Origin of the sequence: Polynucleobacter hallstattensis (assembly GCF_018881835.1) — a bacterium.
Lineage (GTDB): Bacteria > Pseudomonadota > Gammaproteobacteria > Burkholderiales > Burkholderiaceae > Polynucleobacter > Polynucleobacter hallstattensis.
In genome coordinates, this window is the sequence record NZ_JACVPO010000002.1 from 55,965 (window position 1) to 111,343 (window position 55,379).

At 46.0% G+C, this 55,379-nt stretch carries 60 protein-coding genes, 2 tRNA genes and 1 riboswitch (1 of these 63 only partly in view); of the genes, 32 read left to right on the forward strand and 30 right to left on the reverse strand.

Going from position 1 to position 55,379, the window contains the following annotated elements:
• The 9 genes from ICN26_RS06725 to bamC form a co-directional block, all read left to right on the forward strand.
• A protein-coding gene (locus ICN26_RS06725) for a 2-oxoglutarate dehydrogenase E1 component (protein WP_216267725.1) crosses the window boundary here: on the forward strand, positions 1 to 2,357 show its 3' portion. It extends 499 nt beyond the left edge of the window; the window shows 2,357 of its 2,856 coding nt (coding positions 500-2,856); its start codon lies beyond the left edge, outside the window; its stop codon occupies positions 2,355 to 2,357.
• A gap of 42 nt (positions 2,358 to 2,399) precedes the next feature.
• Positions 2,400 to 3,608 carry a 2-oxoglutarate dehydrogenase complex dihydrolipoyllysine-residue succinyltransferase gene (gene odhB, locus ICN26_RS06730; protein ID WP_216267726.1) on the forward strand — a complete coding sequence of 403 codons (1,209 nt, stop codon included), beginning with the start codon at positions 2,400 to 2,402 and terminating at the stop codon, positions 3,606 to 3,608.
• A gap of 11 nt (positions 3,609 to 3,619) precedes the next feature.
• On the forward strand, positions 3,620 to 5,056 hold the full coding sequence (gene lpdA / locus ICN26_RS06735) for a dihydrolipoyl dehydrogenase (protein ID WP_216267727.1): 1,437 nt from the start codon (positions 3,620 to 3,622) through the stop codon (positions 5,054 to 5,056).
• On the forward strand, positions 5,057 to 6,160 hold the full coding sequence (zapE, locus tag ICN26_RS06740; protein WP_216267728.1) for a cell division protein ZapE: 1,104 nt from the start codon (positions 5,057 to 5,059) through the stop codon (positions 6,158 to 6,160).
• A 9-nt stretch (positions 6,161 to 6,169) separates the two neighbouring features.
• Positions 6,170 to 7,018, forward strand: a complete 849-nt coding sequence (locus ICN26_RS06745; protein ID WP_216267729.1) for a 3',5'-nucleoside bisphosphate phosphatase — start codon at positions 6,170 to 6,172, stop codon at positions 7,016 to 7,018.
• Between the two features lie 53 nt (positions 7,019 to 7,071).
• Positions 7,072 to 8,274 carry a tryptophan--tRNA ligase gene (locus ICN26_RS06750; RefSeq protein WP_216267730.1) on the forward strand — a complete coding sequence of 401 codons (1,203 nt, stop codon included), beginning with the start codon at positions 7,072 to 7,074 and terminating at the stop codon, positions 8,272 to 8,274.
• A 7-nt stretch (positions 8,275 to 8,281) separates the two neighbouring features.
• Entirely contained in the window at positions 8,282 to 8,842 is a 561-nt protein-coding gene (locus ICN26_RS06755) for a class I SAM-dependent methyltransferase (RefSeq protein WP_255534425.1), read from the forward strand.
• 76 nt (positions 8,843 to 8,918) lie between these two features.
• Positions 8,919 to 9,791 carry a 4-hydroxy-tetrahydrodipicolinate synthase gene (dapA, locus tag ICN26_RS06760; RefSeq protein ID WP_216268412.1) on the forward strand — a complete coding sequence of 291 codons (873 nt, stop codon included), beginning with the start codon at positions 8,919 to 8,921 and terminating at the stop codon, positions 9,789 to 9,791.
• The gene (gene bamC / locus ICN26_RS06765) at positions 9,788 to 10,936 is read left to right on the forward strand and encodes an NlpB/DapX family lipoprotein (protein ID WP_216267732.1); all 1,149 of its coding nucleotides are present in this window, start codon (positions 9,788 to 9,790) and stop codon (positions 10,934 to 10,936) included. Before dapA ends, bamC begins: the two co-directional genes overlap by 4 nt.
• A 71-nt stretch (positions 10,937 to 11,007) precedes the next feature.
• Here the strand turns inward: bamC and ICN26_RS06770 are convergent, their stop codons facing one another.
• On the reverse strand, positions 11,008 to 11,193 hold the full coding sequence (locus ICN26_RS06770) for a hypothetical protein (protein ID WP_216267733.1): 186 nt from the start codon (positions 11,191 to 11,193) through the stop codon (positions 11,008 to 11,010).
• A gap of 114 nt (positions 11,194 to 11,307) precedes the next feature.
• Positions 11,308 to 12,534 (reverse strand): cupin domain-containing protein, encoded by a 1,227-nt coding sequence (locus ICN26_RS06775; RefSeq protein WP_216267734.1) that lies wholly within the window; start codon positions 12,532 to 12,534, stop codon positions 11,308 to 11,310.
• Between the two features lie 44 nt (positions 12,535 to 12,578).
• Between ICN26_RS06775 and ICN26_RS06780 the strand changes: the two genes are divergently transcribed.
• Positions 12,579 to 13,166 carry an FKBP-type peptidyl-prolyl cis-trans isomerase gene (locus tag ICN26_RS06780; RefSeq protein WP_216267735.1) on the forward strand — a complete coding sequence of 196 codons (588 nt, stop codon included), beginning with the start codon at positions 12,579 to 12,581 and terminating at the stop codon, positions 13,164 to 13,166.
• Positions 13,167 to 13,174: 8 nt separating this feature from the next.
• Here the strand turns inward: ICN26_RS06780 and cysE are convergent, their stop codons facing one another.
• On the reverse strand, positions 13,175 to 13,942 hold the full coding sequence (gene cysE, locus ICN26_RS06785) for a serine O-acetyltransferase (protein WP_216267736.1): 768 nt from the start codon (positions 13,940 to 13,942) through the stop codon (positions 13,175 to 13,177).
• 28 nt (positions 13,943 to 13,970) lie between these two features.
• The gene (locus ICN26_RS06790) at positions 13,971 to 14,720 is read right to left on the reverse strand and encodes an RNA methyltransferase (protein WP_216267737.1); all 750 of its coding nucleotides are present in this window, start codon (positions 14,718 to 14,720) and stop codon (positions 13,971 to 13,973) included.
• 130 nt (positions 14,721 to 14,850) lie between these two features.
• On the opposite strand from ICN26_RS06790, the gene ICN26_RS06795 reads away from it, so the two are divergent.
• Positions 14,851 to 15,639 (forward strand): inositol monophosphatase family protein, encoded by a 789-nt coding sequence (locus tag ICN26_RS06795; RefSeq protein WP_216268413.1) that lies wholly within the window; start codon positions 14,851 to 14,853, stop codon positions 15,637 to 15,639.
• Positions 15,640 to 15,652: 13 nt separating this feature from the next.
• Here ICN26_RS06795 and ICN26_RS06800 read toward each other — a convergent pair whose 3' ends face one another.
• Genes ICN26_RS06800 through ICN26_RS06810 form a run of 3 tightly spaced genes read right to left on the reverse strand, consistent with a single transcriptional unit; the run spans position 15,653 to position 17,799 of the window.
• Positions 15,653 to 16,441 (reverse strand): UDP-2,3-diacylglucosamine diphosphatase, encoded by a 789-nt coding sequence (locus tag ICN26_RS06800; RefSeq protein ID WP_216267738.1) that lies wholly within the window; start codon positions 16,439 to 16,441, stop codon positions 15,653 to 15,655.
• On the reverse strand, positions 16,438 to 16,941 hold the full coding sequence (locus tag ICN26_RS06805) for a peptidylprolyl isomerase (RefSeq protein WP_216267739.1): 504 nt from the start codon (positions 16,939 to 16,941) through the stop codon (positions 16,438 to 16,440). Before ICN26_RS06805 ends, ICN26_RS06800 begins: the two co-directional genes overlap by 4 nt.
• 45 nt (positions 16,942 to 16,986) lie before the next feature.
• Positions 16,987 to 17,799, reverse strand: a complete 813-nt coding sequence (locus ICN26_RS06810) for a tetratricopeptide repeat protein (RefSeq protein WP_255534426.1) — start codon at positions 17,797 to 17,799, stop codon at positions 16,987 to 16,989.
• Between the two features lie 88 nt (positions 17,800 to 17,887).
• Here ICN26_RS06810 and cysS point away from each other — a divergent pair, with 88 nt between their 5' ends.
• The 4 genes from cysS to tilS are packed head-to-tail and all read left to right on the forward strand — an operon-like array spanning position 17,888 to position 22,239.
• Positions 17,888 to 19,309, forward strand: coding sequence for a cysteine--tRNA ligase (gene cysS, locus ICN26_RS06815; protein WP_216267741.1), 1,422 nt, complete (start codon positions 17,888 to 17,890; stop codon positions 19,307 to 19,309).
• Between the two features lie 25 nt (positions 19,310 to 19,334).
• Positions 19,335 to 19,982: a DNA-3-methyladenine glycosylase family protein gene (locus ICN26_RS06820; RefSeq protein WP_369411830.1), complete on the forward strand. Its 648-nt coding sequence runs from the start codon at positions 19,335 to 19,337 to the stop codon at positions 19,980 to 19,982.
• Between the two features lie 9 nt (positions 19,983 to 19,991).
• Positions 19,992 to 20,963 carry an acetyl-CoA carboxylase carboxyltransferase subunit alpha gene (locus ICN26_RS06825; protein WP_216267742.1) on the forward strand — a complete coding sequence of 324 codons (972 nt, stop codon included), beginning with the start codon at positions 19,992 to 19,994 and terminating at the stop codon, positions 20,961 to 20,963.
• A complete protein-coding gene (gene tilS, locus ICN26_RS06830) occupies positions 20,929 to 22,239 on the forward strand; it encodes a tRNA lysidine(34) synthetase TilS (RefSeq protein WP_216267743.1) in 1,311 nt (436 codons plus the stop codon). The genes ICN26_RS06825 and tilS overlap by 35 nt, the downstream gene beginning before the upstream one ends.
• Before the next feature lies 1 nt (position 22,240).
• Here the strand turns inward: tilS and ICN26_RS06835 are convergent, their stop codons facing one another.
• Both ICN26_RS06835 and ICN26_RS06840 read right to left on the reverse strand, forming a co-directional pair.
• Positions 22,241 to 22,534 carry a type II toxin-antitoxin system RelE/ParE family toxin gene (locus ICN26_RS06835; RefSeq protein WP_216267744.1) on the reverse strand — a complete coding sequence of 98 codons (294 nt, stop codon included), beginning with the start codon at positions 22,532 to 22,534 and terminating at the stop codon, positions 22,241 to 22,243.
• On the reverse strand, positions 22,528 to 22,812 hold the full coding sequence (locus tag ICN26_RS06840; protein ID WP_216267745.1) for a hypothetical protein: 285 nt from the start codon (positions 22,810 to 22,812) through the stop codon (positions 22,528 to 22,530). Before ICN26_RS06840 ends, ICN26_RS06835 begins: the two co-directional genes overlap by 7 nt.
• Before the next feature lie 159 nt (positions 22,813 to 22,971).
• Here ICN26_RS06840 and ICN26_RS06845 point away from each other — a divergent pair, with 159 nt between their 5' ends.
• The 6 genes from ICN26_RS06845 (at position 22,972) to cnbZ (ending at position 27,886) form a co-directional block, all read left to right on the forward strand.
• Positions 22,972 to 24,222, forward strand: a complete 1,251-nt coding sequence (locus tag ICN26_RS06845; protein WP_216267746.1) for an aspartate kinase — start codon at positions 22,972 to 22,974, stop codon at positions 24,220 to 24,222.
• 61 nt (positions 24,223 to 24,283) lie between these two features.
• A tRNA-Ser gene (locus ICN26_RS06850) sits at positions 24,284 to 24,378 on the forward strand.
• A 141-nt stretch (positions 24,379 to 24,519) separates the two neighbouring features.
• Positions 24,520 to 25,341, forward strand: coding sequence for an aspartate dehydrogenase (locus tag ICN26_RS06855; protein ID WP_216267747.1), 822 nt, complete (start codon positions 24,520 to 24,522; stop codon positions 25,339 to 25,341).
• A 21-nt stretch (positions 25,342 to 25,362) separates the two neighbouring features.
• On the forward strand, positions 25,363 to 26,043 hold the full coding sequence (locus ICN26_RS06860; RefSeq protein WP_216267748.1) for an RraA family protein: 681 nt from the start codon (positions 25,363 to 25,365) through the stop codon (positions 26,041 to 26,043).
• A 67-nt stretch (positions 26,044 to 26,110) separates the two neighbouring features.
• On the forward strand, positions 26,111 to 27,094 hold the full coding sequence (locus tag ICN26_RS06865) for a Bug family tripartite tricarboxylate transporter substrate binding protein (RefSeq protein WP_255534427.1): 984 nt from the start codon (positions 26,111 to 26,113) through the stop codon (positions 27,092 to 27,094).
• 21 nt (positions 27,095 to 27,115) lie between these two features.
• Entirely contained in the window at positions 27,116 to 27,886 is a 771-nt protein-coding gene (gene cnbZ, locus ICN26_RS06870; protein WP_216267749.1) for a 2-amino-5-chloromuconate deaminase CnbZ, read from the forward strand.
• Positions 27,887 to 27,898: 12 nt separating this feature from the next.
• Here the strand turns inward: cnbZ and ICN26_RS06875 are convergent, their stop codons facing one another.
• From ICN26_RS06875 to ICN26_RS06905, 7 genes are all read right to left on the reverse strand, one after another.
• Positions 27,899 to 28,861 (reverse strand): Bug family tripartite tricarboxylate transporter substrate binding protein, encoded by a 963-nt coding sequence (locus ICN26_RS06875; RefSeq protein ID WP_216267750.1) that lies wholly within the window; start codon positions 28,859 to 28,861, stop codon positions 27,899 to 27,901.
• Between the two features lie 81 nt (positions 28,862 to 28,942).
• Entirely contained in the window at positions 28,943 to 29,770 is an 828-nt protein-coding gene (locus ICN26_RS06880; RefSeq protein WP_216267751.1) for an SDR family NAD(P)-dependent oxidoreductase, read from the reverse strand.
• On the reverse strand, positions 29,771 to 30,511 hold the full coding sequence (locus tag ICN26_RS06885) for an SDR family NAD(P)-dependent oxidoreductase (protein ID WP_216267752.1): 741 nt from the start codon (positions 30,509 to 30,511) through the stop codon (positions 29,771 to 29,773).
• 2 nt (positions 30,512 to 30,513) lie between these two features.
• The gene (locus ICN26_RS06890; protein WP_216267753.1) at positions 30,514 to 31,299 is read right to left on the reverse strand and encodes a citryl-CoA lyase; all 786 of its coding nucleotides are present in this window, start codon (positions 31,297 to 31,299) and stop codon (positions 30,514 to 30,516) included.
• 6 nt (positions 31,300 to 31,305) lie between these two features.
• Positions 31,306 to 32,826 (reverse strand): class I adenylate-forming enzyme family protein, encoded by a 1,521-nt coding sequence (locus tag ICN26_RS06895; protein WP_216267754.1) that lies wholly within the window; start codon positions 32,824 to 32,826, stop codon positions 31,306 to 31,308.
• 28 nt (positions 32,827 to 32,854) lie between these two features.
• Complete coding sequence (locus ICN26_RS06900) at positions 32,855 to 33,847, reverse strand: Bug family tripartite tricarboxylate transporter substrate binding protein (protein ID WP_216267755.1); 993 nt, start codon at positions 33,845 to 33,847, stop codon at positions 32,855 to 32,857.
• Positions 33,848 to 33,918: 71 nt separating this feature from the next.
• Complete coding sequence (locus tag ICN26_RS06905; RefSeq protein ID WP_216267756.1) at positions 33,919 to 35,229, reverse strand: amidase; 1,311 nt, start codon at positions 35,227 to 35,229, stop codon at positions 33,919 to 33,921.
• Between the two features lie 62 nt (positions 35,230 to 35,291).
• On the opposite strand from ICN26_RS06905, the gene ICN26_RS06910 reads away from it, so the two are divergent.
• The 6 genes from ICN26_RS06910 to ICN26_RS06935 are packed head-to-tail and all read left to right on the forward strand — an operon-like array spanning position 35,292 to position 37,349.
• A complete protein-coding gene (locus ICN26_RS06910; RefSeq protein WP_216267757.1) occupies positions 35,292 to 35,543 on the forward strand; it encodes a helix-turn-helix transcriptional regulator in 252 nt (83 codons plus the stop codon).
• Position 35,544: 1 nt separating this feature from the next.
• Positions 35,545 to 35,841: a hypothetical protein gene (locus ICN26_RS06915; RefSeq protein ID WP_216267758.1), complete on the forward strand. Its 297-nt coding sequence runs from the start codon at positions 35,545 to 35,547 to the stop codon at positions 35,839 to 35,841.
• Positions 35,842 to 35,886: 45 nt separating this feature from the next.
• Positions 35,887 to 36,327: a Smr/MutS family protein gene (locus tag ICN26_RS06920; RefSeq protein ID WP_216267759.1), complete on the forward strand. Its 441-nt coding sequence runs from the start codon at positions 35,887 to 35,889 to the stop codon at positions 36,325 to 36,327.
• Between the two features lie 30 nt (positions 36,328 to 36,357).
• Positions 36,358 to 36,693, forward strand: coding sequence for an ElaB/YgaM/YqjD family protein (locus ICN26_RS06925; protein WP_216267760.1), 336 nt, complete (start codon positions 36,358 to 36,360; stop codon positions 36,691 to 36,693).
• Between the two features lie 6 nt (positions 36,694 to 36,699).
• Positions 36,700 to 37,071 (forward strand): phage holin family protein, encoded by a 372-nt coding sequence (locus ICN26_RS06930; protein WP_216267761.1) that lies wholly within the window; start codon positions 36,700 to 36,702, stop codon positions 37,069 to 37,071.
• A complete protein-coding gene (locus ICN26_RS06935; protein WP_216267762.1) occupies positions 37,068 to 37,349 on the forward strand; it encodes a YqjK family protein in 282 nt (93 codons plus the stop codon). Before ICN26_RS06930 ends, ICN26_RS06935 begins: the two co-directional genes overlap by 4 nt.
• Positions 37,350 to 37,357: 8 nt before the next feature.
• On the opposite strand, the gene ICN26_RS06940 is transcribed toward ICN26_RS06935, so the two are convergent.
• The gene (locus ICN26_RS06940) at positions 37,358 to 37,876 is read right to left on the reverse strand and encodes an adenine phosphoribosyltransferase (protein ID WP_216267763.1); all 519 of its coding nucleotides are present in this window, start codon (positions 37,874 to 37,876) and stop codon (positions 37,358 to 37,360) included.
• An 11-nt stretch (positions 37,877 to 37,887) separates the two neighbouring features.
• Here ICN26_RS06940 and ICN26_RS06945 point away from each other — a divergent pair, with 11 nt between their 5' ends.
• Together ICN26_RS06945 and ICN26_RS06950 are read left to right on the forward strand one after the other, a co-directional pair.
• A complete protein-coding gene (locus ICN26_RS06945; protein WP_216267764.1) occupies positions 37,888 to 38,451 on the forward strand; it encodes a phosphorylase family protein in 564 nt (187 codons plus the stop codon).
• Between the two features lie 36 nt (positions 38,452 to 38,487).
• Positions 38,488 to 40,155, forward strand: coding sequence for an AMP-binding protein (locus tag ICN26_RS06950; protein ID WP_216267765.1), 1,668 nt, complete (start codon positions 38,488 to 38,490; stop codon positions 40,153 to 40,155).
• A 17-nt stretch (positions 40,156 to 40,172) separates the two neighbouring features.
• Here the strand turns inward: ICN26_RS06950 and ICN26_RS06955 are convergent, their stop codons facing one another.
• From ICN26_RS06955 to ICN26_RS06970, 4 genes are all read right to left on the reverse strand, one after another.
• The gene (locus ICN26_RS06955; RefSeq protein WP_216267766.1) at positions 40,173 to 41,099 is read right to left on the reverse strand and encodes a transporter; all 927 of its coding nucleotides are present in this window, start codon (positions 41,097 to 41,099) and stop codon (positions 40,173 to 40,175) included.
• 6 nt (positions 41,100 to 41,105) lie between these two features.
• A complete protein-coding gene (locus tag ICN26_RS06960) occupies positions 41,106 to 41,642 on the reverse strand; it encodes a hypothetical protein (RefSeq protein ID WP_216267767.1) in 537 nt (178 codons plus the stop codon).
• Between the two features lie 22 nt (positions 41,643 to 41,664).
• The gene (locus ICN26_RS06965; RefSeq protein ID WP_216267768.1) at positions 41,665 to 42,963 is read right to left on the reverse strand and encodes a peptidase U32 family protein; all 1,299 of its coding nucleotides are present in this window, start codon (positions 42,961 to 42,963) and stop codon (positions 41,665 to 41,667) included.
• Positions 42,964 to 43,063: 100 nt separating this feature from the next.
• A complete protein-coding gene (locus ICN26_RS06970) occupies positions 43,064 to 43,933 on the reverse strand; it encodes a fumarylacetoacetate hydrolase family protein (protein ID WP_216267769.1) in 870 nt (289 codons plus the stop codon).
• Between the two features lie 178 nt (positions 43,934 to 44,111).
• Here ICN26_RS06970 and ICN26_RS06975 point away from each other — a divergent pair, with 178 nt between their 5' ends.
• Positions 44,112 to 45,770 (forward strand): thiamine pyrophosphate-binding protein, encoded by a 1,659-nt coding sequence (locus tag ICN26_RS06975; protein WP_216267770.1) that lies wholly within the window; start codon positions 44,112 to 44,114, stop codon positions 45,768 to 45,770.
• A gap of 46 nt (positions 45,771 to 45,816) precedes the next feature.
• On the opposite strand, the gene ICN26_RS06980 is transcribed toward ICN26_RS06975, so the two are convergent.
• Positions 45,817 to 46,848, reverse strand: a complete 1,032-nt coding sequence (locus ICN26_RS06980) for a Bug family tripartite tricarboxylate transporter substrate binding protein (RefSeq protein ID WP_216267771.1) — start codon at positions 46,846 to 46,848, stop codon at positions 45,817 to 45,819.
• A 209-nt stretch (positions 46,849 to 47,057) separates the two neighbouring features.
• Here ICN26_RS06980 and ICN26_RS06985 point away from each other — a divergent pair, with 209 nt between their 5' ends.
• Positions 47,058 to 47,642, forward strand: coding sequence for a hypothetical protein (locus ICN26_RS06985; protein WP_216267772.1), 585 nt, complete (start codon positions 47,058 to 47,060; stop codon positions 47,640 to 47,642).
• Positions 47,643 to 47,707: 65 nt separating this feature from the next.
• Here the strand turns inward: ICN26_RS06985 and ICN26_RS06990 are convergent, their stop codons facing one another.
• On the reverse strand, positions 47,708 to 47,956 hold the full coding sequence (locus ICN26_RS06990) for a hypothetical protein (RefSeq protein ID WP_216267773.1): 249 nt from the start codon (positions 47,954 to 47,956) through the stop codon (positions 47,708 to 47,710).
• 93 nt (positions 47,957 to 48,049) lie between these two features.
• Positions 48,050 to 48,124 (reverse strand) — tRNA-Asn (locus ICN26_RS06995).
• 21 nt (positions 48,125 to 48,145) lie between these two features.
• On the opposite strand from ICN26_RS06995, the gene thiD reads away from it, so the two are divergent.
• Positions 48,146 to 49,030: a bifunctional hydroxymethylpyrimidine kinase/phosphomethylpyrimidine kinase gene (gene thiD / locus ICN26_RS07000; protein ID WP_216267774.1), complete on the forward strand. Its 885-nt coding sequence runs from the start codon at positions 48,146 to 48,148 to the stop codon at positions 49,028 to 49,030.
• A 31-nt stretch (positions 49,031 to 49,061) separates the two neighbouring features.
• Here thiD and ICN26_RS07005 read toward each other — a convergent pair whose 3' ends face one another.
• The 6 genes from ICN26_RS07005 to ICN26_RS07030 form a co-directional block, all read right to left on the reverse strand.
• A complete protein-coding gene (locus tag ICN26_RS07005; protein ID WP_216267775.1) occupies positions 49,062 to 49,988 on the reverse strand; it encodes a thiamine phosphate synthase in 927 nt (308 codons plus the stop codon).
• A 12-nt stretch (positions 49,989 to 50,000) separates the two neighbouring features.
• Positions 50,001 to 50,819: a thiazole synthase gene (locus tag ICN26_RS07010; RefSeq protein WP_216267776.1), complete on the reverse strand. Its 819-nt coding sequence runs from the start codon at positions 50,817 to 50,819 to the stop codon at positions 50,001 to 50,003.
• Between the two features lie 52 nt (positions 50,820 to 50,871).
• Positions 50,872 to 51,069, reverse strand: coding sequence for a sulfur carrier protein ThiS (gene thiS, locus ICN26_RS07015; protein ID WP_216267777.1), 198 nt, complete (start codon positions 51,067 to 51,069; stop codon positions 50,872 to 50,874).
• A complete protein-coding gene (locus tag ICN26_RS07020; RefSeq protein WP_369411806.1) occupies positions 51,060 to 52,211 on the reverse strand; it encodes an FAD-dependent oxidoreductase in 1,152 nt (383 codons plus the stop codon). The genes thiS and ICN26_RS07020 overlap by 10 nt, the downstream gene beginning before the upstream one ends.
• A complete protein-coding gene (gene thiC / locus ICN26_RS07025) occupies positions 52,212 to 54,149 on the reverse strand; it encodes a phosphomethylpyrimidine synthase ThiC (protein ID WP_216860397.1) in 1,938 nt (645 codons plus the stop codon).
• 40 nt (positions 54,150 to 54,189) lie between these two features.
• Positions 54,190 to 54,296: riboswitch (TPP riboswitch) on the reverse strand.
• Positions 54,297 to 54,371: 75 nt separating this feature from the next.
• Positions 54,372 to 55,211, reverse strand: coding sequence for an NUDIX hydrolase (locus ICN26_RS07030; RefSeq protein ID WP_216267778.1), 840 nt, complete (start codon positions 55,209 to 55,211; stop codon positions 54,372 to 54,374).
• Positions 55,212 to 55,379: the final 168 nt, after the last annotated feature.

Here is a 55,379-nt window from a genome sequence, read left to right on the forward strand (position 1 = left end):
GCGGCACCTTGGGTGCCGAGTACATGTTTATTGCTGACCAGACCATCAAGAAATGGTGGCAAGAAAAATTAGAGTCGATTCGCTCAACACCTAGATTTAATATGGATGAGAAACGCCATATTTTGGATCGCGTGACTTCAGCAGAAGGTTTGGAGCGCTATCTTCAAGCAAAGTACGTTGGTCAAAAGCGTTTCTCCCTTGAAGGTGGTGAGAGCTTTATTGCCTGTATGGATGAACTGATTCGTGAGTCCGGCTCTAAAGGTGTGCAAGAGATTGTGATTGGTATGGCTCATCGTGGCCGTCTGAATGTACTGGTGAATGTTTTAGGAAAAATGCCTTCAGATCTTTTTGCTGAGTTTGAGCATAAGGGTCCAGAAACATTGCCTGCGGGTGATGTGAAGTATCACCAAGGTTTCTCGAGCGACATTTCTACTCCAGCGGGACCTGTTCATCTATCGCTTGCATTTAATCCCTCTCATTTAGAAATCGTGAACCCGGTAGTAGAGGGCTCCGCACGCGCTCGCATGGAGCGTCGTGGTGATATGTTGGGTGAGCAAGTACTGCCAGTATTAGTGCATGGAGATGCCGCTATTGCAGGTCAAGGTGTGATGCAAGAAACCTTAGCAATGGCAGAGGTCCGCGGCTATTACACTGGCGGCACGATTCATATCGTGATTAACAATCAGATTGGTTTTACTACATCCGATCCTCGTGACTTGCGTTCTAGCTTGTATTGCACAGACATCATGAAGGTGATTGATGCGCCTGTATTGCATGTGAACGGTGATGATCCTGAAGCGGTTGTTTTGGCTACCAAGCTAGCTGTTGAGTTCCGCACTCAGTTCCACAAAGATGTGGCCATTGACATTGTTTGCTTCAGAAAGCTGGGTCATAACGAGCAGGACACTCCAGCAATGACACAGCCATTGATGTACAAAATCATCGCAGCTCATCCGGGCACACGTAAGTTGTATGCGGATAAATTAGAAGCTCAAGGTGTTTTGCCTGCTGGCACCGGTGAACTGATGGTCAAAGAGTATCGCGCGGCGATGGATGCTGGTAAGCAGACTTCAGACCCCGTTCTCAGTAACTTCAAAGGTAAGTTTGCGGTTGATTGGTCACCATTTCTCAATAAGCGTTGGACTGATGAGGCTGATACTGCCATTCCATTGACCGAGTGGAAGCGCCTAGCAGAACGAGTTTCTACCGCTCGAGAGGGTTTTAAGGTTCATCCCTTAGTCGAAAAGGTCTTAAAAGATCGTGCCGCTATGGGCCGTGGTGAAACTAATGTTGACTGGGGTATGGGTGAGCATATGGCTTTCGCATCCCTAGTGGCTAGCGGCTATCCAGTTCGCTTATCCGGCGAGGACAGTGGTCGCGGTACTTTTACCCATCGTCATGCAGTTTTGCATAATCAAAACCGCGAAAAATGGGATACAGGGGTCTACATTCCCCTGCGCCATATTGCCAAAGATCAGGCTCCTTTTTTAGTGATTGATTCCATCCTTTCTGAAGAGGCTGTTCTTGGTTTTGAGTATGGCTATGCCGCTGCAGAGCCAAATACACTGACTATTTGGGAGGCCCAGTTCGGCGACTTTGCGAACGGCGCTCAAGTGGTGATCGACCAATTTATCGCTTCAGGAGAGGTGAAATGGGGTCGTGCAAACGGTTTGGTCATGATGTTGCCTCACGGCTATGAGGGCCAAGGCCCGGAGCACTCATCTGCACGTTTAGAGCGCTTTATGCAGTTATGCGCTGATACTAATATGCAAGTGATTCAGCCAACAACCGCATCGCAGATCTTCCACGTCTTGCGTCGTCAAATGATTCGTCAGTTCCGCAAGCCGTTGATTTTAATGACACCAAAATCATTACTACGTAATAAAGAGGCTGCTTCGCCATTGACTGAGTTCACCAAGGGTGGTTTTCATACCATCCTTCCCGAGCGCGATGAGAGCATCGACGGTAAAAAGGTCACTCGATTAATCATGTGTTCTGGCAAAGTCTATTACGACTTAGCCAAAGTACGTGCCGATAAAAAACTAGAGGATGTAGCGATTATTCGTTTGGAGCAGCTCTATCCCTTCCCGCATAAAGCGTTGACTGTTGAGTTGAAGAAATATCCAAACTTAGAAGAGGTAGTGTGGTGTCAAGATGAGCCACAGAACCAAGGCGCATGGTTCTTTGTTCAGCATAATATTTTGGAGAATATGTCTGAGGGAATGAAACTGGCTTATGCAGGTCGTCCAGCTTCTGCTTCACCAGCTTGTGGCTACGCTCATCTCCATCAAGAACAACAGAAGTCTCTTCTTACTGCAGCATTCGCAAAACTAAAGGGTTATGTCATTACGAAGTAATCGTAGACCTTACTCACATATAAATACTAAACAGGATTAATCATGGCTATTTTTGAAGTTAAAGTCCCCCAGCTCTCCGAGTCAGTAGCAGAAGCTACTTTGTTGCAATGGAAAAAGAAAGTCGGTGATGCGGTCGGTCAAGATGAGATCTTGATTGAAATTGAAACTGACAAAGTTGTACTAGAAGTTCCTTCACCATCTGCTGGCGTTATTACAGAAATCGTTGTTGCTGATGGCGGCACCGTTGTTGCTGAGCAATTGATTGCGAAAATTGATAGTACGGCTGTTGCTGCAGCGGCTCCTGCCGCCGCTGCACCAGCACCTGTCGCCGCTCCAGCTGCTGCTCCAGCTAAAGCAACGCCTGCAGCAAAATCATCTGGCGCGGCGGCTGCACCTTCCGCAGCAAAAATTTTGGCTGAAAATAATATGACTACCGCTCAAGTTGCAGGCTCCGGTCGGGATGGTCGTGTGACTAAAGGTGATGCACTCAATGCTGTCGCTGGAGGTGCATCTTCCTCTGCTTTGCCAAGCGCACCAATTCCACTAGGTAATCGCCCTGAAGAGCGTGTACCAATGAGTCGCTTGCGTGCCCGTATTGCTGAGCGTTTGCTAGAGTCTCAAGCAAACAATGCCATCTTGACTACTTTTAATGAAGTCAATATGGCTCCAGTAATCGCTATGCGCAACAAGTACAAAGATCAGTTTGAAAAAGTGCACGGCGTGAAGTTAGGCTTTATGTCCTTCTTTGTTAAAGCTGCTACCCATGCCCTGAAGAAGTTCCCATTATTAAACGCATCTGTTGACGGCAACGACATCGTGTATCACGGTTACTTTGACATCGGCATTGCAGTGAGCTCACCACGTGGCTTAGTAGTTCCAATTCTGCGTGATGTGGATCAAATGAATTTGGCTGATATCGAGAAGAAGATAGCTGAGTTTGGTGTAAAAGCTCGCGAAGGTAAGTTGTCGTTAGAAGATTTAACCGGCGGTACATTCTCCATCTCTAATGGTGGCGTATTTGGTTCGATGCTTTCTACTCCGATTATCAATCCCCCACAGTCTGCGATTTTAGGCATTCATGCAACTAAAGAGCGTGCAGTGGTTGAGAACGGTCAAATCGTGATTCGTCCGATTAACTACCTGGCTTTGTCATATGACCATCGCATTATTGACGGTCGTGAGGCAGTGCTTGGCTTAGTAGCCATGAAGGATGCATTGGAAGATCCTTCACGTCTTCTCCTAGATCTGTAAAAGGAAAGAACATGAGCCAATCATTTGACATAGTAGTAATCGGCGGTGGTCCTGGCGGTTATATCGCTGCGATTCGTGCGGCGCAACTTGGCTTTAAGGTTGCCTGCGCTGAATCCAGTGCATATGACGATCCAAAGGGTGAGATACGTCTGGGTGGAACTTGCTTGAACGTTGGCTGTATTCCTTCTAAAGCTTTGCTTGCTTCGTCTGAGGAATTCGAGAAGATTAGTCATCACGTAGCCGACCATGGCATTACCGTTGGATCGGTAAAGTTAGACTCCGACAAGATGATCGCTCGTAAGGATGCGATTGTGACCAAGATGACTGCGGGTATCCAGTTTTTGTTCCGAAAAAACAAAATTACTTTGTTAAAAGGTCATGCATCATTTGAAGGTAAGGGCGCTGACGGTTATCAAGTCAAAATTGACGGCAAAGATAAAGAAGTAGTTACTGCTAAAAATGTGATCATTGCTACAGGATCTAAAGCGCGTCATTTGCCAGGCATTCCGGTTGATAACGTTTTAATTAGCGATAACGAAGGTGGTCTCAAGTTTGATTCCATTCCGAAGAAGCTTGGTGTCATCGGCGCTGGTGTCATTGGCTTAGAGCTCGGTTCGGTATGGCGTCGTGTTGGCTCTGATGTGACTATTCTTGAAGCGCTCCCAACTTTCTTGGGCGCATGTGATCAAGGCATTGCAAAAGAAGCTCATAAGATCTTCACCAAGCAAGGCCTCAAAATCAATATGGGTGTCAAGATTGGCGAAGTGAAGGCAGATAAAAAAGGTGTTGTAGTTAACTACACTGATAGTGAAGGCAAAGCTCAGAAACTAGAGTGCGATCGTTTAATTGTTTCTGTTGGTCGGGTTCCCAATACGGACAAACTAGGTCTCGATAAGATTGGTCTGAAAGTAGATGAGCGTGGTTTCATTCCAATCGATGATCATACTTGCTCAACAGCAGCGCCCGGTGTTTACGCTGTGGGTGATGTAGTGCGTGGACCTATGCTGGCTCATAAGGCTGAAGACGAAGGTGTGCTTGTTGCTGAAACGATCGCAGGTCAGAAGCCGCACATTGATTACAACTGTATTCCTTGGGTGATTTATACCGACCCCGAAATTGCTTGGGTTGGTAAAACTGAAGAGCAGCTTAAACAGGCTGGTATTGCCTATAAAGCAGGTCAGTTCCCATTCGCGGCTAACGGTCGTGCATTAGGCATGGATCGTGCTGATGGTTTTGTCAAAGTTTTGGCTGATGAAAAAACAGACGAAATCTTGGGTGTTCACATCATTGGACCAAATGCTTCCGATTTAATTGCTGAAGCGGCCGTAGCGATGGAATTCAAAGCAGCAGCTGAAGATATTGCACGTATCTGTCATCCACATCCAAGTCTATCGGAAGTGGTTCGCGAGGCAGCATTAGCGACGGATAAACGTGCATTAAACATGTAATTGAAAGCATTAGAGTTTTATCATCAAGAGTTAAAGGCGCGCGGGTATCACAGCGATCCCGCGCAACTAGCTGCTATTGAGCGCTTGCAGCGCTGTGAAGATGAGTGGGTTGCTTATAAAGAGATCCGCAGCAGCGGTTTAAAAAAGAAACTCTTTAAACCAAAACTCCCTCGCGGCGTCTATTTGTGGGGCGGAGTAGGTCGCGGCAAATCCTTTTTGATGGATGTCTTTTTTGCTGCATCTCCTTTAGAGAAAAAGATCCGCATTCATTTTCATGAATTCATGCGAGAAGTGCATCGTGAGCTTCATGAGCTTTCTGGTATGGCGGATCCATTAGATGAACTTGCCAAAAGAATTGCTAATAGGTACCGACTCATTTGTTTTGATGAGTTTCATATCAATGATATTGCCGATGCCATGATTTTGTATCGCTTGCTGAGCGCACTCTTTGAAGATCGCGTCCAGTTTGTGATGACCTCAAACTATGAACCTAGCCAGCTCTATCCCAACGGCTTGCATCGGGATCGTTTGCTACCGGCCATTAAGCTATTAGAAGAGCAACTCGATGTCATGAATGTCGATGCTGGCAATGACTATCGCCGCGTACAGATGGCTCGAGTTGAGGCCTACTTGATACCATTAAATGCCGCAACTCATGCGATCTTGATGCAGATGTTTCAGACCTTAATTGGTAATCAAAAAGAGACTGTCCGTCCGGTGTTGCGTATTGAATCTCGGGAGCTAAGGCCACTACATATGGCCGAGGGTGTAGTTTGGTTTGATTTTCAAACCTTATGCTGTGGTCCAAGGTCACAAAACGACTATTTGGAGATTGCCAAGCAGTTTCATACGGTGATTTTGTCTGGGGTGCCTTACATGCCCCCTAGAATGACTAATGAAGCCCGCCGCTTTATTTGGCTGATTGATGTCCTCTATGACCATAAAATCAAACTAATCATCTCTGCAGAGGTCCCGGCGGTCGATTTATATACCGAAGGCCAGATTACCAGTGAGTTCTCCAGAACGGTTTCTCGTTTAATTGAGATGCAGTCTCGTGATTACCTAGATGCACCGCGCCGGGTAATTGATACCAGCTTGACCTAAAATAAGGTCATGACTAGCAATTCCAGCCTAAACGCAGATTTACACTGTCACTCCGTTGTGTCTGATGGAACACTGACGCCTGAGGAGCTGGCTGAGCGTGCCTATGCGAACGGCGTGCGTTTATGGGCATTGACCGATCACGATGAGCTAGGCGGTCAAGAGAGGGCGCAGCTTGCTGCTAGCGCACTGGGTATAGATTATCTACCTGGGGTTGAGATTTCGGTAACCTGGATGGGGCAAACTATCCATATCGTTGGCTTAGGTATTGATGCTGCCCATGCAGGAATTCTAGAGGGCTTACGTCGTACTCGCGAAGGTCGCGGTAATCGCGCTAAGCAGATGGCCGAACAATTATTGAAAGCTGGGATACCTGGCGCGTATGAAGGCGCATTGCACTTTGCCGGTAATCAAGAACTCATTTCTCGCACACACTTTGCACGCTTTCTGGTGGAACAGGGCATTTGCAAAGATACTGACCAAGTCTTTAAAAGATATCTGGTTGAAGACAAGCCGGGCTACGTACCGCATCTTTGGGCAACGCTAGATGATGCAGTTGCTTGGATTAAAGGGGCGGGAGGTGTTGCTGTGATTGCACATCCTGGCCGTTATAAGCTGAGCGCCATGCAGATGGATGAACTCTACAAACATTTTAAAGAAATCGGCGGCATTGGTATTGAAGTCATTACCGGCAGTCATAGTCCAAATCAATATCAAACCTATGGCAAGATTGCCCAACACTATGGATTTTTAGCTTCTCGAGGCTCAGACTTTCATGACCCAGAGGAAAGTTATATTGACCTAGGCACCTTGCCGCATTTGCCGGATCACCTGACTCCAGTGTGGTCGCTGTTTCATTAAGCGGCCTAACATACTTAACCTTTTTTAAATACTCTTAAAGAATAAAGATCAAGATGTTTGCAGAACGCGTTCTCTCTGGCATGCGCCCAACTGGTAGCTTGCACCTTGGCCACTACCATGGTGTTTTAAAGAATTGGGTTCGCTTGCAATCTGAGTACCCCTGCTACTTTTTTGTTGCTGACTGGCACGCCTTAACGACCCACTATGAAACTCCGGAAGTGATCGAGAAATCGGTATGGGATATGGTGATTGACTGGTTAGCATGTGGTGTTGATCCAAACCAAGCGACTTTATTCATTCAGAGCAAAGTGCCTGAGCATGCAGAGCTATTTCTATTGTTGGCGATGGGCACTCCTTTGGGTTGGTTAGAGCGCGTGCCAACGTATAAAGATCAAATTGAAAAGCTCAAAGAGAAAGATTTGCAGACCTATGGCTTCTTAGGCTACCCCTTGCTACAAGCCGCTGACATTTTGATGTATCGCGCTCAATTTGTACCGGTAGGCGAGGATCAAGTGCCACACGTCGAGATGACTCGTGAAGTAGCGCGTCGTTTTAATTATCTCTATGGTCGCGAGCCTGGCTTCGAAGAGAAGGCCTTAGAGGCAGTTAAAAAATTGGGTAGTAAGCGCGCCAAAATGTATGCTGAATTGCGTGTCGCTTTTCAGGAGCGGGGCGATGAAGAGGCTCTAGAGCAAGCCCAGGCACTATTACAAGAAGCGCAAAGCCTGTCGATGGCTGATCGCGAGAGGTTGTTTGGTTTCTTAGAGGGGGCTCGCAAAATTATTCTGCCAGAGCCACAAGCTTTGTTAACTTCGGCATCCCGCATGCCGGGCATTGATGGGCAGAAGATGTCCAAGTCTTACGGTAATACGATTAGTATTCGCGAAAAACCTGAAGAGCTTATTCGCTCAATCCGCACCATGCCAACTGATCCAGCTCGCGTGCGCAGAACCGATCCAGGTGACCCAGCGCGTTGTCCTGTTTGGCAACTCCACACAGTGTATTCGAGCGAAGACACCAAAACTTGGGTTCAAAAAGAATGTCAATCTGCAGGCATTGGTTGCTTAGAGTGCAAGCAGCCTGTGATTGATGCCATTCTTGCTGAGCAGCAGCCCATGTTTGAACGTGCCCAAAAGTACTTGGATGACCCAAGTTTATTGCGCTCCATCATTGCTGATGGTTCCGATAAAGCGCGTAAGGTTGCTCAAGAAACCATGCGCGAGGTCCGAGAGTCCATGGGCTTGGCTTACGACTAAGGCTCCCTTGACTGCACATGATGCAATCGCAAATGCTTCGCCTTGGGTGAAGCGTTTTGCTGCAGCTATCCCAGTTGATGGGGTAGTTCTTGACCTGGCCTGCGGCGCCGGTCGACATACGACCTTGCTGGCTTCTCTTGGTCATCGGATTCTAGCGGTTGACCAAGATGTTTCTGCCATAGAGCTGCTGAAAAGTGATGCTATTCAAATCCAGAAACTCAATCTAGAAGGCGCAGATTGGCCCTTGCTAGACCAGCAGTTTTCAGGAATTGTGGTGACGAATTATCTTTATCGTCCTTTTCTAGATGAGTTACCCAAAATGCTATCTCAGGGTGGCATCCTCATCTATGAGACCTTTGCCGATGGGAATGCGGTATTCGGTAAACCCTCAAACCCCAATTTCTTACTAAATCCAGGGGAATTACTGGCTTTGGCACAGCGATCCGGCCTGAAAGTGATTGCCTACGAGGATATTTACCTAGATCAGCCTAAACCAGCCATGGTTCAGCGGATTTGTGCCGTAAAAGGGCATTTAAAAGGGTGCATTCCGTTACAATTTGTTGCTTAACATTCAGAAAATTCAGACACATTCAGTGACTAATACAACACAATCCAAAGTCAGTAAAAAGCCTATCGCAGGCAGTATGCCTGCCATTGTGACGCCGATGTTCGAGGATGGAAGCCTGGATTTTCCGGCTTTACGTTCCTTGCTAGATTGGCATGTTGCCGAAGGTTCTGATGGCATTGTTATTGTGGGTACTAGTGGAGAGTCCCCTACGGTATCCGTAGAAGAGCATTGTGAGCTCATTAAAGTAACTGTTGATCATGTTGCTGGGCGCATCCCAGTGATCGCTGGCACTGGTGGTAATTCCACTACTGAGGCAATCGAGCTAACCAACTTTGCTAAGTCAGTTGGTGCTGATGCGAGTCTGCAGGTGGTACCTTATTACAACAAGCCAACCCAAGAGGGTATGTATGCCCACTTCAAGAAAATTGCAGAGTCGGTTGATTTGCCTGTAATTCTGTATAACGTCCCCGGTAGAACTGTTGCTGATCTTGCTGGCGAGACAACTGTTCGCCTAGCAGGAGTCCCGGGAATTATCGGCATTAAAGATGCCACTGGAAGTATTGAGCGCGGCACTTTGTTGCTAGCTGATCTACAGCGTGCTGGGCATCAAGATTTTTCCGTATTTTCTGGCGACGATCTCAGTGCCGCAATGCTGATGCTCATGGGTGGCAAGGGTAATATTTCTGTAACGGCTAATATCGCGCCCCGCTTAATGCATGAGCTCTGTCAGGCCGCAATGTCTGATGACGTGGTCAAGACGCGCGCGATTCAATATCAATTACTGGCGGTACATAAAGCTATGTTTACTGAGGCAAATCCGATTCCTGTGAAATGGGCTCTGCATCAAATGGGTAAAGTGACCTCAGGCATTCGATTACCCTTAACCCCTTTGAGTGTTGCCTTGCGCGAACCTTTGAAGGCTGCATTGAAACAGGCTGGCTTACTATGATGAATTTGATGCGACCCTTGCGCCAACACTGTGCAATCCTACTAATGCTCTCGTTGGTAAGCGTTGTTTTGCTTGGCTGTAAATCTGTAACAACGAATGACACAGTCGACTACAAATCTGCTGGGGCTGTGCGTGGACCTAATTTGTCTTATCCACCAGACCTAATTACCGCTCAAGCTGATCGTCGTTATATCGTTCAGGATGGTTCTGCCACCATGTCTGAGTACAATGCTGCAGTAAAAAAATCAGTCCAAACCCGCAAGAACGTTATGACTGGTATTCCGGGGATGCGCATCGCCCGTGATGGTGAACGTCGTTGGTTGGTTGTAGAAAAGCCAGCTCCAGAACTCTATCCACAAATTAAAGATTTCTGGCAAGAGAATGGTTTCCTTTTGGTGATTGACTCACCCTCTACCGGCATTATGGAAACGGATTGGGCGGAGAATCGCGCTAAGATCGCACAAGACTTTATTCGCTCTGCAATTGGTGGTGCATTGGATTCTCTTTACGATACCGGTGAGCGCGATAGATATAAAACACGTCTTGAAGTCAGTAAACCTGGTGAAACAGAAGTTTATATTACTCAACGGGGTGCGATTGAAAAATGTACAACCGATAGTACTGGCGCTTGTATATCGACTATTTGGACCTCGCGTCCAAATGATCCTGAGCTTGAAGCAGTATTCTTGGCTCGCTTGATGGAGCGTTTGGGCATGACCCAAGAGATGGCGAGGGCTCAGGTTGCAGCACCACTAGGTCCAAAGACGCCTAAGGCAAAGTTAGTTCAAGAGGGCGTGAATACCGCTTACATTAATGTGGCAGCCGGATTTGATCGTGCATGGCGTGATACTGGACTTGCCTTGGATCGCTCCAACTTTACTGTTGAAGATCGTAATCGTGCGAATGGCGTTTACTATGTACGTTATGTCAACCCTAAGGATTTGGGCGACACCAAAGGATTTTTCACTAACTTGTTCAGTAGCAAAGACGACTCAAGTTTGAAGGCTAAGAAGTATCTCGTCGTGGTTAAATCGGCTGGCGATAATTCTTCAAGCGTCTTCGTTCAAAATGCGGATGGTAAGCCTGAAAATACTGCAGCTGGATTGCAACTCTTAACATTGCTGACGGAGCAAATGGCCCGATAGGTATTAAAGCTGAGAGAAATTAGGTAATAAAAAAGCCGCTGATCAGCGGCTTTTTTTCTTCAAGAAGAAGATTACTTCTTAGCGTCAGCAGCAGGTGCAGCAGCAGGAGCAGCTGGAGCGGCAGCAGGAGCGTCAGCAGCTGGAGCGGCAGCAGCAGGTGCAGCAGGAGCAGCTTCAACAGGTTTTGCTTCTTCTTTTTTACCGCAAGCGGCCAAAACGATTGCCAACATTGCTACGAGTGCTAGTGACTTCTTCATTTGTAATTTCCTCTTAAAAAATATCTTGAATAACCGGTTATGAATACTTGGTAAGTACAGGGTTAGACCCTAAGTACTTTCCAGTATGCATTATAGCCATCTACTAATTGAGCGTTAAAAAAGCAGCCATCCGGCCTCAAAAGCCTCAAAAAGACTGTTGTTTACTCCAATTTTCCCTAGGGAGCCCTTGAACTGCTTGCTGCTTGCCAATGAGCGCCAGGCTGCCTGTACCAGGGCGGTTTGACCGCCGGTCATTTCTTCGCCGTTGCAGTAAATTCTTGAGTCTAAAGCGAGAAGCCTTGTATAGGGATGTACATGTAAGGCTTGCTTATTAAGTTGGCGTCTAAATTGTTCGGGCGATAGTGTATTGGTCGTTCCATCAAAGTAGGCCTGTGGTTTTGGTTCGCTGAGATAGGCAGCTATGCCAGGAAGAAAAGTTTCTACGCGATCGAGTTTTAAGCTTTTCAACTTTTGCTTTACTTGTGCAATGATTTCATCCGGAAGCTGTTCTGCGCAATGAGTTGCCGCTTGCTTGGGATCTGCGAAGTACTTATTTAGCTCAGGAATATCCTCTAGTGACTCAGCCAAACGCCATAAGCCTTCTTGCAAGATTTCTTTATAGCTTTGCGATCTAAAGCCAACGGACCAAGTTTGACAGCCTGCATCTAAAGCAATGCCATCATGAGCAATATGGGGTGGCAGGTATAGCATGTCGCCTGGCTCTAAATCCCACTCCTGCTCTACTCTAAAGTCCTGCAGAATTTTCAAAGGGAGATTTGGATTCAGCGTTAAATCCTTTTGCTCAGAAATGCGCCAACGTCTGCGTCCCGACATCTGAATCAAAAAGACATCATAAGAATCAAAGTGGGGGCCTACGCCACCGCCATGACCAGCAATGCTGATCATCAAATCATCTAAACGTGCATCCGGAATAAAGCGAAACCAAGAAAGTACTTTTGCGGCTGCAGGATGTTTGGCCTCCATGCCTTGAAGTAGCAGTGTCCAATCCGACTTCTCAATAGAGGGAATCAATTTCTTTTTAAATGGACCGTTTGTAAAAGTCCAAGGCTTTGCCTTAATTAATCTAGATTCCACTGCATCATCACCCGCTATTTTGAATAACTCTTCAGGTGATATCGCGCTACCCAAGGGTTGGCCTATTTGTTTGGCGAGTTCAAAGGCGGGGATGGCGCCTCGGACTAATAGCGGTTTCTTATGCCAATAGGCTTTCATGAACTGTTGAGGACTATTGCCCCCCAGAAGAGCCCATGGGCGATCTAACAGCAGGTTTTGGGGTGCCTGTGGTGGATCGTAGGCTTTGCTCAAGTAAAATGCTGTCATATCAGTAAGAAGCTGTTTAAAACACAATGTTGAATGAATTACGCATGAAGATCGAAAAAAATACCGTTGTATCCCTGCGCTACAAATTAACTGATGCGCAAAATAATATTATCGAGGAACCGGACTCTCCGATGGTATACCTGCATGGCGGATATGAGGGTACTTTTCCTAAAATTGAAACTTTATTGGATGGTCAGGATGTGGGCTACGAAGCCAGCATTCAGCTTGAACCTAGCGAAGCCTTTGGAGAGTACGACCCCGAGTTACTTAAGATTGAGCCACGCGCACGCTTTCCTGAGCCTTTGGAAGTCGGCATGCAGTTTGAGGGTGTTCCAGATGAAGAAGGGGAAGACTCTGATGATGAAGATGAAGACCCCTTGATCTATACCGTTACTGATGTGGCTGATAGCCAAGTTGTTTTAGATGGGAATCATCCACTTGCTGGTATTGCTTTGCGTTTCTGGGTTCAAGTGGAAGATATTCGAACTGCTACAGATGAAGAGATTGAAAATCGACATCCTGTCGGTGCAGAAGCATTTGCATTTGGGATGCCTGATGATTTAGATGATGGCGAGGATGATTCTGTTGGTACAGTCTCTCGGCCTGGCAGCTCATCACCAACTCTGCATTAAGACTAAATCTATTCCTTAAGCCACTCTTTTAAAACGTCGAGCTCTCGCTTGGTATCGCTAGATTCATCGGTATGTGTTGAAGGCATATTGCTCAATTTTGCTAGCGCTTTTTCAAGTGCAGCGATCTTCGCCTCTTGTTCTAGAGTGGCATCAATTAAACCTTTTAATGCCATAGAAACTGGATCATCTACGTTTGGTGTTACGCCATAGGCTGAGAAGTATTCTTTAGTCTTGCTGTCAGGACTACTAGCCTGAGGCAAATCAGGATGCAAGACACGCGCTGGAATTCCCACGGCAGTTGCTCCAGCCGGGATTTCTTTTAGCACTACAGCATTGGATCCAACGCGAGCGCCATCACCAACGGTAAAGCCCCCAAGAACCTTGGCGCCTGCGCTAATGACTACGCCTTTACCGAGAGTAGGGTGACGCTTTACACCTTTATATAGAGAGGTCCCACCTAAAGTAACGCCTTGATAGATGGTGCAGTCATCACCAATTTCAGTAGTCTCGCCAATCACAATTCCAAGACCATGATCTAAAAATACCCTGCGACCGATCTTGGCCCCAGGATGAATTTCAATACCAGTAATGAAGCGGGCTAGCAGCGATAGCAGGCGGGCTATCCACTTCAAACCCAAGTTCCATAGACCATGAGATACCCGATGTATCCAAACAGCATGTAAGCCTGGATAACATGTAATGACCTCTAAGCGATTTCTTGCGGCAGGGTCACGAACAATGATGGAGTCGATTTGGTCGAAGAGCGAATTAAACATAAATTGATTTTAACGGGTAATGCCCAATCTATTTTTTCAAAAGCATCTGTTTGGCAATGCCACGGAGCAGGTCGATTTCTTCTTTATGGAGGCGTGTTCTGGCAAATAGCGCTTGTAAGCGGGGCATGAGCTTTTTGGGATTGACGGGGTCAAGGTAGCCAATGGCCTCTAGCCCCTCGCGCCAGTGATCCAGCATGGCAGCTACAGCTGCAGGATCCGCATAATCTACCGATTCAGTATTAGGAACTAAGGATCTAAGCCCCAAATCCTCTCCCAGGGATTCTCTGAGGGTGAAGGCGCAAACCATGATGGCTTGTGCCAGGTTTAGCGAGGGGTAGAGTGGGTTCGCATCGAGCCATACGCGATGGGTGCACAGTGAAAGGTGCTGGTTATCTAGCCCTGTGCGCTCAGGCCCAAAGAGAAGGGCAACTTGCTGATTCCCTGCAATAGCTGCCTGAACTAATGGGCGAGCTTCTTGCCAATTTAATGCTGGTGGCCCAAATTCACGATCACGACTGGTGAGTCCTAAGACAAGAGTGCAGCCTTGAACGGCTGATTCCAAAGACAAAGTCTCTTGACTGGATTCCAAGACATCGACTGCACCGCTCGCTAAAGCAATGGCCTCAGGGGTCTGGGCAACCCCTGCAATCTTCGGTTCAATCAGGCGTAGATCGCTAAAGCCCATGGTTTTCAGTGCGCGGGCTGCCGACCCTACGTTTCTTGGGTGACTGGTTTCAACTAAAACCCAGCGTAGTAACTGTGCTTGTGATGCATTCATGTCAACGGGAATTCTCTAGTGGCTTGCGAGTTCAATGTAGCAATCGTTTAGAATCAGGGTGTTAGCTCCTTATTGTCCCGCAGTTTGCAATTTGGTGAGCTTGTTCTTATTTAATTTGTCCATCAATACTATGCATCCCATGTTAAATGTGGCCGTTAAGGCTGCCCGTCGTGCCGGAACCGTGATTAATAGAGCCTCTCTGAATTTAGAGCGTCTTCAGGTTGACCGCAAACAACATAATGATTTCGTAACTGAGGTGGACAGACAGGCTGAAGCGGCCATTATCGAAACGCTCAGCGAAGCCTATCCTTCGCACGGATTCTTAGCCGAAGAAACTGGCGCCCAAAACGCTGATGCTGAAAATGTCTGGATCATTGATCCGCTCGATGGCACAACCAACTTTATTCACGGTTTCCCGCAATATGCAGTTTCCATTGCGCTGTCTGTATACGGGGTCACCCAACAGGCCGTAGTGTATGACCCGACTCGTGATGAGTTATTCACTGCTACGCGTGGTGCAGGCGCTTATTTGGATCGTCGGCGTTTGCGTGTTGCCACGCAAGATCGTTTAGCCAATTCTTTGTTAGGTACGGGCTTTCCTTATCGGGATGATCAGGACTTAGAAAAGTATTTAAAAATCTTTGCAGATATGTCGCGCCAATGTGCCGGCTTGCGTCGTCCTGGCGCTGCATCTCTTGACTTAGCCTATGTTGCTGCTGGTCGATACGATGGATTTTTTGAGAGCGATCTCAAGCCATGGGATATGGCTGCAGGCGCTTTATTGATTACTGAGTCTGGTGGACTTGTTGGTAACTACCGTGGTGAAGAAGGCTTCTTACAAAGCGGTGAAGTGATGTGCGCAAACCCACGGATTTTTGCTCAGATGGTGCAGTGCTTATCTAAATATTCCACCTGTTAATTAGGCGGCAGTATTAAGTTTTGATCAGGTCGGTGTAACGTACGCCGTCTTGATTAATGAGTAGTGCGCTTGCGCGTGGTCGCCCACTCTCAGGGTGATCTAAATCCCAGTCTGATAAGACCCAGCGTTGCCATTCCTGGTCTTGTAGATGCTCTTGATGATGTTTAGGGAGATGGGTGTGACCATGTATCAACAAATTTCCAGCCTGATCTTTGAGAACTGCTGCGCAGGCGGCTAAGGTGACATTCGTTTTGACTTGCGCACCCTCAACTGAAGATCTCATTGATCGTTGATATTGGACACTACTATTGCTGCGCAAATGATTAGCAATGGAGCGGCGCCAATTCAAAGGCATTCTCAAGAATAGTTTTTGGATCCAGGGTTTACGAACCGTGCTACGGAAAACTTGATAGCCAATATCTGCCGTGCAAAGTGAGTCGCCGTGACAAAGAATATATTCAGAGCCAGCAATATTGATCTTAGAAGGATCTGTCATCAGGGTCATGCCAGTTTTACTTAAAAAATGCTTGCCAACTAAAAAGTCTCGATTGCCGTGAAGGTAATAAGTATTGACTTTAGTGGACAGTGTTGCAAGCGCATTTTTTACCTCTTGTTGAAAAGGTGAATGTAAAGCGGCATCATCTCCGACCCAATATTCAAATAGATCACCCAAGATCAATACAGCCTCTACCCGAGGGGCGTCTTTTTCACAAAAATCAAAGAAACGTTGCGCCGTCAAGGGCATTGACGGCGTGAGATGCAAATCAGAAATGAGCAGCGCGCTCGAGTATTGCGGAATCATTCCTCGAGAACGCTTGCCTTTTCAATGAGGATGTCTTCAGCAGGAACATCTTGATGAAAGCCTGAATTACCTGTTTTAACTTTACGAATGACATCAACCACATCAAGACCATCAGTGACTTTGCCAAAAACAGCGTAACCCCAACCTTGAGCATTAGGGGCGGTGTGGTTTAAGAAATCATTGTCATTGACGTTAATGAAAAATTGCGCTGTCGCAGAGTGCGGGTCGCTAGTGCGAGCCATAGCCACTGTCCCACGGTCATTCTTGAGGCCGTTGTTTGCTTCATTCTCAATTTGAGCGCCAGACGATTTTTCTTTTAGGCCAGCAGTCATGCCGCCACCTTGAATCATAAAATTATCAATCACGCGATGGAATATCGTGCCATCGTAGTGACCGCTTTTGACGTACTGCACAAAATTAGCAACAGTCTTTGGCGCTTTGGCAGCATCCAGAGTGAGGGTGATATCGCCCTTATTTGTTTTCAGTAGAACTTTGGCCATGATGAATTTACTTTCTATGAATTAGTAGATAAAAAGGTATGAAAATTATTTTGAAGTAGGTGTTGCTGGGATTGCAGGCGCTGCTGGCACAACGCCTTTTTTAGCCGGCTTCAGTATCTCCATCAGTGCTTTTGCACGATTGGTATATTGACGCTGATTTAAGACTGCATCCTTAGCGGCATTGTCATAGGCTTGGGCAGCAAGGCGAATGTAGACCTCGCCTAAGTTAGCGGAGGCAACTGTATAGCTCGGACGTAATTTCAAGGCGAGCTCTAAATAATCTCTTGCCTCGATCCAGCTACCTTGATTTGCCGCTAGTGCGGCTAAGTTGTTATAAGGCTCAGGTAGTTCCGGAAATTGCTGGGTAATCTCAATCAGGGTCTTTTTAGCCTCTACCCACTGACGCATTTCAATCTGCATACGCGCTTTGACGTAACGTAACTGCACATTACCTGGCGTCTTCTTCAGTTGCTTATTAATACTATCAATGGCTTCAGGATATTTTTTGGCTTTAACTAACTTTTCTATGTCGGACGGAACCCCGTTTTTAGTTACAGGATCAGGTTCAATAATTAAAAAGGACAAAAACGGAACAGCGACAGAGTCTGACAACTCGGCGTTAAATTGATCGTAGCCTACGTCACTACCGGCAAGTCTTGGAGGGTCATTGGGACCGTAAGATCCTAGATAGGGCGCTTGAGTGCCTTGAGCGCTAGCGGGGGCTCTATTGAGGGCATTAATTTCAGCCTCTGCTAACTGTTGCCCAGGAGTACTGCAGCCCGTGAGGAATAAAATGGCAAAAATGGCGCAAAAGCCACCCAGCCGGGCTGGACGTAGTAAAAAATGGTTAGCTGGCATAGGGTGTGGGGTGAAAAACGGGCTCATTCGATATACTCAGCGCTCAGTCTAACAAATTGGCGCTACTTGCCCACCCTTTATAGCCCCTATGCTGCAAATCTATAACACTCTCAGTCGTTCCAAGCAGGCCTTTAAACCCATTGAGTCGGGTAAGGTGAAGATATACGTCTGCGGAATGACGGTTTATGACTTTTGCCATATTGGTCATGCCCGGGTGATGATTGTGTTTGATATGGTGGTGCGCTGGTTGCGTGCCAGTGCTTATGAGGTTGTTTACGTCCGTAATATTACCGATATTGATGACAAGATCATTAATCGTGCAATTGAGAATGGCGAGCCTATTTCTGTATTAACGCAGCGTTTTATCGATGCAATGCATGCCGATTCAAATGAATTGGGCTTGATGCACCCCGATCATGAGCCTCGTGCAACCGATTACATCGGGCAGATGCAGGGCATCATTGGCCGCTTGATTGAAAAAGAATTAGCCTATCAAGGCGAGGATGGCGATGTTAATTTCGCCGTTCGATTGTTTCCAGAATACGGTCGCCTTTCCGGTAAATCTCTTGATGAATTAAATGCCGGTGAGCGTGTCGCTGTGGGTGGTGGTAAACGAGATCCATTGGATTTTGTTCTATGGAAGAGTGCCAAACCAGAGGAGCCTGCAGATACGCGTTGGAAATCCCCCTGGGGTGAAGGTCGCCCCGGATGGCATATTGAATGCTCTGCCATGTCATGCGATTTGCTAGGTGAGCATTTTGATATTCATGGTGGTGGTGCAGATTTGCAGTTTCCGCATCATGAGAACGAGATTGCTCAGAGCGAGGGGGCTCTCTACGGCCAAGATCACCAAGCTAGTGATGAGCCTTTTGTAAATTACTGGATGCATAACGGGCATATTCGGGTAAATGAAGAGAAGATGTCCAAGTCATTGGGTAATTTTTTCCTCATTCGTGATGTCTTGAAGAGCTTCGACCCCGAAGTCTTGCGTTTCTTTATGTTACGCGCCCACTATCGCAGCCCAATTAACTATAGTGATTCACAGCTTGAAGAAGCTCGCGCTGGACTAGTTCGTCTTTACACGGCTTTAGCGCAAGTGACATTAAGCGATATGCCTATAGACCCACATTCGCCATGGTCTCAGCGCTTCACTAATGCGATGAATGATGACTTTAATACGCCTGAGGCGATAGCAGTTCTGTTTGATTTAGCTAGCGAAGTGAACCGAACGCTGGGCGAAGACAAGGCGCAGTTGGCTAGCCTTCTCAAAAGCTTGGCTGGAGATCTTAATTTCTTGCAACGTGACCCCATCGTATTTTTGCAAGAAGGATCCCGAGGTGGTGATACGAGCTTATCTGCTGCTGCTATTGAAGAGCAGATTGCGGCACGAGTCGCTGCAAAGCTAGCTAAAGATTTTGCTAAAGCTGATTTAATTCGCAAGACTTTATTAGATCAGGGCGTAGTATTGGAGGATAAACCCGGTGGCATTACTGAATGGCGCAAAAGTTAATTGAAGAATATTTATTTTGAGTAAAGTGGCACAACAAGTCATCATTGAAGAAGTTGCTCCTGATTATTGGGAGCAGGCTTGTACTGAGCTGATGAAGCATGATCGTATCTTAAAAAAACTGATTCCAAAATATGGCTCAGGTTTTTTGCGAACTCGTGGTGATGCATTTACTACCCTAGCAAGAGCTATTGTTGGCCAGCAAATTTCGGTTGCTGCGGCTCAGTCTGTCTGGACCAAGGTTTTATTGGCATCTAAAAACAAGGTAAATCCTAAAAATATTCTTGCCTTAAGTATTGAAGATTTGCGTGCAGCGGGATTATCGGGTCGTAAGGTGGAGTACATCCGCGATTTGGCCGAACACTTTGATTCTGGTCGATTACATGCCAATCAGTGGAAAGGCATGGAGGATGAGGTCATCATCAAAGAATTATGTGGGATTCGGGGAATTGGTCGCTGGACAGCTGAAATGTTCCTGATTTTCAATATGATTAGGCCAAATATCCTCCCCTTGGACGATGCCGGTCTGATTAAGGCGATTTCCCTCAATTACTTCAGCGGAGAGCCTGTGAGCAGGCATGAAGCCCGCGAAGTGGCTTCAAATTGGGCCCCATGGCGCACGGTAGCCACTTGGTATATGTGGAGAAGTATCGACCCCAAGCCCGTTGAATATTAAAATCGAACTATGAAAACGACTTTCCTGGATTTTGAGCAGTCAATCGCTGAATTAGAGTCAAAGATTGAAGAGCTGCAATTTGTGCAAGATGAATCATCAGTAGATATCTCTGATGAGATCAAAACGCTGACTGAAAAAAGTCAGCAACTAACCAAAGATGTCTATGCCAATTTAAGTCCATGGCAAGTTTCTCAGGTAGCGCGTCATCCTCAGCGTCCTTATACATTAGATTACGTCGGCGCATTGTTTACCGATTTTCATGAACTTCATGGCGATCGTAATTTTGCAGATGACCAATCTATCATTACTGGCTTAGCCCGTTTTCAGAATCAACCTTGCGTTGTCATTGGCCACCAAAAAGGTCGTGATACTAAAGAGCGTGCTTTAAGAAACTTTGGCATGAGTCGCCCTGAGGGTTACCGAAAAGCAAAGCGTGTCATGCGCCTGGCAGAAAAATTTAAATTGCCAGTGTTTACGTTTGTCGATACACCGGGTGCATTTCCTGGAATAGATGCAGAAGAGCGTAACCAATCAGAAGCGATTGGTCACAACCTCTATGTTCAGGCTGAATTAGAAGTACCAATTATCGCCACCATCATCGGTGAGGGTGGTTCTGGTGGTGCACTAGCGATTGCAATGGGTGATGTGGTTTTGATGTTGCAAAACTCAACTTACTCGGTAATTTCACCAGAAGGCTGCGCATCCATTCTTTGGAAGACTGCAGATAAAGCACCTGAAGCTGCTGAGCAATTGGGTTTGACTGCACAACGTTTAAAAGCGATCGGCTTGATCGATAAGATCGTCGCCGAGCCTACTGGCGGCGCACATCGTGATTACGATACGATGATGAACAATATGCGTAAAGCTTTGGCTGAGTCACTCAAGACTTTCGATGGGATGAAAGTGGATGCGCTGTTAGAGCGTCGCCATGAACGCTTGATGAGTTATGGCAAGTTCAAGGAAATCGAAGTCAAGTCTTAAGGCGGCTTTACCAGCAGCCAAACGGATTGGGCTTGCCTTAAGCGGTGGGCTCGATTCGGTTGTGTTGCTTGACACTATTTGTAAAGCTGTCAAAGAAAATTCTCATGACCCAACTGAGCTTTGGGTATTTCATATTCATCACGGATTGCAAAAGCCCGCTGATCAATGGCTGGTGTTTTGTGAGCAGCTAGCCAAAAAATACCAGGTGCATTTTGACTTTCGTCTACTGCACTTTGCTGATCCATCTCAGGGCAATATTGAAGCTAGAGCGAGGGTAGAGCGTTACGATGCCTTGACGGATTTATGTATTGAGCATGGCATTGAAGATTTGCTGCTTGCGCACCATCAAAACGACCAAGCTGAAACTGTGCTTTTGCAACTCTTACGTGGCTCTGGCGTAGCGGGTCTCTCTGGTATGCCACTTCACCGCGCCAACGGTAACCAAGGTGACCCAATTACTCTTTGGCGTCCATTACTTAATCAAAGCAGGGCGGAGTTAGAGGTCTATGCCAAAGAATACAAACTCAAATGGGTAGAAGATCCTAGCAATCAAAATACACGCTATCGCCGCAATGCGATTCGTAAAGAAATCATTCCAAGGCTGGAGAAAATTCAGCCAGGTGCAATTGGCAATCTAGCTCGAAGCGCTACTTTATTGGCCCAATCTCAAGTGTTGCTCGATCGCCTAGCTAAGCTAGATGGGAAGGATCTTTTTCAGGGTAGTCGGTTAAAGCTAGCGCCTCTCTTGGCTCTAGCCAAAACAGATCAAGCTGCAGCGAATAATGTCCTGCGTTATTGGTTGAAGTTAAATAATCTGGCAATGCCATCCCAGGAACGTCTTGAATCTTGGTGGAAAGACCTTAAGGTTGTAAAACCAGACTCCAGCTTGGAGTGGCAACATGATGAAGTCAGTATTTATCTGTGGCGCAACGTCTTGCAGATAGCGCATTGCATGACAGGGCGGTGGGTGTTTCAAAATGTGCCTTTACGAAGTAAGTTACTTGGCTTGCCTGCTGATTGGGTCAATACCGCCGAAGAAAAAGGCCTAATTGAGGAAAGACTGCGCCAGGGGGCAGAAAAGATTCAAATCAAACCCAATACCCCACGCAAAACGCTCAAGAATCTCTTTCAAGAATCGGATACACCGCCTTGGGAGCGACAGGCTCCGCTGCTCTATATCAAGGGCCAGCTCGTAGCCGTTGCTGGGGTAGGGACGAGCTACCCGCATTTAGCCTCATCAGGAAAAAGAGTTCTGCCTTCCTGGGAGTTGCTATAACTCAGTAAAGCCCGCCAGATTCTTTTTGGTGACGAATGGCATTGATGAGAATCATATTTTTTGATTCCTCGTAACTGTATAGAGCGACATAGCCGCTTTTTCCGCGTGAAATCACCAGCTCTCTTAAGTGGCTATCGCAAAGGCGTCCTACTAGAGGATGTCTCGCTAGAATTTGAATCGCTTCTTCAATAAGCTCGATAGTGTGAAGCGCAGCATTTTTGTCATTTTCAATTAAGAAGTCAGTAAGTCTCTCTAAATCATCAACTGCTTGCAGTGCAAAAACAATTCTTAGCAATTGCTAGCCTTTAGTGTAGATTTTTTTCCAGCTATACGGGCTTTCATGGCCTCGAAAACTTTGTCTGATTCATAGACCTTAGCATTCTTCATAACCCCTTCGCGAGCAATGCTGGCTTGCTGAATGAAGTTTCTGCGTATTTCCGCATTGATGCTGGCTTGCTTGATTGCTTCCACCATAAATGCATGGGGAGTCATGCCCAGTTCTTTAGCGGCATTCGCAGCTTGCAGCTTAATTTCTTCTGTGAGTTTTAAAGAGGTTGTGCTGACAATGCTCATAATCGGTCTCCTGGTGTTACTTAGGTAACACCAAATCGTATATTCAGATTGATCTACTGTCAATCACCTTAGTTTTGAGCAATAAAAACCCTGTAAAATAAGCCCCTTTTAGACCCTAGGGAATGTAATTCCCTGTAAATAGACAATACAACGGTTTTTATGGCTCTTATCGTTCATAAGTATGGTGGCACCTCAATGGGCTCGGTTGAGCGCATTCAGAATGTCGCTAAACGCGTTGCCAAATGGATGCGTGCAGGTCACCAGGTAGTTGTGGTGCCCTCAGCGATGTCCGGCGAAACTAATCGTTTGCTTGGCCTGGCAAAAGATATCAATCCAGATGCAAACCCACGCGAACTCGATCAAATTGCCTCCACAGGCGAGCAAGTCAGTTCTGGCTTATTGGCATTGGCATTGCTGCGTGAAGGCGTTGATGCAGTGAGCTACGCCGGTTGGCAGGTGACAGTTCATACGGACTCCTCATTTACTAAAGCACGCATCAAAAGTATTGATGACAAAAAAATCCTTGCTGATCTCAATGCAGGACGTGCAGTAGTAGTAACGGGTTTTCAGGGTGTTGATCCCAATGGCAATATCACCACCTTGGGTCGTGGGGGTTCTGATACATCTGCTGTTGCCATGGCTGCGGCACTCAAAGCTGATGAGTGTTTGATCTATACCGACGTGGATGGTGTGTACACGACCGATCCGCGTGTTTGTGAAGATGCTCGCCGTCTGGACAAGATTACTTTTGAAGAGATGCTGGAGATGGCAAGTCTTGGCTCAAAGGTATTGCAGATTCGTTCAGTTGAGTTTGCTGGTAAGTACAAAGTTAAAACCCGTGTTCTGTCATCACTGACAGAACCATTGATGCCCTTAGACCAAGAGATGAAGTCGGGCACCTTGATTACATTTGAAGAGGACAGCACTATGGAAGCCGCAGTTATTTCCGGCATCGCCTTTGCGCGTGATGAAGCAAAAATTACCGTTTTGGGTGTTCCTGATCGCCCAGGTATCGCCTATCAAATCTTGGGCCCAATTGCGGATGCCAATATTGATGTGGACATGATTATTCAGAATCAATCATTTGAAGGTAAGACAGACTTTACTTTTACAGTTCCACGCGCTGATTATCAAAAAGCATTGGACTTGCTCAAGCAGAATGTTCAAGCCCACATTGAAGCAAAAGAAATTAATGGCGACCCCAAGGTCTCTAAAGTATCTGTAGTCGGTGTCGGGATGCGTTCCCACGTGGGCGTTGCTAGCAAAATGTTCCGCACATTGTCTGAAGAGGGCATCAATATTCTCATGATCTCTACGAGCGAAATCAAGATTTCAGTGGTGATCGATGAGAAATATATGGAGTTAGCTGTACGTGCTCTGCACAAGGTGTTTGAGTTAGATCAGAAGTAAAAGAAACCCCTGAGTAGCGGTTATCCGTTACACTATGGGTCGTTGTACTAGTATGAAGTACGGAGACGTGGCCGAGCTGGTCGAAGGCACTCCCCTGCTAAGGGAGCATCGGGGCTAAAACTCTGATCGGAGGTTCGAATCCTCTCGTCTCCGCCATTTCTTATAACAAAAGGGGCTCTCTAGCCCCTTTTTTGTTCCCCCTGGCCCTTCACGTTTCCGTTATTCATTCCATGCTTATTTGGCACTGGTAATTAATTGTGTATGCTAATCATTATTGAAAATAGCCACTATTAAATTATGACAAATAATATCAAACCTATTCGTGTTGCCATTGCCGGTTTAGGGGCTATTGGAAAGTCATTAGCCACACACTTAGCTAATGGTGCGGTACCGGGGGTTATTTTGACTGCGGTGTCAGCAAAAAATCATGATAAGGCGGGAGAATTTATTCAGAGTTTGGCTCACCCAGTAAAACTCTTATCAATTTTTGAGTTAGAGCCTGAGGCAGATGTGATTGTTGAGTGTGCTCCAGCTGAAATTTTGTCTGAAATCGTTTCACCATTTCTGAGGGCTAAGAAAAAGGCAATCATTCTTTCTGTTGGCGCAATTTTATTAAGACCTGAACTGATTGAGCTTGCAAAAACTACTGGCGGAACTATTATGGTGCCTACAGGCGCTCTATTGGGATTGGATGCAGTGATTGCAGCAGCAGAAGGCGAGATTTTTTCTGTCAAGATGGTTACAAACAAGCCACCACTCGGACTAAAGGGTGCGCCTCATCTAATTGACAATGCTATATCGGTTGATGGTCTTACTGAGCCTTTAAAAGTTTTTTCTGGTAACGCGCGAGAGGCCGCTAAAGGATTTCCAGCCAACTTAAATGTTGTGGTGGCGCTTGCTTTAGCTGGAATTGGCCCTGAAAAAACTCAACTTGAAATATGGGCCGATCCAACGGTAGTTAGAAATACTCACACTATCATCGTTGATTCTGACTCTGCTAAGTTTTCTATGAAGATGGAAAATACTCCTTCTGAAAATCCCAAAACTGGAAGAATTGTTGCGCAAAGTGTTTTAGCTATGCTTAGGAAAATGCAAGCAACCTTACAAATTGGCACTTAATTATTAAGCAAGGGGTTTGAGATGGTTTATACATCAGAAAAAAAAGAAGAGATACGATTACGATATCTGGAAGTGGATACATCAAACGTAGCTGATGTTTTAGACAGCATGAATTTATTGCAACAAGGATTAGCTGCCGAGTTTGGTCCGTATCCTGAAACTTGTAAACGTATGGCTGGCTGGGCATATACCATTCGCGGGCAAATGACTCCGTACCCACAGGGCGGTGATGCAGATAAGATGACTGCATGTCAAGGGCTATCCCCTGGTGAGATCAGCGTCTGGAGTGGAAATGGTGAGGGTATTTGTTATTTTGGAGAGTTAATTGCCCTTGGCATGAAGGAGCGTGGCTCTACTGGTGCTTTGATCGATGGTGGAATTCGTGACGTACGCTGGATCGGCGAACACGGATTTCCAGTATTTGCTCGATATCGGACCCCAGTTCAATCTATCGGTCGATGGAAGGTCAACGCTTGTCAGATTCCAGTTTATATGCGCGGTCACGATGGTGGGAACGTCATTGTTCGACCTGGCGATTTTATTTTATGTGATGACGATGGTGCAATAGTCATTCCGGTTGAACATGTTGAGTCAGTTTTGATTGAGTCTGAAAGATTAACGCAGATCGAAAAAAGCATACGTATTGATATAGCAAATGGTCTAAGCCTTCAAGATGCCTTAAAGAAATATGGCCATGTTTGATCTATTCATAAAAGATTTACTTTTTTAACGCTTCGTATAGATTTCCGATTATTAAACAGGAGTTTTTATGTTGATCAGAAGACATCAGATTTTTGTGTTGGGAATGACCGCTCTTTTTGCCTTGCTTAGCTTCAGTGTTCGAGCTCAGTCAAATTGGCCTAATGGGCAAACGGTACGAATTATCGTTCCATTTCCAGCCGGCGCTAGTACTCTTGACTCTGTCGTAAGAACAACAACCCCTGACATTGCAAAATTTTTAGGCTCCCCCGTCATTGTTGATAACAAACCTGGTGCAGGAACTGTAATTGGAGTTGATGCAACTGCGAAAGCAACTGACAATTTCACTTTTGGTGCGGTTGCAAATAGTTTTACTGTTAATCAATCATTAGTTAAAAATTTACCTTACAACACAACTAAAGATTTGCAGCCAGTGATATTGATGGCACGAACCGCTAACGTGCTTGCGGTGAAATCTACGCTGCCGGTAAGCAATCTTACTGAGCTTGTTGCATATGCAAAAAAGAATCCTGGTAAGTTGTCCTATGCTTCCTTTGGTAATGGAACTACCGCACATTTTGCGGGTGAAATGTTGAAATCTATGGCGGGTATTTATGTTGTTCACATACCGTATCGAGGGCAGGGTCCGGCCTTAAATGACCTAATTGCTGGTAACGTGGATTTTATGTTTGGAAATCTACCTGATTTCATGCCATTCATTAAGGCTGGAAAAATTAAAGCAATTGGTACAACCTACCTTACCCGAGCGCCACTTGCTCCTGAAATTCCTACCATTGCTGAGCAGGGATACCCTACTTTTGAAACTGATTCATGGTACGGAATTGTTGCACCCTCTAGCACAACAAAGGCTGTAATTGATCAAATGAATCAAGCAATTAATAAAACATTGCAAGAGCCTGGAGTAAAGAAAAACTTTGGCGATCGAGGAATTGAAATCATTGGCGGTAGTCCAGCAAAGTTTCAAGAGCATATTCAATCTGAAATTCTTAAATATGAGCGCATAGTAAAGTCATCCAATATGCAAGTTGATTAGTCTTGAGATAGGGATTACTAAATGTCTGGTGCATCTATGTTTTCAGCGGGGGGATATCGTTACATACCAAGCGTCTTTCAATATTCAGCTGGTGTTGCCGCTCAACCTGGCTTTAAGCTAGAGCAGGTTCGATTTAAAACCCCAATCCCCCTTGAACAAGCTTTTGATATTGCCAAATCTCATTTGGCCATGCTTGGTCGTCCACTTACTGCGTTTGCGCATTGCGAACTTCGTTCCCCGAGTCAGTTTGATGATCATGGATTTATACAATTTAATAAGAAATACGTTGAGACCCTTGAGAAATGGGGTTTGTATAAGCCTCAAATAGGCAATGAAAGCCCTGTTAATCCGGTTGCCAGAACCAATGTTTGTCCAGAATATTTCGGCCCTAAAGAGGTATCCATGCTTGCCTTTACTTACACCATACCTTGTGATGTCAGTTCGGCTGCCAATTTTGTTTTATCTGGAGGTGGCGATGCTCGTTCTGGTCCAGAACCCTATTCTGATCGCATTATTGCTCTTGGAGACCAGTCGCATTCAGGCTTGTCATTAAAAATAGAATTTGTAATTCAGGAAATGCAAAGAAGGCTCGAGAGTCTCGGTTTTAAATGGGATGATGTAGCCTGCACTCAAGCATATTCAGTTCACAATATTGGCGGCTTAGTGGAAAGCTTGCTTGCTAGTCAGGGCCATATATCTCATGGTCTAAACTGGCATTTTGCAAGACCACCCGTCCAAGGGCTAGATTTTGAGATGGACTTACGTGGAGCAATTAACCAAATTTATATTTAAACAACTAGAGCATTAGTCTAGGGAAGCTCCTGATGCTTTAACGATCTTTGCCCAACGTGCAATATCTTCTTGAAGCTGTTTAGCAAATTCAGTTGGGGTTATGTTCGCAAGCTCTACTCCAGTGGCCTGTAGTTTTTCTTTTAACTCAGGATTGGTCAGGGTTAGCTGCATTTCTTTTTGCAATTTATCGACGACTGTCTTAGGTGTGCCTTTAGGTGCAAATAAACCAATCCATAGGGTTCCAGAGAAGCCTGGAATCTTTTCTGATATCGATGGGACGTCTGGCAGAAGAGGCGAGCGCTTTGAAGAGCTCACACCCAGAGCAACTAATTTTTGAGTATTGATGTATTGCAAAACAGATGGCAAGCTAGCAAAAGCAATTTGAATTTGTCCTCCTAGGAGATCATTGAGTGCGGGCGCAACCCCTTTATAGGGAATATGTTGCAACGATATCCCATAGCTTTGATTGAGCATTTCACCTAAGAGGTGATTAAGCGTTCCATTGCCAGCTGATGCAAATTGGTAAGTCTCCGGGGGCTTTGATTTAACTAACTTTAAAAAATCATCTAGATTCTTGGCCGGAAAATTAGCATTCACCACTAGAACATTCGGAACTGATCCGACCATGGCTAGAGGAATAAAGTCATTCACTGGATCAAAACCTGGATTTTTATAGAGGGCGGGATTAATCGCTTGAGCACTGCTAATTGTCATTAAAAGTGTGTGCCCATCCTTCGGGGCATTGGCAACAAACTGAGTGCCAATATTGCCGCCAGCGCCTGGCTTATTTTCGACAACCACGGAGGCTTTGATTTGCTCTCCGAGTCGCTGTGCAACTACTCGACCCACAATATCATTTGTTCCACCTGGTGCTTGGGGAACAATAATGGTGATGGGTTTATTTGGATAAGCAGTTGCTAAGCTGCAAAACAGGTAGAAACAGGTGAGGAGTCCTAATTGCAGGTAGCGATTCATAGAGTCTCTTTAATTTGGTATAAGGTTAAAAAATACCTCAATATGAGCCAATAGGGAAATGGGTGCTGACCCTTAGTATTATTAGGTATATTTCCCAGTAATTCCCCCATCCACTACCAGTTCAGTTCCCGTAATGTAGGCGGCGGCATCTGATACCAGAAAGGCGCAGGCATGAGCCACTTCCCATGCTGTTCCTGATCGGCCCATAGGCACTTGTTTATCCCTAGCGGCACGAGCCTCTTCCAGACTATTTTCAGAAAACATCTTCGCTACGGTATTGGCAATGCGTGGGGTGTCAATCAAACCAGGCACGACTGTATTGGCGCGAATGCCTTGACTTGCGTACTGTTGAGCAATCATCCGAATAAATTGGGTATTGGCTGCCTTGGTAACGCTATAGGCTAAATGCGGGTAGCCCATATACCGCATACCCGCTACCGATGAAATGGCGATGATATTACCCGTACCTCGGGATGACATCTCAGGTAAGACTTCATGGGCTGCCAGCAAGAGGCTGCGAACATTCACTTTATGAATGCGATCAAAATCTTCAGCGCTGGTTTCCATGGGGCCACCAACTTTACCGATCCCCACGTTGTGATGCAAAACATCAATAGGCCCAAATTGACTACGAGCTTCACTGAAAAGTTGCTTCACTTCATCCTCTTCAGAAACATCGCCGACAAAAGTTTGTGCAATGCCACCTTCCTGCAGAATGAGCTTGGTGGTTTCTTCTGCGGAGGCCGCATCACGATCAACTACACAGACTTTGGCACCCAGTCTGGCGTAGGTAATACAAGATGCTCTACCAATACTCCAACCCGGTCCAGCCGAGCCGCCGCCAGAGACAAAAATAGTGCGACCAGTCAGATCAGTTGGTAAGCCGGGAGGATGCGAAGTTTTTGTCATTTATTGATGTAGTCCTACTGTCATACCACCACAAACATACACTACTTGGCCAGTAGTAAATCCAGCGCGTTGATCTAGTAGTGATGCAACGATATGCGCTACTTCTTCTGGTTGACCAATGCGACCCAAGGGTACGCTATCTAGAATACGTTGTGTAGTAGGTGCGCTTGGAGGGTTTGCACTCTGAAAGAGCTCTGTTGCAATAGGGCCGGGTCCAATAGCGTTCACAGTGATGCCATCAGCCGCAAGCTCTAAAGCCAATGTGCGCGTGAATCCCAATAATCCTGCTTTAGAAGTGGCATACGCAATGCGCTCTTCTTTTCCTAAAGCGGCGCGACTAGAGATATTCACAATTCGCCCAAAGTGAGCAGCCTTCATGATTGGGAGGAGTTCCTGTACGCAAATAATGGCTGCTGCGACATTCACATTCATCACCGCATAAAAATCTTCAATGCTTGTTTTTTCAATTGTGGCAGGACGAACAATGCCCGCATTATTGACTAAGCGGGTGATTGAGTGCTTTAATGTCGCCTCTATCAGCGCACTGCGCAATACAGTTTCATTTGATACATCAACCTCATAAAAGCTCTCGTGAACAGAGCTTACTTTAGGGGCTATTTTGTCAAAGTTGATGACATGCATACCATCGGCAATCAGGCGTTCAGCAATTGCTCGCCCAATACCGCGGCTAGCGCCGGTAATTAATGCGCATTCTCTAGTTAGGTGAGTTTGAGAGACCATTCTTAGCCAATCTTATTGGCACCATCCACAAAAGGAATGGCATGCTCAACGGTATCCCAAATAAAACGACCGGAGGGGCTCTGTTGCTCCTCAACGATGTGCGCTACCAAGCCAGCTGAGCGCGAGATGACGGCAAAGCCACGCATTACTGAAGTGGGAATGCCGATCTCGCCAAGCAGTGCAGCTACCGCACCAGTAGCATTGATCGTAATCGGGCGACCTGCCACTGTGTCAACAGCTTTAGATAGGATTTCCAGTGCGCGGATCTTATCGCCCTGAAGATCTGGTTCAGCCCGACCCATTTCCAATAATTTATATGCACGTGGGTCCACAGGTTTATGAAGATGATGTCCAAATCCCGGAACTGCTGCCTTGATGGCTTTGTAATGCTGTGCTATGTCGAGCGCCTCGGCATCAGGGTTGCTTGCCCCTGTAATTCGATCTAACAAGCCAGAACAATTTTCCATAGTGCCAATAAAAGAGCTACCAACAGCCAGTAAGCCAGCCGATACCGCTCCTTGAAGATTTTCTGGAGCGCTCATGTAAATCAATCGCGTTGCAATGGCGCTGGGTGTGAGGCCATGCTCCATGAGAACAATAAGCACAACGTCAGTAATTCGGATATCTACTGGTCGTGGAGTCCTGCCTAAGATTTGCATCAACATCACTTCAGTGAACGTTTTTTTCCCCATCAAGTCCTCTACAAGGTCTGCATCACGATAGTGCAGGCTAGTAAGGGTATGAGTGCACAAACTAGTTACTGGTGTTTTGTTGGATGAATTAGTCATGTTTGATTAAGAATTTGTTGAGGGATGGAGAATATCTTGAAGGACGGCGCTCTTGAGCAATTTGCCTACATTAGAGCGAGGCAGACTCTCATAAAAGTGGATACGTTTTGGTGTCTGAACCGGTCCCAAGAGTTCGCGCACAAAAGCAATGAGTGCTGCTTCATCAACTTGCTGGCCAGGGCGAAGTTGAACTGCTGCTTGCACGCTTTCTCCCCATTTATCATCTGGAACGCCAAAAACAAGACATTCATGAACGGCAGGGTGTTGGCTTAAAGCATTTTCAACATCGACTGGATACACATTAAATCCTCCAGTAATCACGATATCCTTGAGACGGTCTTTTAAGTAGAGGAAGCCGCGCCGATCGATCAAACCACGATCTCCAGTGTGCAGCCAGCCCTTAATAATTGTTTCCGCAGTCTTTTCTGGCATACGCCAGTAACCTGTCATGAGAAGATCGCCACGTACCACTACCTCACCGATTTCACCTGTGGGTAGGAAACTTCCATCTGGCGCCATGATTGCAACATCGGTAAACCAGGTTGCGCAACCTACAGCAGCCCAATTTTGAGGATCTTCAAAATCCTCTGGTTTCATGGCAGTTAATATTTGCGGGGCTTCAGTTTGACCATACGTAGTACAGAGCACGGGGCCAAAAAATTCACGGACAGCACGCACTTTTTCAGCGGGCATTGGTGCGCCACCATATATTAGTCTACGAAGCTTGGGAAAATCCTTGCGTGAGGCATTGGGCAAAGCCATCAACATGTACAGCAGAGTTGGTGGCATAAAGGAAGCAGTGCCACCGCGCTCTCTAAAGGCTGTGCGAACAACTTCAGCACCAGCCCCATCTAGGATGACATGGCATCCGCCTTGCGCGAGTATGGGCAGAATATAAGTTGATGTGCCGTGGGTGATTGGTGCAGCGACAATATAGCGCTCATGCTCATCAAAGCCCCATGACTGAATCTGGTTAGCTATATTAGCCAACCAGGCGCGATAAGGTTGCATCACTCCTTTTGGAGCACCAGTGGTACCACCAGTAAATTTGATCGCTTGAGTGGCATCTAAAGGTAAGTCAAATGACGGGAGTGGGGCGCCATCATGAAGTTGGATCAAGTCACTCATCGTTTTGCTTGATGCCTGCCCATCATCCATGCCTGTAAGAATAAAAGTACCCGGGGCATCGCTTAACAATTGACCTAAGGCTTGATCATGAATGATGAGGCTTGGTTCTGTAATGTCGATGATGCGTCGTATTTCAGGTCGAGTACTTTTAGGGTTGAGTGGAACCCATACTTTGCCTGAGGCAAGCACCGCTAATAAGGCAATGATGTGCTCTGCGCTATTACCAGAGCATATTGCCACACGGCTTTGAAGATTTGGGTCCAATTCCACAAGGGCATTAGCAAGCGACTGAACTTTGGACGCCAATTCTTTATAGCTAATCAGGCCAGTAGGCGTATCAATCGCTATACGATTTGGCCAGCGCAAAGATGCTCGCCAAAAGAAGTCGATTGGAAACATGTGGTGACTTCTTTCTTTCTGGTGTGTTTTATTCGGCTTTTGCGCCGGATGCTTTCACTACTTCACGCCAGCGTTTTACCTCGGCTGTTGCGAAGTCGCGCATTTTCTCTGGGGATCCCGGCTCAGGTGTAGCCCCCAATTCTTGCAGGCGTTGACGCACATCTGGTGCTGTGAGCGCCTTATTCAGTGCAGCATTGAGCTTTTCAATAATGGGCTTCGGAGTCCCTGCAGGAGCAGCCAAGGCAAACCATGACTGGACGTCAAAATTGGGATAACCAGACTCAGCAAGTGTAGGTACTTCGGGCAGCAATGGGGATCGTTGTGCGCTTGTAATGCCAACTGGACGCAGCTTGCCACTTTGAATATGAGGCATTGCAGAAGGGGCGTTATCAAACATGGAATCTACCTGACCCCCTAGTAGATCTGTGACAGCAGGAGCGCTACCCTTATAAGGGATGTGCAGCATTTGGATTTTAGATTGCATCTTAAACATTTCACCGGATAGATGTATTGATGAGCCGCTGCCAGAGGACGCAAAAGTGATGCCATCTTTTGATTCTTTGGCATAGCGCACATATTCCGCGACTGTTTTAATTGGAAGGTTTGGGTTAACGACCAAAATATTGGGAATCTTGGCAATCATGCCAATAGGCTCTAAATCTTTAAGCGCGTCGTATCCGAGTTTTGGATATAGCGACATATTGATGGTGTTGGCAATCGAAAAGGCATAAAGGGTATAACCGTCAGCCGGTGACCTTACAACGATTTCTGCGCCTACATTGCTATTAGCACCAGGCTTGTTTTCAACAATGACTGACTGACCCAAGGTATTGCCCATTTTTACTGCAACTAAACGTGCCAATATATCTGTAGCCCCTCCAGCGGAGTAGCCAACTATGATCTTGATAGACTTATCAGGCCAACTTACGTTCGTTTGGGCGTTTGCTACTCCTAACGTTGAGCAGACTAGGGCAGTAAGTAATACAAGTAAACCTCTACGCTTTGCGAAATATAAAGACATAACACTTCTCCCGAATTCAGAACTTTCCACACCCCAGATCAATATCTGGCCATGATTCATTTATAACACTGCTAGTTGTGCAAAGCCCGAAAGCTTGCCTCGGCGAACGCTGCCATATTGACTAATTTTTCATCCGCACGGTAATCGCCAATTAGCTGAACACCCAGTGGAAGTCCGTTGCTGGATTTGCATACCGGAAGCGCGATGGCTGGGGTGCCTATAAAACTCCAAAGAGAGCAAAAGATCGGATTTCCAGTAAAGCTGAGACCTTTTGGCGCCTCTCCGGTTGCGGGGGGTGCCAGGATTGCATCAAAATCTTGAAAATAGTTGCCGATGGATTTGCGCAATGCAATCTGCAGATTTTTGGCTTCTAGGTAATCCCTTTCCGAATACGCATTTCCTTTTGCAATCAATTCTTTTATATCTGCGCCCAACAGATCAGGAAACTGCTCAAGATGTTTTGTATGGACTGCTGCAGCCTCACACGACATTAGTACCGTCAATGCTTCTATTCCATCCCAATAAGTCTGTGGTAACGATAACTCTTCAATACTGGCGCCTGAGGCTTTTAATAAAGCCGCTGCATTTTTTACGGTATCAACTTGTTCTTGGCTTAACAATTCATCGAATGGTGAATTGAGAATAGCAAAACGGGGGTTCCCCTCATCTAAAACTGCATTCACTGGCTTAAGAATAAGTTCAGGAATCACAATTAAATCATCCTCTTCGGTTGAGGAATTTTTAAGTAAATTAAATGCATAAACTGCATCTGCAACGGATCTGGTAAAAAAACCGATGTGATCTAGTGAGCCAGAGACTGGATGGACTCCGTAGCGAGAAACTGCTCCATAGCTTGCCTTAAATCCAACGACGCCACAGTATGAGGCTGGCCTAATAATTGACCCAGCAGTTTGGGATCCTATTGCCAGCGGTACGATCCCACTTGCAACAGCTGCTGCAGAGCCACTTGAAGATCCTCCAGGAGTGTGATCACCATGCCATGGATTGGTTGTAGCCCCCGGGTTACGCCATGCAAATTCTGTCGTGACGCTTTTGCCGAAAATGACGCCACCCAAGTTACGAATCTTTTTGACTATTTCAGCATCCTCAATAGGCACAAAATCTTGATAGATTGGTGAGCCATAGCTAGTTACGAAATCTTTTGTATCGATCAGATCCTTAATCGCTACTGGAATACCTCTAAGTGGACCTAAGCCTGATTGTTTTATCAGGGTTGGCAGTGTTGCTCTGACGGTGAATGCTTTTAAGGTCGGCTCCAATGTATCTGCCAGTTGCACGCATTGCTCTAAATAATGATCTACCGAGAGCATTTCTTTTTGAATGAGTTCGCAAGTTTGCAGAAGGCTATTTTGTATTTTCATGGTCATTTCACTGTTTCTGATTGGCGCTTTGTACTTTATACCCCATTTGCCATTAAGCCAGCATGAAAACAACAAATTTAGTAAAGTTCACAACTTCACAACTTCTGTGCTATAGTATTGCTAAGGGAGGTGTAATGAGAAGAGCGATACCAAAAACACATCAAGCTTTAGATTGGATAGGGAAGGGGATGACCGCAGCTCAAGCCGCTAGGAAGATGGAGATTTCAGAATCTAGCGTCTATGCCGCCTTAAGAAAAACAAAAGCAAAAGATTCAGGTTGTTGTCCAACATGTGGTCACAAATTAAGGAAATAAGATGAAGAAGACTCTATTGGCCGCTGTCTCAATCTCTGTAGCAGCATTGGCATATGCAAATACCTCATCGGATTCTCCTGAGTTGCTAATCCAGCAATGTAAGATTTCTGCTGAAGCAGTTTCCACATTGAAGGGATTGCGCTACGGAAATACCTCCATTCGCAAGGATGTAGCCGGCTTGATTAACTTAAATCTAAAAGTTCAAGAGAATAAAGATGCAGCGCAAATGACTCTAAACCGTAAGGTTGATGATCAGGTCAATTCAACATCTGCTTTAGAGGCGAAGTATTGCTCTTAATGGTGTTTGAATGGGTTATTGCCCAATCATCTGTAAAGGCGTTTGATGAGTCATTCATTTGAATGTCCAGAATGTGGCAATCCGCGAGGAATGCTCGGGGAATGTCGACAATGCGGAAGTGAGGAGCTTCCTCTCCCGCATAGTGACACGATGGTGTTGAATTTAAAGTTCGATAGTCCAAGTGCTGAGGAGGCTTTGGATCGGTTAACTATTGCACTGCGCCGAGCTTCGGAAGTGGGAATTAAGGCAATCCTATTGATACATGGCTATGGCGCCAGTGGCGAGGGTGGAAAAATTAAATGGGCTGTACATGACGCCCTGAAAAATAACTATTTCTCCGACCGTGTTGATGAGTATCACTTCGGTGAGCAAACCGCATTTGGTAGCGAGGCATACCATGCACTTTTAAGAAGAAGGCCTGGATTAAAAGCCTATCTAAAGCACTTCAAAGAAGGGAACGCAGGGATGACGGTATTAATACTGTGATCTTTGGAGTGAAGTGCTTAGAATAGAAGTATGACTACTAAAAAACCGACAAGCACGCATGAACAAGCTCAGATTCATTCAGAAGATTTGATAAGTGACTTCAAGGCGCTGATGTCTGATGCTGAGGATCTCATTAAGGCAACTGCAAGACACGAGGATGGCCCACTCGGGACAATTCGCTCAAAGGCCTTGGATACTCTGAATAATGCAAAAGATAGGCTTTCATCTGTGGAAGGAACTTTGACTGACAAGGCTAAAGTTGTTGCTGAAGGTGCTGACGAGTTTGTGCATCGCAATCCTTGGGAGGCGGTAGGTGTTGCTGCTGGCCTTGGGCTCTTAATTGGCCTTCTTATTCGTCGTCACTAGGCATTCATGTCGCAAGAAAACCTTTTATCCTCCCTGAAGAATCTCGTCTCTACGGGTGCATCCATTGCTCAGACCCGTTTGGAGTTGATTTCTACCGATGTGCAGATTGCGCGTACTAAGTTTTTGAGTCTATTAGTTATGGTGATCTTTACATTGTTTTTCTTGTTCTTTGGCTTGGTAATGCTGGCCTTGCTGATTGTGATTTATAGCTGGGAGACCGATCGGGTCTTGGCGCTGAGCTTGCTCACAAGTGGGTTCTTAGCTGTTGGCATTATTTTGGCGTTGGTAGTTATTCGCTCACTGAAAACCATGCCTAAACTTTTTGAAGCAACTATTGCGGAGTTGGCTAAGGATCGCCAGGGGCTTTCTAAACAATGAGGCAAAAGCTGCTAGAACTTGAGGCAAGACAGAGGGCGTTACAAGAGAGAGCAGCTCAAGAGCGTTCTGAGTTTGCCCTTCATTTCGAGCCGATTGAAAAGCCACTATCTTGGGCTGATAAAGGTATAGATGCTTTTAATTTTGTGAAGGGCACTCCAATTCTGTGGACCAGCGCTTTTGCGGCATTGGCCCACTACCAACCTAAGTTAGCTAGCAAAGTGCTTGCTGTAGGTTGGGGTACTGTCAAACTTCTCAAGGGTGCTAAGAGCCTTTTGTAAGACTCGCTCTAGGCAATGAAGACTGTCTTATTGGCGATCCCGTTCTGGGTCAGGACTTCGCCTCCATGTAAACCAGCAATTTCCAAAAACGTGATGGCGCCAGCAACTTCAAAGCCAGCCTTTTTGAGCAATTTACTGGCTGCGATGATAGTTCCGCCCGTGGCCAGTACATCATCCACAATCAAAACACGTGAACCAGCTGGCAAAGAAGATTGCGCAATTTCAAGAGAGTCTGAGCCATATTCCAAGCCATAGGATTCTCGATGGCTGGCTAAAGGCAGCTTATTGGGTTTTCGGGCTAAAGCGAGGCCTTTATGGGTTTGATAAGCGAGAGCGGTGCCAAAGATAAAGCCACGTGATTCAATACCTAAAATATGGCTGTAATCAAATTGTTGTGAAAGTGCCTCTAGTTGTAGCGTAGCCTTCTTAAATGCGCTCGGATTGGCTAATAAAGGGGAGATATCCCTAAAGAGGATTCCTGGCTTAGGAAAGTTGGGGACTCCGGGTAGATAATCTAATAAATTCATTATTGGCTGACATGAAAACACGATTACTCATTATTACCGCATTAGAGTCCGAGCTTGATAAAAGTACGTTGCCGGCGGGTGTCGATATTGTGTATTCTGGTGTTGGAAAAATCAATGCAACTGCGGCAAGCCTTCAGGCTATCCATCAATATCAGCCTCAAAGGATAGTGAACTTTGGTACCGTCGGAAAAATTAACTCTGCACTAGAAGGTTTATTGGAAATCGGTAAAGTGATTCAGCGCGACATGATGACGGTTCCTTTGGCGCCTCGAGGCCAAACCCCTTTTTGCCTTAAACCATCCCATTACCTTTCTCTTGGTGGTGAGCATACTTGTGGCACTGGCGATAGCTTTGTGACAGCGCATGATCCTTGGTTAATATCGCAGGGCGTTGATGTAGTAGATATGGAGTTATTTGCCATTGCTAATATGGCTCATCAATTTAACATTCCATGGCAATCATTTAAATACGTAACTGATGATGCCAACGCTGACTCTGGAAATGAATGGACTCACCGCGTCAATCACGGCCAAGAGCTCTATTTAGATAAGCTCAAAGACTTGATGAGCGCTTAAAGCGCTCCAATCACAATCACCTCATTACTTAGGCAGATGAACTCACAAAAACCTTGGCTAAAACACTATCTCGAGGGCGTTCCCTATGAGATTGATTTAGTGGGTTATTCATCAATCGCGGATTTGATAGAAGATTCTTTAGGAAATTATCCCAATCGCATAGCAATGGACTCGATGGGGCACACCACCAGCTATCGTCAACTCGATATCTTGTCCAAAGACTTCGCTGCTTATTTGCAAACTTTAGGTCTTGAAGCAGGAGCACGTATCGCCGTCATGTTCCCGAATGTTCCGCAATACTTAATTGCAATGCTAGGGACTCTACGTGCTGGCTTTGTCGTAGTTAATATCAATCCGCTCTATACCGCTCGTGAACTAGAGCATCAACTCCAAGATAGTGGTGCGACCATCTTGGTGATGCTTGAAAACTTTGCTCACGTATATCAAGAGATTGCTAATCAAGGGCTTGTAAAAAAAGTGATTGTGAGTAGCATAGGTGAGACTTTAGGACCCAAAGGCGTCATCATTAATTTGATTGCTCGCCATATTAAAAAGCTAGTTCCGCATTGGAGCTTTCCTTGTGTCAAATTCAATCAAGCTCTCAAAATCGGCTCTGGCCATGGCTTTACTAAGCCAAATCTAATACAGGACGATATTGCTTTTTTGCAATACACGGGCGGTACTACGGGGGTTTCTAAAGGCGCAGTTTTATTACACCGCAATATATTAGCCAATATCACTCAGATTGAATCTTGGCTCGAGCCTGCTTTAAAAAACCGTCAGCAGCAATTAGTTTTTTTATGTGCCTTGCCTATGACTCATATCTTTGCGCTGACCGCCTGCGGCCTGCTTGGAATGCGTAAGGGTGCCAAACTATTATTGGTCGCCAATCCCCGTGATATCACTGGCTTTATTAAGCTGTTGATGAAGCACCCTGATATCAACATTTTTCCAGGTGTCAACACGCTATTTCATGCGCTGATTCATCGTCCAGAATTTAAACATGTTCGCCTACCTCATCTCCTGGTCACCATCGGCGGTGGCATGGCGGTTCAAAAGAAAACAGCGGAGCTTTGGCAGAAGATGATGGGAGTGCCGATTGCTCAGGGATATGGCCTATCAGAAACCTCTCCAGTGGTTTGTGTGAACACGCCATTTGTAAAAGAATTTACCGGATCCATTGGCATGCCAGTGCCTAGTACGGATGTATTGATACTGGGTGATGATGGAGTAGAAGTGCCATTTGGCATGCCTGGAGAGATTTGTATTAAGGGTCCTCAAGTGATGGCGGGTTACTGGAATAGACCAGAAGAGACTGCGCAATCTATTACGCCAGAGGGGTATTTTAAGTCTGGCGATATCGGCATCATGAGTCCTGATGGCTTTGTGCAGATTGTTGATCGTAAGAAAGACATGATCGTTGTTGCTGGCTATAAAGTATTTCCTAATGAAATCGAGGAAGTGATTTCTGAAATGCCCGGCGTAAGAGAATGCGCTGTGATTGGATTAACACACCGTAAGCTCGGTGAGATCGTCAAGGCCTATATCGTCAAGGATAAGCCTGAGCTAACTGAGGCTCAAGTCATTCAGTATTGCAAAGAGCAAATGACTAGTTATAAACGTCCCAGAAAGATTGCCTTTATTGAGGAGATGCCCAAGTCTAATGTGGGCAAAATCTTGCGCCGTCATCTGCGCGACTTATAAATAAATAAACAAAAAAACTATAGGCCACCGCCAAAGCGGTATTGCCAAGAAATCCCATATAAGTCATAACTATTATTGGTTCTCGAGTACACACCTGTGCTCGCCGATAGTCGAATCGAATGATGTTTATTTACTGGGTAGGACATCGTTGTGCCAAAGCGCCAATTTTCTTGACTGCCGTTAATCAGGTTGCCATTGAGATAGGATTGCCCACCAATAAAGTAGGTAGCATCTGCTGAGATCCAAGCAGTATTCTGAAAGTAATAAATCGCGTGTGTTTGTGTTGAGTAAACTGGGTTTTGAGATAGCGAGTTACCACCCATGAAGTCGGTATTGCTGGTGTAGAAAATACCAGCACCGGCGAGCTCAAATCTCCAGGGACCAAGCGCCTTAGATACTCCTAGACCTGGTTGGATAAACCAACGATTTGCGCCCACATTAATGAGTTGATTGTCGTCGTACTTGCCCCATGGCACTGATGCTGCAAGACTGACCCCAACAATCACATCTTGCTGATAACTCTTAAATTGATCTAGCGTTAATGCTGGAGCACCATAAAGGTTAATTGCTGCCTTGATCAGTGGATCTGATAATCCCTCGGTACTGGCATTCACTGTGCGCCCACCAATCGAACTCGATCCAGTCAGTTGACCATAAGGAAGCACTAGAGTGAGCTTGCCGGATTGACCCCCTGCATCAAAGATATGGGTCAGACCCATGACTTCACTAGTTAGCGTGTAATTACCGGCCTTTGCTTGTGCAACCCCAGCGCTAATGAAGTTAATCCCAACAGGTGCATTGGAATAAGTGCGTGCTTCGATTTCTTGGGAATGAGATAGGGTTGGTAGTAAAGCGCCTGAAGTGAGAAATAGCCAAGTGCCTATTGCAAAAGCTCGACCTTGAGTAAGGCAGGAGAAATTAATCATCCGAGTTACATCACTCAAGTCAGATTAGTTGAGTTTTGATTTATCACCAAACAAAATCTTCAGAGTAGCATTGCTGCCAAGCATGATGGTCATCCCAGTTAAGAGTAAATAAGGCCACACAATTAACCAGTACACAATCGACATAGCCACTACGCGCAAGGGATTGGATTGTCCAAATTCAGTCATGGAGATCAAAAACGCTTTTCCATGAATTAATCCATGAACTCCAGCCTCTAAATAATTTAAGCCCAAAACAACCAGAAGATAAACGAGAGACTCTATGAGTAGTGAGCTGACGATCCCGTGTTTCTCATTGACTTTAATTGGATATGCAGCCTGAGCGATCAACATGAATTTAGCGCAGATTGCCGCTTTGAATAAAGCAAAGCCAAAGATAGATAAAGGAATCGGCCTCTCATCTAATGAGGTTGCCGCTAAAAAGGCAAGAGCGCAAAACCAAGATCCAAAGTAAATTGTTAACTGAAATGCTTTGATAAATTCTGCTTTAGCTTTTTCTTTAAAGCCATGTGCAGGAGCAAAATTAGGTGGCGTCGCACTCATAAAAACTTTCTGAAGTGCTCAATTAGCAGTTGCTGCAAGAGCTCGCCTCAACAGGCGCTGGTTCTTGGGTGTAGCGCGCTATAAATGCATGCTTACTCTTGAGTGGCAATTGAATCCACACAAAGTGACCTGAGCCAGGGGCAACATCAATGGGCTCATTTTTGAGATTCCACATGGCATCCAAGACCATATCTTGATTCCCCTCGGGTTCAATGATTTCTAACTTATCACCGAGCGAGAAACGATTTTTTACATCTACCTTGACGCGACCTGAAGCTTCATCGATCTCTAAGGTCTCACCAACATATAAACTTCTACCCGAGAGAGAGTGACCACGCATATAGAGTTGATACTCTTTATCGTGATGACGTTCATAGAAACCATCGGTATAGCCACGGTTTGCAAGGCCCTCTAAATTTCCGATGAGAGACATATTCATGGGGCGACCGGCCACTGCATCATCAATCGCAGTGCGATAGGATTGGCATGTACGAGAAACGTAATAGGGCGACTTGGTGCGACCCTCAATCTTGAATGAGTCCACACCCATCTTGGTCAAGCGTTCGATATGTTCAATGGCACGCAAATCTTTCGAGTTCATGATGTAAGTGCCGTGCTCATCTTCTTCCATCGGCATTAAATCATCTGGACGACGGGCCTCCTGAAGAAGAACTACGTCACCGCTGGTATTTTGTTGTCCGGGCTTGACCTTGTAATCCCAGCGACAGGCATTAGTGCAGGCGCCTTGGTTAGAGTCACGATGAGACATGTAGCCAGATAGTAGGCAGCGACCGGAGTAGGCAATACACAAAGCGCCATGTACAAAAACTTCTAATTCCATTTCTGGACAGTCTTGACGAACTTCTTCGATTTCATCAAAAGATAGTTCTCGTGACAAAATGACTCGACTGATACCAACAGAGCGCCAGAATTTTGCAGAGGCGCCATTGACTGTATTTGCCTGAACCGATAAATGAATCGGCATATCTGGCCAAGCTTCTCTAGCCATCATGATGAGACCTGGATCTGACATGATCATTGCATCAGGCTTTAATGCCACTACGGGATCCATATCTTTAATGTAAGTACGCGTCTTACCGCCATGAGGCAGAAGGTTGGATACGAGATAAAACTTCTTACCCAAAGCATGAGCAGTATCAATACCCTCTTTGAGCGTCTCCATTTTCCCAAAGTCGTTATTGCGCACTCGTAGGGAATAACGCGGTTGCCCGGCATAAATGGCGTCGGCACCAAAGTCAAAGGCAGTGCGCAGCATGGAGAGGCTGCCGGCAGGGGCGAGAAGTTCTGGAATCTTGGTCATGATGCTATTTTAAGGTCTACCGAGATGTTCTGCTAACAGACAAAGCCTGCTTACCGGCTCTTTTTGGCTAATTTAGGGGCAATTGAGAGTATGAGCTCGATTACTCATCCGCTATAGGGTTACGCAGTATTCCAATAGATTCAATTTCAATCTCACAAATATCCCCTGGTTTCATAAAAACAGGGGGTGTCCTTGCATAGCCAACGCCAGCTGGGGTTCCTGTAATGACCAGATCGCCAGGCTCCAGCGTCATGCACTCGGTTATCAGCACGATAGTCTCTGCCACGTTCCATAAAAAGTCTTTGGTATTGGCGTTTTGCATGACTTGACCATTTAAACGAGACTGAATTTTCAAGCCATCGCAGCCGAGGGGAAGCTCATCTGGCGTCACTAGCCATGGTCCAAAAGCACCAGTTTGATCAAAGTTTTTACCAATGGCCCATTGGGTAGTTTTACGTTGGTAATCTCGAATACTGCCATCATTAAAAATGCTGTATCCAGCTACACATTCCAAAGCATTATCTAAAGTCAGATTACGCGCCTTTTTACCAACCACAAAGGCGAGTTCCGCTTCGTAATCTAACTTATCCGAAACCTGAGGTCGAATGATGGGGCTTAAATGCGCTGTTAATGAGCTGGGACCGCGCATAAAAAAGCTGGGGTATTCAGGTCTGGCATTACCACCTTCTTTTGCGTGGTCAGCGTAGTTCAGGCCCATACAGATAATTTTTCCAGGTCTCTCTATGGGTGATCTAAAAGTGATAGCGTCTATCTCTCCTTTAATTGCCTTTGAATTTTGGATCGCTGCTGCTGCAAGCTTTAAGGCTGCTGGTGATTCAATAATTGCTTGTAAGCTATTGGGTATCAATGAATCTGTGGCAGATAGATTAATGAAGCTATTAGCGCTCCCCACTAAAAGGGCCCCCACACCGTCTTGGCCACTTGAATCTCGATAACTAAATAGTCTCATTGCTAAGCCTCCAATTAAATTGATTTATTGGTTATAAGTGAATGCAGTATAGGGCAGTCGCTGGGACTGATCAGCCTCTTCAATGGACTGTCCTATCGACTCCATTATTAGATAAAGTGTGATAACTTTCTGATACTCGTCATGCAAATCCAAAATCTTTAGAAAGCCGATCAACATCATGGAGACCCCAAGTAAAGTGCTAAATGGTGGCCAAATCCTCGCAAATGCATTAGCAAGGCAGGGTGTAGATATTGCTTTTGGTGTTCCTGGCGAGAGCTTCCTGCCTCTATTAAATGGCTTGGTTGATCACCCTGATTTTCGATTTATTACTTGTCGACAAGAAGGTGGCGCAGCCTATATGGCAGAGGCCTATGGAAAATTAACAGGCCAGCCCGGCGTCTTAATGGTTACTCGCGGGCCTGGCGCCTCGAATGCCATGATTGGAATGCATGCGGCTTATCAAGACTCAACTCCGATGGTTTTACTGGTCGGACAAGTTGGGACTGACATGGTTGAGCGTGAGGCCTTCCAGGAAATTGACTATCGTCGCATGTATTCAGAATGTGCAAAATGGGTTGGTAGCATCGATCGCGTCGATCGGATTGATGAATTTGTTTCACATGCTTTTCATGTGGCTCAGGCTGGTCGAAAAGGCCCAGTTGTATTGGCTTTACCGGAGGATGTGTTGTACATGACTGGTCAAGAAAACCCAGTCAAAGCTGCCCATATCGTTCAGCCAGGCTTAGATCTTCACAGTTTTGATCAAGCAATGCTTTCTTTTGCCTCTGCTAAAAATCCAATGGTGATCGCTGGCGGTGGTAATTGGAATGCCACTGCATGCGAAGCTTTACGTTCTTGGGCAAACGCGCAGGCCATACCAGTTGCAACAAGTTTTCGCTCTCAAGATGTAATTGATAATCTGGATCCTGCTTTTGCAGGTGATCTAGGCATTGGTGCCAATCCTGCTTTGGTAAAGCGTATTCAAGAGGCAGATGTCTTATTGGTCATCGGAGAGCGCCTCGGAGAGATGACAACTGCTGGTTACAGCATATTGACTGTGCCTCAAGCAAAAGCAACATTAATTCACGTACTGTCGGGCCCGGAAGAGTTAGGCCGTGTCTATCGACCTGACTTTGCCTTAAATTGCAGCCCAGAGAATTTCTGCTCAGCATTAACAATGGTAAAGATGAATGCTCATCATGATCGCACCGCCATGAAGCAGGCTCATGAAGAGTATCTCGCTTTCTCGAGTCCTGTCACGGTTGCCGGTGATCTGCAATTGGCGTTCATCATGGACTCATTGCCTGATCTGATACCGCGTGATGCAATCATTACTAATGGTGCTGGCAATTTTGCAACTTGGGTACATCGTTTTTATCCCTATGGAGCATACAAAACCCAATTAGCACCCGCTAATGGATCAATGGGCTATGGTCTTCCCGCAGCAATTGCTGCAAAGATTGCTAGTCCAGAAAAAGTGGTTATTGCAGTTTGTGGTGACGGTGACTTTATGATGAACTGCCAAGAGCTAGCTACAGCTGCTCGCTACGATGCTTACCCAATTGTTTTGGTAGTGAATAATAGTATGCTCGGCACTATCCGCATGCATCAAGAAAGAGAGTTTAAGTCTCGCGTGATTGCGACTGGCTTAACCAATCCTGATTTTGTGAAGTTTGCAGATAGCTTTGGAATACCTGGTTTTAGAGTCAGCAAGACCGAGGAATTTGCACCTGCATTTGCAAAGGCACTGGCTAGTAAAAAAGGTGCTTTGATTGAACTAGTCTTAGATCCAGAAGTGATTACCCCAACTAAACTGCTTTCTCAATTGGGGAAATAAAAAAGAGGAGCTTGGCTCCTCTTTAAGTAAGTTGACTCTCTGAAGCTTAATCTACTTTTGCTCCAGAATCTTTAACAACTTTTGTCCACTTGGTAATTTCATTTTTAATGAAAGCGGAGAATTGGGCAGGTGTATTACCAACAGGCTGTGCACCCATTGCTAAATATTTTTCTTTTACAGCAGGACTATTGATGGCAGCCATCAGTACAGCGCTATCTTTATTGAGAACATCAGCTGGCATATTTGCGGGACCGACAACACCGAACCAAGAAGTTGCTTCATAGCCTGGTAAGTTTGCTGCCTCAGCAATAGTTGGCAGGTCTGGAAATGCAGGCGAGCGCTTCGAGGTGGTAACGGCTAAGGCTTTTAAGCGACCAGCACGTATGTAGTTAATCGAAGAGGGAAGATTGTCGAACATGATGTCGACATTTCCAGCCATTAAATCCGTCACAGCTGGAGGACTTCCTCGGTAGGGCAAGTGAACCATATAGGTTTTTGTCATAGATTTAAATAGCTCTCCAGCCATATGAATCGAGGTGCCATTACCACTTGAAGCCATGTTGACTTTACCTGGGTTAGCTCTGGCGTAGGCAATCAAGTCATTCACGCTATTGATTTTGTTTTTAGCAGCAAATTCAGGATTCAGAACTAAGACGTTAGGCAGCTCTGCTACTAATGTAATGGGTGTGAAATCCTTGATCGGATCAAATGGTAATTTGCCGCCGCCTTGGGTGTAGAGAGGTAGATTAATGCCATGCGTGCCCACGGATGCCATGAGCCAGGTATAGCCATCCGGGGCCGATTTAGAAACTATTTCCGCGCCAATATTGCCACCGGCACCTGGCTTATTGTCAATGATGACATTCCACTTTACGGTATTTAATAGCTCGTTTTGGAGCGGTCTGGCAATGTTATCGGTTGCCCCGCCAGCAGGAAAGGGAACAACAAAACGTATTGGCTTATTAGGATAGTCTGATTGAGCGAGGGCTATATGGCTAGTGCCAATCAATAAGGCTATCACTGCCGCAAAGAATAGGGGTATACGAATAAATCCATTTAAAAGCTTACTTTGAATCATAGCTATCTCCTGTTTACTAAATTCATTCTAATGATGATTATTAATTCAGTGTTAAAAGCATAACAGAGCAAGTGGCAACTGGGTTCCGGGAGATTAAAAAGCTTTTTTTGGGTTCGATCCCTTCTAATGAAGAGTATGCTACGGGGGTCTGTGGCGAGCCTTTTCACCTTGAATTGAGGGCATCCACTAAAGAATGCAGAAAGAACGCAATGACAAAACTCACATCCAAACCCATCCTAAAAAAAGCGAGCGGTATCTTGGCACAAGAGTTTGCTATACCTAAAGACATCGCCTGGGCTTGGGTCACTTTGCTACTCTCTCAAGAAGAGCAAAAGCGCGATAGTGAAGAAAAACGCTATGCCCGTATCGCAGAATTCGAAGCCTGGATTGTGGAATTAAATCTTCCGGCTGATCCCAAAAATCCCGAGGGCGGTGCAGTCAGCCCAGAGTCAGTAAAAAATTCCGCTAGAAATGTATTTGAGTGGCCTCATGAATATATCTTTGATGAGCCAGCGGTACCAAAACATCCAGACTCTAAAGTCACCTATGGCGATACGATTACTAAGCCAATCTTGGATGCTATTAAAGATGCCGGAGGATCGGATGATCGCCCAGCGCTCATTGCTATTTTGGAAGGCTACGCAAAAGAGGGTAAAGAGCCATTTGCCAATGTCACGTCAGAAGGCATTGAGTGGAAGGGGGGTAATTGGTCTGAGGGGGACAAGCTCAATCTTCTCACCATCAAGACTCTAAATAATCGCTTGGCTAATCTGCGCAAAAAAGGGTTGATCTAAGTTCAGTAATCTCGCCTTAGCTATAAAAGCAAAAAACTACTTTCGGGTGGTTTTTTATTTGGGAATTACTTTTGAGATTGCTGTTTACGTTTAAAAAGTATCCAAGCCGTATTGATTCCTGTGATGACCATGATTGGCCAGAGCAGAGTACAAAGCATGATCCAAAAAATACGACCTTCTAGAGGGGAGGTTTGATCAGAGTCCTTTGCCTTGCGAGGCCCTTCACTAAATAGGTGTCGTTTTGAATAAGTAGTAAAACCAAAGCTTGAACCAAAGATGAGGAAAAGGCAGATAAAAGTGTATGCATTCGTCATTTTTTATCCTATCTAAGAGTGTTTAAATTAAATCTTACATGATGGCCCGCTAATAAAAAACCCTGTAGCTATTAGGCATACAGGGTTCTAATTTGGCTCCTCGACGTGGGATCGAACCACGGACCAACAGATTAACAGTCTGCTGCTCTACCGCTGAGCTATCGAGGAATAAGCCGATATTATAGCAAGATGAAATCATCTACTCCAAGTTCTGTACAGATCCCTAAAGTATTGACTATCGCTGGGTCCGATAGTGGCGGTGGCGCTGGCATACAAGCCGACCTTAAAGTCATCACAGCCCTTGGTGGATATGGGATGACGGTGATCACCGCTATCACAGCCCAGAATACTTTGGGGGTGAGCCGTATTCAGGATATTGATCTTGATGTGGTTGAAGCTCAGATTGATGCGGTATTTATGGATATTGGGGTGGACATCGTCAAGATCGGCATGTTAGCTAGTCCAGAAATCGTTCGCACTGTGGCGTCGGCTCTCAAGCGCCATGGAGCCAAAAGAATTGTCCTAGATCCTGTGCTCAGAGCTACTTCAGGCGCCAGTCTTGGTGGAGACGATACCGCTCAGGCCATGATTAAAGAGCTATTTCCAATGGCAAGCTTAATCACTCCTAATTTAGAAGAGGCGGGCTTGCTCTTGGGTCGTGAGCTCGAAGGAGTGAAGGACTTCAAGATGGCGGCAGAAGAGTTGCTCGAGATGGGCTGTCAGGCAGTTTTGATCAAGGGAGGGCATCTGGATGCTAGCCATACTCAGCTGACAGATTTTCTGATGTGGCGAACTATTGAAGATGGTCTTGAAGTGGTTCAATCAAAAGAATTTAAGCACTACCGTGTTGACACGCCTAACACCCATGGCACTGGCTGCTCGCTATCGTCTGCTATCGCGACTTATTTAGCTGATGGTCACGATCTTTCTCATGCAGTTGCTAAGGCAATTTCTTATGTTGAGGCGGGGCTCGAGAAAGGCCGCTTCTTAAGTATAGGTGAGGGTCCAGGACCTTTATGGCACATGCATGATTTTTACCCAACTGCATTGCCAGAAGAAGAGGGTAAGTATTAAGGATGAAAGATGAAAGACTTAGGATTAAGGGTTAGGTTTTCATGAGTTCTTGCAGTCTCTTGACTGCTGCTTTTGGATCACTCGACCCATTGATTGCCCTGACAACCGCAACCGAACCAACGCCGCTTTGTGCTACTGCATGAATACTGCTTTCATCAATGCCGCCAATAGCCACTAAAGGATAGTGATTCATCAATTGAGCATATTTATATAAACGTCCCAAGCCTTGCGGAGCGGTAGCCATCTTTTTCAGATTGGTTGCAAAGACTGCACCCATGGCGATATAACTCGGGCAGAAGCGATCTGCATGAACCATCTCAGCATAGCCGTGAGTACTCAGACCTAGGCGTAGGCCTGCAGATCGAATCGCATCTAGATCCGCTACTTCTAAATCTTCTTGCCCTAGATGAACACCGTAGGCACCAGCTTCAATCGACTCTTGCCAATAATCATTAATAAAGAGCAAAGTCTTGCTGCCTTTGACTGCTTCAACAGATTGCGCAATCTGTTTACGGATCAGTCTACGATCATCTGATTTGAGGCGCAGTTGCACTGTTGGCACTTCAGCCTCAATTGATCGTTTTACCCAATCAGCATCAGGCATTACGGCATATAAACCCAAGCGCTGAGGACACTCTGCAAAAGCATTGGGGTTCATGTTGCGTGTCCAAGGGAGCAAATCAAAATGTTCAGGTCTAGAAGGCCATTTCAGTGGGTTAAATCCACCATCTTGGTGAACCATGCGTGACCAAGCTTTACCTAATACTTTGGCATCACATTCGATAAAGCCCATCTCAATCGATGCAAGTGCGCCTGCCAGCTCATAGTGATCTGCAGCATGTTCATTATCAATTTTTGGTGGGGGTAATGAGATGCTGTACTCTGGAATCGGTAAGCACACTTCATCCTTGCCATGGGCTGCAACAATTTGATCTGCAAGGTCGCGCACTAAGCTCATCTATTTGACTTTTTAACTTTGATGCCAAAAAGGCGTGCCAACCAAAGGCGTGCTAGCTTGGGCGGACTGTTGGGCTTGCATGGTGCCGGAGAGGTAGGCAGTGCGACCAGCACTGACTGACATCGCAAATGCTTTAGCCATAGCCACTGGATCATCCGCTAGCGCAACAGCCGTGTTGAGTAAGACACCATCAAAACCCCACTCCATCACACTGCACGCATGCGAGGGAAGACCCAAACCAGCATCCACCAGAAGCGGAACCTGTAAGCGGTCACGTAAGAGTTTTAGTGCATAAGGATTTAAAGGGCCCTGTCCAGTACCAATTGGAGCAGCCCACGGCATCACTGCCTGGCATCCCACATCCACTAAGCGTTGGCATAAGATCAGATCTTCAGTGCAATAAGGTAAGACCTTAAAACCATCTTTAATTAAAGTTTCTGCTGTAGACACTAAACGTAAGGTATCGGGTTGCAAGGTATAGTCATCGCCGATGAGCTCTAACTTAATCCAACTAGTCTCAAAAACCTCACGCGCCATCTGCGCTGTTGCGATGACCTCTTTAGGGCTATGACATCCAGCGGTATTCGGTAAAACTGGCACAGCCATTTTCTTCAAGAGATCCCAAAAGCCGGAATGCGCTTCAGTTGTAGAAGTGCCTTGCCGACGCAGGCTTACCGTAATCATTCCGGGATTGGATTGCTTCACTGCATTTTCCAATACCTGTGGAGAGGGATAACGCGAGGTTCCTAGTAATAAGCGACTAGCAAAGATCTCGCCATACAGCACCAATGGATCGGCCATATTTAAAGAGTTTGGTAATGGGGCTGTCATGTTGATTAATTACTTTTGTCTAGATATATTTCTGAATGTAATAGTTACTGAATTAACCGCCAGTGACTGGTGCAATGACTTCCATCTCATCGCCCTCACGGAGCACTTCTTCTGCATGCTTGGTCTTAGGAACAAATTCATAGTTGATAGCAACGGCAAAGGGTGGTTTGGCATCGATGAGTTGCAGCACATCATCAATCGTGCATTGATCCGGAACCTCTTTGGCAACTTGATTCACCATTATGCGCATGTACTTAGCTCCTGCTCGACAGAAGCTGTCACCTGAAGACCTAAGTCATTAGCTGTGCTACTAGATCCTGAATCCAATACTTCTAATGCGCAATCCAGAATCGCTGGTGAAATCATGAAGCCATGTCGATAGAGTCCATTGATCATCATGAGTCCAGCTTGGTTTGGTTTTCGATCAACAGCGATCTCTGGCAGATTATCTTTAAGTGTAGGGCGACATTGTGTTGCCATTTCCAAAATACGCGCTTCAGCAAAGCCGCTATGAACGGTATAAACCGCACTAAGTAATTCCAGAGCGGAGCGCACACTCATGGGGGAAAGATCTTCAGATTCAATTTCTGTTGCGCCAACAACGTAGACATCATCCTCTTTAGGGGCGATATAAATTGGATAGCGCGGATGGATTAGGCGAGTAGGGCGAAGCAGCTTTACTTCAGGCGCATAGAGGCGAATTACTTCACCACGCACTCCTCGTAAATCTTTAGAGGATCTACTGGCATCCCTCCAAGAATCCTTAGCGCCAAGGCCACGACAATCAATCACCCATTCAAAGCCATTCTTTTGAGTTCGCAGTAGCTCAGGATCAGCAGCCTGATTCCAGTGACAAGGCACCTTCATCAAAGTCAGCTCAACTAACAAAGCCTCTAGCAATTGACGGTTATCAAGCTGGCCTTCATTGGGAAGATAGAGGCCTTGGGTAAAGCGTTCAGCAACACCGGGCTCGATTTCTGCAAGAGACTGACTATCTAAATGAATTGGTTTTGACAGCGCCTGATTGTGATCGCAATTTCTCTCTAGATGGGAGGAAAAACGTTCTGCATCACTAGCATCTTGCCGATGCCATAAGATCAAAGTGCCATCTTGTTGAAAGAATACCGGCTTCGCTAATTCATTGATGAGTTGCTTCCAGCGTGGCAAGCTATGAACACCCATACGCACGACGTTATCTTCGGTAATAGCAGACTCTGCTAATGGAGCCAACATAGCAGCCGCAATTCGAGCTGCAGCTAAGTTGCCATCAGAGCCACCTTTCTCAAACAGCTCTACTTGGGCGCCGCGCTTAGCAAGTGCGACCGCTAGCAGCCGACCCATGAGGCCGGCGCCAACGATGGCGTATTTGCCGTTTGAGAATCCGTGACTCACTTACTGATAAATCTCGCTACCGCGCTTACGAAACTCAGCTGACATCTCTTCCATGCCTTTTTGTGGATCAGTAGAGGCTTCTGCAGTAATCGGAATGACTTTCGACTTAGGATTGCCATCCGCATCTAATGTGGCAGCGTAGTCACGCACTTCCTGAGTGATCTTCATCGAGCAGAACTTCGGTCCACACATTGAGCAGAAGTGCGCAATCTTCGCGCCTTCTGCTGGCAAGGTAGCATCGTGATACTCGCGAGCACGCTCAGGGTCTAAGCCCAAATTAAATTGATCTTCCCAGCGGAACTCAAAGCGGGCTTTGGATAAAGCGTTATCTCGTACTTGAGCGCCTGGTAAACCTTTAGCCAAGTCTGCACCATGAGCTGCAATTTTGTAAGTGATGATGCCGGTTCGGACATCTTCTTTATCCGGCAAACCTAAATGCTCTTTTGGTGTGACATAGCAAAGCATTGCTGTACCGTACCAGCCAATTTGAGCTGCACCGATACCACTGGTGATGTGATCGTAACCAGGAGCGATATCGGTAATCAATGGTCCGAGAGTATAGAAGGGCGCCTCTAAGCAGTGCTTCAACTCTTCAGTCATATTTTCTTCAATGCGCTGCATTGGCACGTGACCAGGGCCTTCGATCATGACTTGCACATCATGCTTCCAGGCTTTGGCAGTGAGTTCACCAAGGGTGTGCAACTCGCCAAACTGCGCGGCATCATTGGAGTCAGCAATACAGCCAGGACGCAAGCCGTCACCCAAACTAAATGACACGTCATAGGCTTTCATAATCTCGCAAATTTCATCAAACTTCGTATAGAGGAAGTTTTCTTTATGGTGAGCTAAGCACCACTTCGCCATGATGGAGCCACCACGAGAGACGATGCCAGTAATACGGTCAGCCGTTAAAGGAACATAGCGCAGTAATACGCCAGCATGAATGGTGAAGTAGTCCACACCTTGCTCAGCTTGCTCTACCAAGGTGTCGCGGAACATTTCCCAGGTGAGGTCTTCTGCAATACCACCAGTCTTATCGAGCGCTTGGTAGATTGGTACTGTACCAATCGGAACAGGTGAGTTACGAATAATCCACTCACGAGTTTCATGAATATGCTTGCCTGTAGAAAGATCCATGATGGTGTCTGCGCCCCAACGAATTGACCACACCATTTTTTCTACTTCCTCATTGATAGAAGAAGTCACAGCAGAGTTACCCAAGTTGCCGTTAATCTTCACGCGGAAGTTGCGGCCGATAATCATTGGCTCTAGTTCAGGGTGATTAATATTGGCTGGAATAATCGCACGACCGGCAGCGATTTCAGAGCGCACAAATTCACCGGTAACGATGTCAGGTAGATTTGCGCCATAGCTCTTACCTGGGTGTTGCTTAAGCAGTTGTTTGTATTCTGGATTCTGACGCAATTGCTCAAGACCCATGGATTCACGCAGAGCAACGTATTCCATTTCAGGAGTCACGATGCCTTTGCGGGCGTAATACATTTGACTTACATTCTGACCCGCTTTAGCGACGCGCGGTGGATTAATATGGGCAAAACGCAAATTCTGTGTAGCCGCATCTTGTGAGCGGGCAACACCATACTCAGAGCTTGGTCCCGCTAACTGCACTGTGTCACCACGTTCATCGATCCAGTTCTTGCGCAATAAAGGTAAACCTTTTTCAAGATTGATCACGATCTCTGGGTCGCTATAAGGGCCTGATGTGTCATAAACTGGCACAGGGGGATTGGGTACCATTTCTTCACCAACGCGTGTTGATAATTGCTCGATCATGCGAATCGGCGCTTTGATATCTGGACGCGAACCCTCTAGATAAGTTTTAGTAGAGGCGGGGTAGGCAAATTTTTGGCCAAAGTCACGCTCTAAGCTTTTTAAGCTAGGAATTTCTTGTTTTGCTTTTGTGTTGGTATCGCTCATGTCCATCTCCTGACTGTTTTTAGATGGACGAAACCGGGTGACGGTCTGGTGGAAAACTCCCCACGCCAGCATTACCTGGATCGGGTTATAGGGTCTTTCTCAGCGCCTCGTAGCAAAAATCACTCAAGGGCACCCCTGTTTCATCCTTAGATCTTATTTAACCACGAAATGCCTTAAAGCTGGGCGATGAAAATCAAGTGCTGAAATCCAATTTGGACGAATTCAGCCCGCTCTGGTATTGCGCAAAATGAAATCCGCAGTCACAAAGGCAGCATCGCTAGTGAATTCATCGGCCAAAATACGGGCTGCAGCCTCTGAAAGCGAGATTTCAATAAAACCACTCACTTCTCCATCATGATTCGTAGGTACAAAGTGATCCGCGAGTTCTAGGTCATAAATATAGAGCTGCTCATCATGAAATCCCCGTCCTAGTATCGGGCGGCGCATGTGTATACCACCCACGGGCTCAATTTGATTAGAAATCTGGGGTGGTACCCCAGCTTCTTCCCATAACTCCCTGCGGGCATTGACCCAAGGGGTTTCATCCGCCCCTATACCGCCTGCAGCGAGGTTATCCAGACGGCCAGGGTCTGTAGATTTGGTTTCGCTTCGACGCCCAAGCCATAGATTGCCGGCCTTGGTATAGCCATTGATATGAGTTGCCATGCTTCGAAAGCCAAAAGCACGGAAGGCAGAGCGTTCTAATCGGAAGTATTCATGACCGTTTTGGTCAATCCAAGCAAAATCCTCATTCCTCCAGCCCAGAATTAGCCCGCCTTGACGCATCCGATCGGCCATTATCGAAAGACTCTCGGAGAGAGCCAAGGGCCTTGCATGATGAATTGTTAGGCGATCGTGGCCAATCTCGATATAAGGGATCGAGTTTGCGCCCAAAGATTCTTGTAAATAGCTCGTGAAATCAGGATCCAAGTGCCCAATAAGCTGTCCAGCGGTATAGCCGCCCAAGAAATGGATGGGTAAGTAATCTGGCGGAGCTGGCCTTGCCGTATTTTGGAGCATTTCCTCTAAGGCGGCGATGGTGCTAGTTGTGAGCTTTTGCATGCTCTAAGTGTAAGAGATATTAAAAATATCAAAAAATTGCTCTGAATATTTATCAATGAATTTAAATTGTCAACAACTGTTTACATACATTTTTTCTTGGAGGTGGATGCTCATAAATTAAGCAAGCTAGGTCACTCTATACAAATCTGCGACTTACGAAAACTTTTG

Coding starts and splice junctions, on each gene's coding strand:
- ICN26_RS06775 (WP_216267734.1), bottom strand. CDS start 12,534: ATGACAGCATTTTACTTGAGCAAAGCCTACGATCCACCACAGGCACCC.
- ICN26_RS06885 (WP_216267752.1), bottom strand. CDS start 30,511: ATGGTCTCTCAAACTCACCTAACTAGAGAATGCGCATTAATTACCGGC.
- ICN26_RS06895 (WP_216267754.1), bottom strand. CDS start 32,826: ATGTTTCCAATCGACTTCTTTTGGCGAGCATCTTTGCGCTGGCCAAAT.
- bamC (WP_216267732.1), top strand. CDS start 9,788: ATGATGAATTTGATGCGACCCTTGCGCCAACACTGTGCAATCCTACTA.
- ICN26_RS06800 (WP_216267738.1), bottom strand. CDS start 16,441: ATGATTCCGCAATACTCGAGCGCGCTGCTCATTTCTGATTTGCATCTC.
- ICN26_RS06965 (WP_216267768.1), bottom strand. CDS start 42,963: ATGACCAAGATTCCAGAACTTCTCGCCCCTGCCGGCAGCCTCTCCATG.
- cysE (WP_216267736.1), bottom strand. CDS start 13,942: ATGTTTAATTCGCTCTTCGACCAAATCGACTCCATCATTGTTCGTGAC.
- ICN26_RS06920 (WP_216267759.1), top strand. CDS start 35,887: ATGAGTCATTCATTTGAATGTCCAGAATGTGGCAATCCGCGAGGAATG.
- lpdA (WP_216267727.1), top strand. CDS start 3,620: ATGAGCCAATCATTTGACATAGTAGTAATCGGCGGTGGTCCTGGCGGT.
- ICN26_RS06790 (WP_216267737.1), bottom strand. CDS start 14,720: ATGAATGCATCACAAGCACAGTTACTACGCTGGGTTTTAGTTGAAACC.
- thiD (WP_216267774.1), top strand. CDS start 48,146: ATGAAATCATCTACTCCAAGTTCTGTACAGATCCCTAAAGTATTGACT.
- ICN26_RS06840 (WP_216267745.1), bottom strand. CDS start 22,812: ATGAGCATTGTCAGCACAACCTCTTTAAAACTCACAGAAGAAATTAAG.
- ICN26_RS06810 (WP_255534426.1), bottom strand. CDS start 17,799: ATGCCAGCTAACCATTTTTTACTACGTCCAGCCCGGCTGGGTGGCTTT.
- ICN26_RS06750 (WP_216267730.1), top strand. CDS start 7,072: ATGTTTGCAGAACGCGTTCTCTCTGGCATGCGCCCAACTGGTAGCTTG.
- ICN26_RS06975 (WP_216267770.1), top strand. CDS start 44,112: ATGGAGACCCCAAGTAAAGTGCTAAATGGTGGCCAAATCCTCGCAAAT.
- tilS (WP_216267743.1), top strand. CDS start 20,929: ATGGCAAGTTCAAGGAAATCGAAGTCAAGTCTTAAGGCGGCTTTACCA.
- ICN26_RS07010 (WP_216267776.1), bottom strand. CDS start 50,819: ATGACAGCCCCATTACCAAACTCTTTAAATATGGCCGATCCATTGGTG.
- ICN26_RS06770 (WP_216267733.1), bottom strand. CDS start 11,193: ATGAAGAAGTCACTAGCACTCGTAGCAATGTTGGCAATCGTTTTGGCC.
- ICN26_RS06855 (WP_216267747.1), top strand. CDS start 24,520: ATGACAAATAATATCAAACCTATTCGTGTTGCCATTGCCGGTTTAGGG.
- ICN26_RS07030 (WP_216267778.1), bottom strand. CDS start 55,211: ATGCAAAAGCTCACAACTAGCACCATCGCCGCCTTAGAGGAAATGCTC.
- cnbZ (WP_216267749.1), top strand. CDS start 27,116: ATGTCTGGTGCATCTATGTTTTCAGCGGGGGGATATCGTTACATACCA.
- ICN26_RS06910 (WP_216267757.1), top strand. CDS start 35,292: ATGAAAACAACAAATTTAGTAAAGTTCACAACTTCACAACTTCTGTGC.
- ICN26_RS06970 (WP_216267769.1), bottom strand. CDS start 43,933: ATGAGACTATTTAGTTATCGAGATTCAAGTGGCCAAGACGGTGTGGGG.
- thiC (WP_216860397.1), bottom strand. CDS start 54,149: ATGAGCGATACCAACACAAAAGCAAAACAAGAAATTCCTAGCTTAAAA.
- ICN26_RS06945 (WP_216267764.1), top strand. CDS start 37,888: ATGAAAACACGATTACTCATTATTACCGCATTAGAGTCCGAGCTTGAT.
- ICN26_RS06875 (WP_216267750.1), bottom strand. CDS start 28,861: ATGAATCGCTACCTGCAATTAGGACTCCTCACCTGTTTCTACCTGTTT.
- ICN26_RS06805 (WP_216267739.1), bottom strand. CDS start 16,941: ATGGCCAAAGTTCTACTGAAAACAAATAAGGGCGATATCACCCTCACT.
- thiS (WP_216267777.1), bottom strand. CDS start 51,069: ATGCGCATAATGGTGAATCAAGTTGCCAAAGAGGTTCCGGATCAATGC.
- ICN26_RS06960 (WP_216267767.1), bottom strand. CDS start 41,642: ATGAGTGCGACGCCACCTAATTTTGCTCCTGCACATGGCTTTAAAGAA.
- ICN26_RS06890 (WP_216267753.1), bottom strand. CDS start 31,299: ATGACTAATTCATCCAACAAAACACCAGTAACTAGTTTGTGCACTCAT.
- ICN26_RS06845 (WP_216267746.1), top strand. CDS start 22,972: ATGGCTCTTATCGTTCATAAGTATGGTGGCACCTCAATGGGCTCGGTT.
- ICN26_RS06905 (WP_216267756.1), bottom strand. CDS start 35,229: ATGAAAATACAAAATAGCCTTCTGCAAACTTGCGAACTCATTCAAAAA.
- ICN26_RS07005 (WP_216267775.1), bottom strand. CDS start 49,988: ATGAGCTTAGTGCGCGACCTTGCAGATCAAATTGTTGCAGCCCATGGC.
- cysS (WP_216267741.1), top strand. CDS start 17,888: ATGCTGCAAATCTATAACACTCTCAGTCGTTCCAAGCAGGCCTTTAAA.
- ICN26_RS06795 (WP_216268413.1), top strand. CDS start 14,851: ATGCATCCCATGTTAAATGTGGCCGTTAAGGCTGCCCGTCGTGCCGGA.
- ICN26_RS06935 (WP_216267762.1), top strand. CDS start 37,068: ATGAGGCAAAAGCTGCTAGAACTTGAGGCAAGACAGAGGGCGTTACAA.
- ICN26_RS06985 (WP_216267772.1), top strand. CDS start 47,058: ATGACAAAACTCACATCCAAACCCATCCTAAAAAAAGCGAGCGGTATC.
- ICN26_RS06900 (WP_216267755.1), bottom strand. CDS start 33,847: ATGTCTTTATATTTCGCAAAGCGTAGAGGTTTACTTGTATTACTTACT.
- ICN26_RS06950 (WP_216267765.1), top strand. CDS start 38,488: ATGAACTCACAAAAACCTTGGCTAAAACACTATCTCGAGGGCGTTCCC.
- ICN26_RS06930 (WP_216267761.1), top strand. CDS start 36,700: ATGTCGCAAGAAAACCTTTTATCCTCCCTGAAGAATCTCGTCTCTACG.
- ICN26_RS06980 (WP_216267771.1), bottom strand. CDS start 46,848: ATGATTCAAAGTAAGCTTTTAAATGGATTTATTCGTATACCCCTATTC.
- ICN26_RS06940 (WP_216267763.1), bottom strand. CDS start 37,876: ATGAATTTATTAGATTATCTACCCGGAGTCCCCAACTTTCCTAAGCCA.
- ICN26_RS06825 (WP_216267742.1), top strand. CDS start 19,992: ATGAAAACGACTTTCCTGGATTTTGAGCAGTCAATCGCTGAATTAGAG.
- ICN26_RS06915 (WP_216267758.1), top strand. CDS start 35,545: ATGAAGAAGACTCTATTGGCCGCTGTCTCAATCTCTGTAGCAGCATTG.
- ICN26_RS06745 (WP_216267729.1), top strand. CDS start 6,170: ATGACTAGCAATTCCAGCCTAAACGCAGATTTACACTGTCACTCCGTT.
- ICN26_RS06925 (WP_216267760.1), top strand. CDS start 36,358: ATGACTACTAAAAAACCGACAAGCACGCATGAACAAGCTCAGATTCAT.
- ICN26_RS06780 (WP_216267735.1), top strand. CDS start 12,579: ATGAAGATCGAAAAAAATACCGTTGTATCCCTGCGCTACAAATTAACT.
- odhB (WP_216267726.1), top strand. CDS start 2,400: ATGGCTATTTTTGAAGTTAAAGTCCCCCAGCTCTCCGAGTCAGTAGCA.
- ICN26_RS06865 (WP_255534427.1), top strand. CDS start 26,111: ATGTTGATCAGAAGACATCAGATTTTTGTGTTGGGAATGACCGCTCTT.
- dapA (WP_216268412.1), top strand. CDS start 8,919: ATGCCTGCCATTGTGACGCCGATGTTCGAGGATGGAAGCCTGGATTTT.
- ICN26_RS06990 (WP_216267773.1), bottom strand. CDS start 47,956: ATGACGAATGCATACACTTTTATCTGCCTTTTCCTCATCTTTGGTTCA.
- ICN26_RS06860 (WP_216267748.1), top strand. CDS start 25,363: ATGGTTTATACATCAGAAAAAAAAGAAGAGATACGATTACGATATCTG.
- ICN26_RS06880 (WP_216267751.1), bottom strand. CDS start 29,770: ATGACAAAAACTTCGCATCCTCCCGGCTTACCAACTGATCTGACTGGT.